The sequence below is a fragment of the Streptomyces sp. NPDC006296 genome (assembly GCF_040613235.1).
Lineage (GTDB): Bacteria > Actinomycetota > Actinomycetes > Streptomycetales > Streptomycetaceae > Streptomyces.
Genome location: NZ_JBEXRT010000017.1, coordinates 1 through 56,184, shown reverse-complemented (window position 1 = coordinate 56,184; position 56,184 = coordinate 1). Strand labels below are relative to the sequence as shown.

The 56,184-nt window shown below is 72.9% G+C and carries 50 protein-coding genes (1 of these 50 only partly in view); 18 read left to right on the top strand and 32 right to left on the bottom strand.

The window, feature by feature from the left end; translation table 11 throughout:
• The 13 genes in view from ABZ172_RS14490 to ABZ172_RS14430 are tightly spaced (at most 29 nt apart) and all read right to left on the bottom strand, a layout consistent with a single transcriptional unit that may run on beyond the window.
• Positions 1-675 carry the beginning of an NADH-quinone oxidoreductase subunit M gene (locus ABZ172_RS14490; RefSeq protein WP_356883812.1) on the bottom strand. It extends 936 nt beyond the left edge of the window, so 675 of the gene's 1,611 nt are visible here — the first part of the coding sequence; it begins with the start codon at positions 673-675; its stop codon lies beyond the left edge, outside the window.
• 4 nt (positions 676-679) lie between these two features.
• Complete coding sequence (nuoL, locus tag ABZ172_RS14485; protein WP_356883810.1) at positions 680-2,575, bottom strand: NADH-quinone oxidoreductase subunit L; 1,896 nt, start codon at positions 2,573-2,575, stop codon at positions 680-682.
• A 12-nt stretch (positions 2,576-2,587) separates the two neighbouring features.
• Complete coding sequence (gene nuoK / locus ABZ172_RS14480; RefSeq protein WP_356883808.1) at positions 2,588-2,887, bottom strand: NADH-quinone oxidoreductase subunit NuoK; 300 nt, start codon at positions 2,885-2,887, stop codon at positions 2,588-2,590.
• Positions 2,884-3,738 carry an NADH-quinone oxidoreductase subunit J gene (locus ABZ172_RS14475; RefSeq protein WP_356883806.1) on the bottom strand — a complete coding sequence of 285 codons (855 nt, stop codon included), beginning with the start codon at positions 3,736-3,738 and terminating at the stop codon, positions 2,884-2,886. The genes nuoK and ABZ172_RS14475 overlap by 4 nt, the downstream gene beginning before the upstream one ends.
• Positions 3,735-4,331: an NADH-quinone oxidoreductase subunit NuoI gene (gene nuoI / locus ABZ172_RS14470; protein ID WP_356883804.1), complete on the bottom strand. Its 597-nt coding sequence runs from the start codon at positions 4,329-4,331 to the stop codon at positions 3,735-3,737. Before nuoI ends, ABZ172_RS14475 begins: the two co-directional genes overlap by 4 nt.
• Positions 4,324-5,742, bottom strand: coding sequence for an NADH-quinone oxidoreductase subunit NuoH (gene nuoH, locus ABZ172_RS14465; protein ID WP_356883802.1), 1,419 nt, complete (start codon positions 5,740-5,742; stop codon positions 4,324-4,326). The genes nuoI and nuoH overlap by 8 nt, the downstream gene beginning before the upstream one ends.
• Positions 5,739-8,246: an NADH-quinone oxidoreductase subunit G gene (locus ABZ172_RS14460; protein WP_356883800.1), complete on the bottom strand. Its 2,508-nt coding sequence runs from the start codon at positions 8,244-8,246 to the stop codon at positions 5,739-5,741. Before ABZ172_RS14460 ends, nuoH begins: the two co-directional genes overlap by 4 nt.
• The gene (nuoF, locus tag ABZ172_RS14455; protein ID WP_356883798.1) at positions 8,243-9,616 is read right to left on the bottom strand and encodes an NADH-quinone oxidoreductase subunit NuoF; all 1,374 of its coding nucleotides are present in this window, start codon (positions 9,614-9,616) and stop codon (positions 8,243-8,245) included. The genes ABZ172_RS14460 and nuoF overlap by 4 nt, the downstream gene beginning before the upstream one ends.
• Positions 9,616-10,473: an NADH-quinone oxidoreductase subunit NuoE gene (nuoE, locus tag ABZ172_RS14450; protein ID WP_356883935.1), complete on the bottom strand. Its 858-nt coding sequence runs from the start codon at positions 10,471-10,473 to the stop codon at positions 9,616-9,618. The genes nuoF and nuoE overlap by 1 nt, the downstream gene beginning before the upstream one ends.
• Positions 10,474-10,502: 29 nt before the next feature.
• Complete coding sequence (locus ABZ172_RS14445) at positions 10,503-11,825, bottom strand: NADH-quinone oxidoreductase subunit D (protein ID WP_356883796.1); 1,323 nt, start codon at positions 11,823-11,825, stop codon at positions 10,503-10,505.
• Positions 11,825-12,541 (bottom strand): NADH-quinone oxidoreductase subunit C, encoded by a 717-nt coding sequence (locus ABZ172_RS14440; RefSeq protein WP_356883794.1) that lies wholly within the window; start codon positions 12,539-12,541, stop codon positions 11,825-11,827. Before ABZ172_RS14440 ends, ABZ172_RS14445 begins: the two co-directional genes overlap by 1 nt.
• Positions 12,538-13,092 carry an NADH-quinone oxidoreductase subunit B gene (locus tag ABZ172_RS14435; RefSeq protein WP_103760379.1) on the bottom strand — a complete coding sequence of 185 codons (555 nt, stop codon included), beginning with the start codon at positions 13,090-13,092 and terminating at the stop codon, positions 12,538-12,540. The genes ABZ172_RS14440 and ABZ172_RS14435 overlap by 4 nt, the downstream gene beginning before the upstream one ends.
• Before the next feature lie 18 nt (positions 13,093-13,110).
• Positions 13,111-13,470: an NADH-quinone oxidoreductase subunit A gene (locus tag ABZ172_RS14430; protein ID WP_003967084.1), complete on the bottom strand. Its 360-nt coding sequence runs from the start codon at positions 13,468-13,470 to the stop codon at positions 13,111-13,113.
• A gap of 1,052 nt (positions 13,471-14,522) precedes the next feature.
• Here ABZ172_RS14430 and ABZ172_RS14425 point away from each other — a divergent pair.
• A complete protein-coding gene (locus ABZ172_RS14425; RefSeq protein WP_356883791.1) occupies positions 14,523-15,368 on the top strand; it encodes a C40 family peptidase in 846 nt (281 codons plus the stop codon).
• 66 nt (positions 15,369-15,434) lie between these two features.
• Here ABZ172_RS14425 and mptB read toward each other — a convergent pair whose 3' ends face one another.
• Together mptB and ABZ172_RS14415 are read right to left on the bottom strand one after the other, a co-directional pair.
• Entirely contained in the window at positions 15,435-16,973 is a 1,539-nt protein-coding gene (gene mptB, locus ABZ172_RS14420) for a polyprenol phosphomannose-dependent alpha 1,6 mannosyltransferase MptB (protein WP_356883789.1), read from the bottom strand.
• Positions 16,974-17,028: 55 nt separating this feature from the next.
• On the bottom strand, positions 17,029-18,312 hold the full coding sequence (locus ABZ172_RS14415; protein ID WP_356883787.1) for a geranylgeranyl reductase family protein: 1,284 nt from the start codon (positions 18,310-18,312) through the stop codon (positions 17,029-17,031).
• Between the two features lie 97 nt (positions 18,313-18,409).
• On the opposite strand from ABZ172_RS14415, the gene ABZ172_RS14410 reads away from it, so the two are divergent.
• Entirely contained in the window at positions 18,410-18,925 is a 516-nt protein-coding gene (locus ABZ172_RS14410) for a GNAT family N-acetyltransferase (RefSeq protein ID WP_356883785.1), read from the top strand.
• Between the two features lie 12 nt (positions 18,926-18,937).
• On the opposite strand, the gene ABZ172_RS14405 is transcribed toward ABZ172_RS14410, so the two are convergent.
• On the bottom strand, positions 18,938-19,630 hold the full coding sequence (locus ABZ172_RS14405; RefSeq protein WP_356883783.1) for a demethylmenaquinone methyltransferase: 693 nt from the start codon (positions 19,628-19,630) through the stop codon (positions 18,938-18,940).
• A 548-nt stretch (positions 19,631-20,178) separates the two neighbouring features.
• Here ABZ172_RS14405 and ABZ172_RS14400 point away from each other — a divergent pair.
• Entirely contained in the window at positions 20,179-20,991 is an 813-nt protein-coding gene (locus tag ABZ172_RS14400; protein WP_356883781.1) for a DUF3152 domain-containing protein, read from the top strand.
• Positions 20,992-21,192: 201 nt separating this feature from the next.
• Here the strand turns inward: ABZ172_RS14400 and ABZ172_RS14395 are convergent, their stop codons facing one another.
• The 4 genes from ABZ172_RS14395 to ABZ172_RS14380 all read right to left on the bottom strand — a co-directional run bounded on the left by ABZ172_RS14395 (position 21,193) and on the right by ABZ172_RS14380 (position 26,255).
• Positions 21,193-21,882, bottom strand: a complete 690-nt coding sequence (locus tag ABZ172_RS14395; RefSeq protein WP_356883779.1) for a hypothetical protein — start codon at positions 21,880-21,882, stop codon at positions 21,193-21,195.
• A gap of 7 nt (positions 21,883-21,889) precedes the next feature.
• A complete protein-coding gene (gene mqnC / locus ABZ172_RS14390; RefSeq protein ID WP_356883777.1) occupies positions 21,890-23,089 on the bottom strand; it encodes a cyclic dehypoxanthinyl futalosine synthase in 1,200 nt (399 codons plus the stop codon).
• Positions 23,090-23,161: 72 nt separating this feature from the next.
• Positions 23,162-24,859, bottom strand: coding sequence for a serine/threonine-protein kinase (locus tag ABZ172_RS14385; protein ID WP_356883775.1), 1,698 nt, complete (start codon positions 24,857-24,859; stop codon positions 23,162-23,164).
• A gap of 517 nt (positions 24,860-25,376) precedes the next feature.
• Entirely contained in the window at positions 25,377-26,255 is an 879-nt protein-coding gene (locus ABZ172_RS14380; protein WP_356883773.1) for a menaquinone biosynthesis protein, read from the bottom strand.
• A gap of 284 nt (positions 26,256-26,539) precedes the next feature.
• On the opposite strand from ABZ172_RS14380, the gene ABZ172_RS14375 reads away from it, so the two are divergent.
• The 3 genes from ABZ172_RS14375 (at position 26,540) to ABZ172_RS14365 (ending at position 30,384) form a co-directional block, all read left to right on the top strand.
• Positions 26,540-26,743 carry a cold-shock protein gene (locus ABZ172_RS14375; RefSeq protein ID WP_003967102.1) on the top strand — a complete coding sequence of 68 codons (204 nt, stop codon included), beginning with the start codon at positions 26,540-26,542 and terminating at the stop codon, positions 26,741-26,743.
• Positions 26,744-27,052: 309 nt separating this feature from the next.
• Positions 27,053-30,019, top strand: coding sequence for a BTAD domain-containing putative transcriptional regulator (locus tag ABZ172_RS14370; RefSeq protein ID WP_356883771.1), 2,967 nt, complete (start codon positions 27,053-27,055; stop codon positions 30,017-30,019).
• Positions 30,020-30,210: 191 nt separating this feature from the next.
• Positions 30,211-30,384, top strand: a complete 174-nt coding sequence (locus tag ABZ172_RS14365; protein WP_356883769.1) for a hypothetical protein — start codon at positions 30,211-30,213, stop codon at positions 30,382-30,384.
• Between the two features lie 110 nt (positions 30,385-30,494).
• On the opposite strand, the gene ABZ172_RS14360 is transcribed toward ABZ172_RS14365, so the two are convergent.
• A complete protein-coding gene (locus tag ABZ172_RS14360; RefSeq protein WP_356883767.1) occupies positions 30,495-31,040 on the bottom strand; it encodes a hypothetical protein in 546 nt (181 codons plus the stop codon).
• Positions 31,041-31,253: 213 nt separating this feature from the next.
• On the opposite strand from ABZ172_RS14360, the gene ABZ172_RS14355 reads away from it, so the two are divergent.
• The gene (locus ABZ172_RS14355; RefSeq protein WP_356883765.1) at positions 31,254-31,949 is read left to right on the top strand and encodes a hypothetical protein; all 696 of its coding nucleotides are present in this window, start codon (positions 31,254-31,256) and stop codon (positions 31,947-31,949) included.
• A 42-nt stretch (positions 31,950-31,991) separates the two neighbouring features.
• Here ABZ172_RS14355 and ABZ172_RS14350 read toward each other — a convergent pair whose 3' ends face one another.
• Entirely contained in the window at positions 31,992-34,361 is a 2,370-nt protein-coding gene (locus tag ABZ172_RS14350; protein ID WP_356883763.1) for a PQQ-binding-like beta-propeller repeat protein, read from the bottom strand.
• A gap of 204 nt (positions 34,362-34,565) precedes the next feature.
• Positions 34,566-35,360, bottom strand: a complete 795-nt coding sequence (locus tag ABZ172_RS14345; protein ID WP_356883761.1) for a VOC family protein — start codon at positions 35,358-35,360, stop codon at positions 34,566-34,568.
• Positions 35,361-35,859: 499 nt separating this feature from the next.
• On the opposite strand from ABZ172_RS14345, the gene ABZ172_RS14340 reads away from it, so the two are divergent.
• From ABZ172_RS14340 to ABZ172_RS14320, 5 genes are all read left to right on the top strand, one after another.
• Positions 35,860-36,507, top strand: a complete 648-nt coding sequence (locus ABZ172_RS14340) for a TetR family transcriptional regulator (RefSeq protein ID WP_356883759.1) — start codon at positions 35,860-35,862, stop codon at positions 36,505-36,507.
• A 277-nt stretch (positions 36,508-36,784) separates the two neighbouring features.
• Positions 36,785-37,450, top strand: a complete 666-nt coding sequence (locus ABZ172_RS14335) for a pyridoxal 5'-phosphate synthase (RefSeq protein ID WP_356883757.1) — start codon at positions 36,785-36,787, stop codon at positions 37,448-37,450.
• A 68-nt stretch (positions 37,451-37,518) separates the two neighbouring features.
• Positions 37,519-38,427, top strand: coding sequence for a zinc metalloprotease HtpX (gene htpX, locus ABZ172_RS14330; RefSeq protein WP_356883755.1), 909 nt, complete (start codon positions 37,519-37,521; stop codon positions 38,425-38,427).
• Between the two features lie 9 nt (positions 38,428-38,436).
• On the top strand, positions 38,437-39,027 hold the full coding sequence (locus ABZ172_RS14325; RefSeq protein ID WP_356883753.1) for a hypothetical protein: 591 nt from the start codon (positions 38,437-38,439) through the stop codon (positions 39,025-39,027).
• Between the two features lie 90 nt (positions 39,028-39,117).
• Complete coding sequence (locus ABZ172_RS14320) at positions 39,118-40,305, top strand: NAD(P)/FAD-dependent oxidoreductase (protein WP_356883751.1); 1,188 nt, start codon at positions 39,118-39,120, stop codon at positions 40,303-40,305.
• A gap of 156 nt (positions 40,306-40,461) precedes the next feature.
• On the opposite strand, the gene ABZ172_RS14315 is transcribed toward ABZ172_RS14320, so the two are convergent.
• The 4 genes from ABZ172_RS14315 to ABZ172_RS14300 form a co-directional block, all read right to left on the bottom strand.
• Positions 40,462-40,887: a DUF2809 domain-containing protein gene (locus ABZ172_RS14315; protein ID WP_356883749.1), complete on the bottom strand. Its 426-nt coding sequence runs from the start codon at positions 40,885-40,887 to the stop codon at positions 40,462-40,464.
• Positions 40,888-41,040: 153 nt separating this feature from the next.
• A complete protein-coding gene (locus ABZ172_RS14310) occupies positions 41,041-41,505 on the bottom strand; it encodes an ATP-binding protein (RefSeq protein WP_356883747.1) in 465 nt (154 codons plus the stop codon).
• A 784-nt stretch (positions 41,506-42,289) separates the two neighbouring features.
• Positions 42,290-42,826, bottom strand: coding sequence for an EF-hand domain-containing protein (locus tag ABZ172_RS14305; protein WP_356883745.1), 537 nt, complete (start codon positions 42,824-42,826; stop codon positions 42,290-42,292).
• A gap of 73 nt (positions 42,827-42,899) precedes the next feature.
• The gene (locus ABZ172_RS14300) at positions 42,900-43,274 is read right to left on the bottom strand and encodes an STAS domain-containing protein (protein ID WP_356883743.1); all 375 of its coding nucleotides are present in this window, start codon (positions 43,272-43,274) and stop codon (positions 42,900-42,902) included.
• Positions 43,275-43,564: 290 nt separating this feature from the next.
• On the opposite strand from ABZ172_RS14300, the gene ABZ172_RS14295 reads away from it, so the two are divergent.
• Positions 43,565-44,146, top strand: a complete 582-nt coding sequence (locus ABZ172_RS14295; protein ID WP_356883741.1) for a sigma-70 family RNA polymerase sigma factor — start codon at positions 43,565-43,567, stop codon at positions 44,144-44,146.
• Complete coding sequence (locus ABZ172_RS14290) at positions 44,143-45,426, top strand: maleylpyruvate isomerase N-terminal domain-containing protein (RefSeq protein WP_356883739.1); 1,284 nt, start codon at positions 44,143-44,145, stop codon at positions 45,424-45,426. Before ABZ172_RS14295 ends, ABZ172_RS14290 begins: the two co-directional genes overlap by 4 nt.
• A 60-nt stretch (positions 45,427-45,486) precedes the next feature.
• Here ABZ172_RS14290 and purU read toward each other — a convergent pair whose 3' ends face one another.
• On the bottom strand, positions 45,487-46,386 hold the full coding sequence (gene purU / locus ABZ172_RS14285) for a formyltetrahydrofolate deformylase (protein ID WP_356883737.1): 900 nt from the start codon (positions 46,384-46,386) through the stop codon (positions 45,487-45,489).
• Between the two features lie 28 nt (positions 46,387-46,414).
• Positions 46,415-46,861, bottom strand: a complete 447-nt coding sequence (locus tag ABZ172_RS14280; RefSeq protein ID WP_356883933.1) for a hypothetical protein — start codon at positions 46,859-46,861, stop codon at positions 46,415-46,417.
• A gap of 174 nt (positions 46,862-47,035) precedes the next feature.
• Between ABZ172_RS14280 and ABZ172_RS14275 the strand changes: the two genes are divergently transcribed.
• Complete coding sequence (locus ABZ172_RS14275) at positions 47,036-48,304, top strand: ABC transporter substrate-binding protein (RefSeq protein WP_356883735.1); 1,269 nt, start codon at positions 47,036-47,038, stop codon at positions 48,302-48,304.
• 56 nt (positions 48,305-48,360) lie between these two features.
• On the opposite strand, the gene ABZ172_RS14270 is transcribed toward ABZ172_RS14275, so the two are convergent.
• Both ABZ172_RS14270 and ABZ172_RS14265 read right to left on the bottom strand, forming a co-directional pair.
• Positions 48,361-49,767 (bottom strand): hypothetical protein, encoded by a 1,407-nt coding sequence (locus ABZ172_RS14270; RefSeq protein ID WP_356883733.1) that lies wholly within the window; start codon positions 49,765-49,767, stop codon positions 48,361-48,363.
• A gap of 160 nt (positions 49,768-49,927) precedes the next feature.
• Positions 49,928-51,310 (bottom strand): transcriptional regulator, encoded by a 1,383-nt coding sequence (locus tag ABZ172_RS14265; protein WP_356883731.1) that lies wholly within the window; start codon positions 51,308-51,310, stop codon positions 49,928-49,930.
• A 258-nt stretch (positions 51,311-51,568) separates the two neighbouring features.
• Here ABZ172_RS14265 and ABZ172_RS14260 point away from each other — a divergent pair, with 258 nt between their 5' ends.
• Genes ABZ172_RS14260 through ABZ172_RS14250 form a run of 3 tightly spaced genes read left to right on the top strand, consistent with a single transcriptional unit; the run spans position 51,569 to position 54,746 of the window.
• Positions 51,569-52,246 (top strand): bifunctional DNA primase/polymerase, encoded by a 678-nt coding sequence (locus ABZ172_RS14260; RefSeq protein ID WP_356883729.1) that lies wholly within the window; start codon positions 51,569-51,571, stop codon positions 52,244-52,246.
• 38 nt (positions 52,247-52,284) lie between these two features.
• Complete coding sequence (locus tag ABZ172_RS14255) at positions 52,285-53,109, top strand: ABC transporter ATP-binding protein (RefSeq protein ID WP_356883727.1); 825 nt, start codon at positions 52,285-52,287, stop codon at positions 53,107-53,109.
• Positions 53,106-54,746, top strand: a complete 1,641-nt coding sequence (locus ABZ172_RS14250) for a transporter (protein ID WP_356883725.1) — start codon at positions 53,106-53,108, stop codon at positions 54,744-54,746. The genes ABZ172_RS14255 and ABZ172_RS14250 overlap by 4 nt, the downstream gene beginning before the upstream one ends.
• A 172-nt stretch (positions 54,747-54,918) precedes the next feature.
• Here ABZ172_RS14250 and ABZ172_RS14245 read toward each other — a convergent pair whose 3' ends face one another.
• Positions 54,919-55,812 (bottom strand): alpha/beta hydrolase, encoded by an 894-nt coding sequence (locus ABZ172_RS14245; RefSeq protein ID WP_356883931.1) that lies wholly within the window; start codon positions 55,810-55,812, stop codon positions 54,919-54,921.
• Between the last annotated feature and the right edge of the window lie 372 nt (positions 55,813-56,184).

The following is a 56,184-nucleotide window of genomic DNA, read 5'->3' as shown; positions in this document are numbered from 1 at the left end:
CGAGAAGGTGCCCGCCACGACGTAGAGCCCGATGACGGCGGCCAGCATGATGAGCCCGCCGGCCAGGTTGTAGAGGAGGAACTTCACGGCGGCGTAGCTGCGCTGCGCCGCGGCGTTCTCGTCGCTGCCGGCGTGCGCCCGGTCCCCGAAGCCGCCGATGAGGAAGTACATCGGGATGAGCATGGCTTCGAAGAGGATGTAGAAGAGGAAGACGTCGGTGGCCACGAAGGACAGGATCACCATCGCCTCGACCATGAGGATCAGGGCGAAGAAGCCCTGGGTCGGGCGCCAGTGGTACGGGGTGGTCCCGCCGGCGTCTCCCCTGCCCGAACGGGGCCGGGAGCCCGGGGAAGGGTCGGCGTCGTGCCAGCCGGCCAGGACGACGAACGGGATCAGCAGCGCGGTGAGCGCGAGGAGCGCCACCCCGATGCCGTCGACGCCCAGTTCGTAGCGGACGCCGAAGTCCTTGATCCAGGCGTGCGATTCGGTGAGCTGGTAGCGGTCGCCGCCGGGTTCGAAGCGGGCGAACACGAGGCCGGCCAGGACGAGCGTGGCCAGCGAGACGGCCAGGGCGAGCCACTTGGCCGCGGTGCGCCGTGCGGCGGGGACGGCGGCGGTGGCGATCGCGCCGATCGCCGGGAGCGCCGCCGTCGCTGTCAGGAGGGGAAAGGACATGGGATCAGACCGCCCTCATCAGCAGGGTCGCGGCGATGAGGACCACCGCACCGCCGAACATCGAGACCGCGTAGGAGCGGGCATAGCCGTTCTGCAGCTTGCGCAGCCGGCCGGAGAGCCCGCCCATCGAGGCGGCCGTGCCGTTGACCACACCGTCGACCAGGGTGTGGTCGACGTAGACCAGCGAGCGGGTGAGGTGTTCGCCGCCGCGGACCAGGACCACGTGGTTGAAGTCGTCCTGGAGGAGGTCCCGGCGGGCCGCCCTGGTGAGCAGGGAGCCGCGCGGGGCCACCGCGGGGACGGCCTTCCGTCCGTACACGGCCCAGGCGATGGCGACACCGATGACGAGCGCCACCATGGTGGCGGCGGTGACGGTGGCCGCGCTGACCGGGGCGTGTCCGTGCTCGTGGCCGGTGACGGGCTCCAGCCAGTGCACGAAGCGGTCGCCGATCGAGAAGAAACCTCCCGCGAAGACCGACCCGAAGGCCAGCACGATCATCGGGATCGTCATGGACTTCGGCGACTCGTGCGGGTGCGGCTCGTGTCCCTCGGCGTCGGGCTGCCAGCGCTTCTCGCCGAAGAACGTCATCAGCATCACGCGCGTCATGTAGAACGCGGTGATCGCGGCGCCCAGCAGGGTGACGGAGCCGAGGATCCAGCCCTCGGTGCCGCCCTTCGCGAAGGCCGCCTCGATGATCATGTCCTTGGAGAAGAAGCCGGACAGGCCGGGGAAGCCGATGATCGCGAGATACCCGAGGCCGAAGGTGACGAAGGTGACCGGCATGTACGTCCGCAGTCCGCCGTACCTCCGCATGTCCACCTCGTCGTTCATGCCGTGCATGACCGAACCGGCGCCGAGGAAGAGCCCGGCCTTGAAGAAGCCGTGGGTCACCAGGTGCATGATCGCGAAGACGTAGCCGATGGGGCCGAGGCCCGCGGCGAGGATCATGTAGCCGATCTGGGACATCGTGGACCCTGCGAGGGCCTTCTTGATGTCGTCCTTCGCGCAACCGACGATCGCACCGAAGAGGAGCGTGACGGCGCCGACCACCACGACGACCAGCTGGGCGTCGGGCGCCCCGTTGAAGACGGCACCGGACCGGACGATGAGGTAGACGCCCGCGGTCACCATGGTGGCGGCGTGGATGAGGGCCGAGACGGGGGTCGGGCCCTCCATCGCGTCCCCGAGCCAGGACTGCAGCGGGACCTGGGCCGACTTGCCGCAGGCGGCGAGGAGCAGCATCAGGCCGATCGCGGTGAGCTTGCCCTCGCTCGTCTCCCCGGCCGCCGCGAACACCGGCCCGAAGGCGAAGGTGCCGAAGGTGGTGAACATCAGCATGATCGCGATGGACAGGCCGATGTCTCCGACCCGGTTGACCAGGAAGGCCTTCTTCGCGGCGGTGGCCGCGCTGGGCTTGTGCTGCCAGAAGCCGATGAGCAGGTACGACGCCAGACCGACGCCCTCCCACCCGACGTACAGCAGCAGGTAGTTGTCGGCGATGACCAGGATGAGCATCGCCGCGAGGAAGAGGTTGAGGTAGCCGAAGAAGCGGCGCCGCCGCTCGTCGTGCTCCATGTAGCCGATGGAGTAGAGGTGGATCAGCGTGCCCACGCCCGTGATCAGCAGGACGAAGGTCATCGACAGCTGGTCGAGCTGGAAGGCCACGTCGGCCTGGAACCCCTCGACGGGGATCCAGGTGTACAGGTGCTGGTGCAGGGTGCGGTCCTCCGCGCCCCTGCCCAGCATGTCGGTGAACAGCACGGCGCCGACGCCGAACGACGCGGCGGCGAGCACGGTGCCGATCCAGTGTCCGGCCCGGTCGAGCCGGCGTCCGCCGCAGAGCAGGACCGCCGCTCCGAGCAGGGGCGCCGCCACCAGCAGCGCAATCAGGTTTTCCACGAGTCCGACCCCTTACAGCTTCATCAGGCTGGCGTCGTCGACCGAGGCCGAGTGGCGGGAGCGGAAGAGCGACACGATGATCGCGAGCCCGATGACGACCTCCGCGGCGGCGACGACCATCGTGAAGAACGCGAGGATCTGGCCGTCGAGGTTGCCGTGCATCCGGGAGAACGCGACGAGCGTGAGGTTGCAGGCGTTGAGCATCAGCTCGATGCACATGAACACCACGATCGCGTTCCGCCTGATCAGCACGCCGGAGGCGCCGATCGTGAACAAAAGGGCCGCGAGGTAGAGGTAATTGACCGGATTCACTTGGCGACCTCCTCCTCTTCTTCCGCGTGGTCACGGGCTGGGCCGCGGTCGCGGCCGAGCCGCTCCCCGGAGCGCTGTTCCAGCGCCTTGAGCTCGGCGATCGATTCGCCGGACACGTCGCGGATCTGGCCGCGCTGACGCAGCGTCCGCATGACGGTGAGCTCGGACGGGGTGCCGTCCGGGAGCAGTCCCGCGATGTCCACGGCGTTGTGCCGGGCGTAGACACCGGGGGCCGGCAGCGGCGGCAGGTGGCTGCTGCGCACCCGCTCCCGGGAGAGCTCCCGCTGCGTCTTGGCGCGCTCGGTGCGCTCGCGGTGGGTGAGCAGCATCGCGCCGACGGTCGCCGTGATCAGCAGGGCGCCGGTGATCTCGAACGCGAAGACGTACTTGGTGAAGATGAGGTTGGCGAGGCCCTCGACGTTTCCGCCGTGCCGGGCGTTCGCCGCGCCCAGGCCGTTGAAGGAGCTCAGGGAGGCCTGCCCGATACCGGCGATCAGCAGGACGCCGAAGCCGAGTCCGCAGGCTGCGGCCAGCCAGCGCTGGCCCTTGAGGGTCTCCTTCAGCGAGTCCGCCGCCGTGACGCCGACGAGCATGACCACGAAGAGGAACAGCATCATGATCGCGCCGGTGTAGACGACGATCTGGACGATGCCCAGGAAGTAGGCGCCGTTGGCGAGGTAGAAGACCGCCAGCACGATCATGGTGCCGGCGAGCGAGAGCGCGCTGTGCACCGCCTTCTTCATCAGGACGGTGGCGAGCGCCCCGACGACGGCGACGGTGCCCAGGATCCAGAACTGGACGGCCTCGCCGGTCGAGGTCGCGGTGGCCGCTGCGGCCAGGCCGGCGGTCATGCGTCCACCCCCTTGTCCGCTTCTCCCTTGGAGACGGCGGTCTGGCGCTCCGTGCCGGGAGCGGCCTCGGTCACCAGACCGCGGTAGTAGTCCTGTTCGTCCATGCCGGGGAAGATCGCGTGCGGGCTGTCGACCATGCCTTCCTCCAGGCCCGCGAGCAGCTCGTCCTTGGTGTAGATGAGGCTCTCGCGGGTGGTGTTGGCGAGCTCGAACTCGTTGGTCATCGTGAGCGCCCGGGTGGGGCACGCCTCGATGCAGAGCCCGCAGAGGATGCAGCGCGCGTAGTTGATCTGGTAGACGCGGCCGTACCGCTCGCCCGGGGAGTAGCGCTCCCCGTCCTGGTTGTCGGCGCCCTCGACGTAGATCGCGTCCGCCGGACACGCCCAGGCGCACAGCTCGCAGCCGACGCACTTCTCCAGGCCGTCGGGGTGGCGGTTGAGCTGGTGGCGGCCGTGGAAGCGCGGCGCCGTCACCTTCTGCGTCTCCGGGTACTGCTCGGTCAGCCGCTTCTTGAACATGGCCTTGAAGGTCACGCCGAAGCCGGCCACCGGGTTCTGGAACTTCTCCCCCGAGGGGTCCGCTGACTCAGACACCGTCGGCCTCCCTTCCGTCACTCGTACTTCCCGCACCCGCATGGTCGTCACTCTGAGTATCCGGCCCGCCACTGACAACGAGCTCCCGCTCGCGTCGCGGCGTGCGGCGCGGCACCGGCGGCAGGGCCTGGCCGGGCAGGGGCGGCACGGGGAACCCGCCCGCCATCGGGTCGAACGCCGGCTCCGGTCCGGCCGCCTCCTCGGCGGCCTTCGCCCTGCGGTCGCGGAAGACGTCCGCGACGAAGGAGACCAGCAGGACCGCGATGACGGCCCCGGCGACGTACAGCAGGATCCTGGAGTAGTCGTACCCCTCGTTGTTCAGCGCCCGGACCGTGGCGACCAGCATCAGCCAGACCACCGAGACCGGGATCAGGACCTTCCAGCCGAGCTTCATCAGCTGGTCGTAGCGGACGCGGGGCAGGGTGCCGCGCAGCCAGATGAAGAAGAAGAGGAGCAGCTGCACCTTGAGGACGAACCAGAGCAGCGGCCACCAGCCGTGGTTGGCGCCCTCCCAGAAGGTGCTGATCGGGTACGGAGCCCGCCAGCCGCCCAGGAAGAGGGTCACCGAGACCGCGGAGACGGTGACCATGTTGACGTACTCGGCGAGCATGAACATCGCGAACTTGATCGAGGAGTACTCGGTGTTGAAGCCGCCGACCAGGTCGCCCTCGGACTCCGGCATGTCGAACGGCGCGCGGTTGGTCTCCCCGACCATCGTGACGATGTAGATGATGAAGGAGACGGGGAGCAGCAGGACGAACCAGCGGTCCTGCTGGGCCGCCACGATCTCCGAGGTCGACATCGAACCGGAGTAGAGGAACACCGAGGCGAACGCGGCGCCCATCGCGATCTCGTAGCTGATCATCTGGGCGCAGGAGCGCAGACCGCCGAGCAGCGGGTACGTCGATCCGGAGGACCAGCCGGCCAGCACGATGCCGTAGATGCCGACGGAGGCGACCGCGAGGATGTACAGCATCGCGATCGGCAGGTCGGTCAGCTGCATCGTCGTGCGCTGGCCGAAGATCGAGACCTCGTTGCCCGCCGGCCCGAACGGGATCACGGCGATCGCCATGAACGCCGGGGCGGCGGCCACGATCGGGGCCAGGATGTAGACGACCTTGTCGGCGCGCTTGACGACGACGTCTTCCTTCAGCATCAGTTTCATGCCGTCGGCGAGCGACTGGAGCATGCCCCAGGGGCCGTGCCGGTTGGGTCCGATGCGCAGCTGCATCCAGGCGACGACCTTGCGCTCCCACACGATGGAGAAGAGCACGGTCAGCATCAGGAACGCGAAGCAGAACACCGCCTTGACGACGACGAGCCACCAGGGGTCCGTGCCGAACATCGAGAGGTCCTCGGCTGCCAGGACGGTGTTCTGCGGCGCCGCGGCGAGCCGTTCGAGGCCGGTCACTCTCCTACCTCCGTTGTCACGACGTGGGAGCCCGGGGCGGCCGGACCGATCCGGACCAGCCCGCCCGGCCGGGCGCCGGTGTCGGCGGGGACGCCCCTGCCGACGGAGTTGAGCGGCACCCAGACCACCCGGTCGGGCATCTCGGTGACGGCCAGCGGGAGTTCGGTGGTGCCGGCGGGCCCGGTGACGGCGAGCAGGTCGCCGTCCTTCACCCCGGACTCGGCCGCGGTGGCCGGGGACAGCCGGGCGACGGCCGCGTGCCGGGTGCCGGCCAGCGCCTCGTCGCCCTCCTGGAGCCGGCCCCGGTCGAGCAGCATCCGGTGGCCGGCGAGGACCGCTTCGCCGTCACCGGGCCGGGGCACCGGGCGGGAGGTGGCCCGCGGGTCGTCGGCGTGGCCGCCCTGCCAGCCGGCGAAGCGGTCGAGCTCACGGCGGGCCGCCCGCAGGTCGGGCAGCGCGAGGTGGACGTCGAGCGCGTCGGCCAGCATGTGCAGCACCCGCGCGTCGGTCGGGCAGAGCGTCCTCGGCATCTGCTCCGGCTTCAGCGCGGCCTCGAACATCCGGGCCCGGCCCTCCCAGTTGAGGAAGGTGCCGGACTTCTCCGCGACGGCCGCGACGGGCAGGACGACGTCGGCGCGCTCGGTGACCGCGCCGGGCCTGAGCTCCAGGGAGACCAGGAAGCCGACCTCGTCGAGCGCCCGGAGCGCCGCCGCCGGGTCGGGCAGGTCCTCCGGGTCGACACCCGCGACCAGCAGCGCGCCCAGTTCGCCGGTGGCCGCGGCCTCCACGATCTGGCCGGTGTCACGGCCGAAGCGGGCGGGGAGTTCGGCGACGCCCCAGACGGACGCCACCTCCTCACGGGCCCGGGGGTCCGTCGCGGGACGGCCGCCCGGCAGCAGCGACGGGAGCGCGCCCGCCTCCAGCGCGCCGCGCTCGCCGGCCCGGCGCGGGATCCACACCAGGGCGGCGCCGGTCGCCGCGGCCGTGCGCAGCACGGCGGTGAGGGCCCCGGGGACCGCGGCGAGCCGTTCGCCCACCACGATCACGGCGCCCTCGCCGCGCAGCGCCTCGGCCGCCACGGCTCCGTCGCCGTCCAGGCCGACCCCGCCCGCGAGGGCGTCCAGCCATTCGGTCTCGGTGCCGGGGGCGGCGGCGAGCAGGGTACCGCCCGCCTTGTCCAGGCCGCGGCTGGCGTGCGAGGCGAGCGCGAACGTCCGCTGCCCGTGCTTGCGGTGGGCCTTGCGGAGCCGCAGGAAGACGCCGGGGGCCTCCTCCTCGGACTCGAAGCCGGCCAGCAGGACCGCCGGGGCCTTCTCCAGGGCGGTGTACGTGACCCCGCCGCCGTCCAGGTCGCGGCCGCGGCCGGCCACCCGCGAGGCGAGGAAGTCGGCCTCCTCACCGCTGTGCACCCGGGCCCGGAAGTCGATGTCGTTGGTGTCGAGGGCGACCCGCGCGAACTTGCTGTAGGCGTAGGCGTCCTCGACGGTCAGCCGGCCCCCGGTGAGCACACCGGCCCTGCCGCGGGCGGCGGAGAGACCGGCCGCCGCGGCCTCCAGCGCCTCGGGCCAGCTCGCGGGTTCCAGCACGCCCTCGGCACTGCGGACCAGCGGGGTGGTGAGCCGGTCGCGCTGCTGGGCGTAGCGGAAGCCGAAGCGGCCCTTGTCGCAGAGCCATTCCTCGTTGACCTCGGGGTCGTTGGCGGCGAGCCGCCGCATGACCTTCCCGCGCCGGTGGTCGGTCCTGGTCGCGCAGCCGCCGGCGCAGTGCTCGCACACGGAGGGCGCCGACACCAGGTCGAACGGCCGGGACCGGAAGCGGTACGCCGCCGAGGTGAGCGCCCCGACCGGGCAGATCTGGATGGTGTTGCCGGAGAAGTACGACTCGAAGGGGTCGCCCTCCCCGGTGCCGACCTGCTGGAGCGCACCGCGCTCGATCAGCTCGATCATCGGGTCGCCCGCCACCTGGTTGGAGAACCGGGTGCAGCGCGCGCAGAGCACGCACCGCTCGCGGTCCAGCAGCACCTGGGTGGAGACGGGGACGGGCTTCTCGAAGGTGCGCTTCTTCCCGTCGAAGCGGGAGTCGGCGCCGCCGTGCGACATCGCCTGGTTCTGCAGGGGGCACTCGCCGCCCTTGTCGCAGACGGGGCAGTCCAGCGGGTGGTTGATGAGGAGGAGCTCCATCACCCCCTTCTGGGCCTTCTCCGCGACCGGCGAGGTGATCTGCGACTTCACGACCATGCCGTCGGTGCAGGTGATGGTGCAGGACGCCATCGGCTTGCGCTGGCCCTCGACCTCGACGATGCACTGCCGGCAGGCGCCGGCGGGGTCGAGGAGCGGGTGGTCGCAGAAGCGCGGGATCTCGATGCCGAGGAGTTCGGCGGCGCGGATGACGAGGGTGCCCTTGGGCACGCTGATCTCGATGCCGTCGATCGTGAGCGTGACGAGGTCCTCGGGCGGAACGGCCGCCTCGCCGCCCCCGGAGGGCGCACTCGTGGTGACTGTCATGCGTTCACCCCCCGGTGAGCGTTCTTGTCGTCTTCGTCGTCGGCCCAGAGGGTCGACCTGGCCGGGTCGAAGGGGCAGCCCTTGCCGGTGATGTGCTGTTCGTACTCCTCGCGGAAGTACTTCAGCGAGGAGAAGATCGGCGAGGCGGCGCCGTCGCCGAGTGCGCAGAACGACTTGCCGTTGATGTTGTCGGCGATGTCGTTGAGCTTGTCGAGGTCGGCCATCTCGCCCTTGCCCGCCTCGATGTCGCGGAGCAGCTGGACGAGCCAGTAGGTGCCCTCGCGGCAGGGCGTGCACTTGCCGCAGGACTCGTGGGCGTAGAACTCGGTCCAGCGGGTGACGGCGCGCACCACGCAGGTGGTCTCGTCGAAGCACTGCAGCGCCTTGGTGCCGAGCATGGATCCGGCGGCGCCGACCCCCTCGTAGTCCAGGGGGACGTCGAGGTGTTCCTCGGTGAACATCGGGGTGGAGGAGCCGCCCGGGGTCCAGAACTTGAGGCGGTGGCCCTTCCGGATGCCGCCGCTCATGTCGAGGAGCTGGCGCAGCGTGATGCCGAGCGGGGCCTCGTACTGTCCGGGGCTGGTGACGTGTCCGCTGAGCGAGTACAGCGTGAAGCCCGGGGACTTCTCGCTGCCCATCGACGTGAACCAGTCCTTGCCCTTGTGCAGGATCGCGGGCACGGAGGCGATGGACTCGACGTTGTTCACCACGGTGGGGCAGGCGTACAGGCCGGCGACCGCGGGGAAGGGGGGCCGCAGCCGGGGCTGGCCGCGCCGTCCTTCGAGCGAGTCGAGGAGCGCGGTCTCCTCACCGCAGATGTAGGCGCCCGCACCCGCGTGGACCGTGAGCTCCAGGTCGAGCCCCGAGCCCAGGACGTCCTTCCCGAGGTAGCCCGCCTCGTACGCCTCCCGCACGGCCTCGTGCAGCCGGCGCAGGACGGGCACGACCTCGCCGCGCAGGTAGATGAAGGCGTGCGAGGAGCGGATCGCGTAGCAGGCGATCACGATGCCCTCGATGAGGCTGTGCGGGTTCGCGAAGAGGAGCGGGATGTCCTTGCAGGTGCCGGGCTCGGACTCGTCGGCGTTGACGACCAGGTAGTGCGGCTTGCCGTCGCCCTGCGGGATGAACTGCCACTTCATCCCGGTGGGGAAGCCGGCGCCGCCGCGTCCGCGCAGACCGGAGTCCTTGACGTACGCGATGAGGTCGTCGGGGGTCATGGCCAGGGCCTTGCGCAGGCCCTCGTACCCGTCGTGGCGGCGGTAGGTGTCCAGCGTCCAGGACTCCGGCTCGTCCCAGAAGGCGGAGAGGACCGGGGCCAGGAGTTTCTCCGGGCTGCTCCCGTTGGTGTCGGGCTCGGTCGCCAACGTCATCACTCCCCCTCCTCGGCGGCGGGCCCGGCCGGGTGCTCCGGGTCGGAGGCCGATGTCTGCTGCGGTGCGTCGTGCGAGCTGAGCCGCTCGGCCGGTGACGGGTCGTGGGGCGCAGCGTCCTCGGGGTGCGGGTCCTGGGCGTCCCGGTGGGTCGCGCCCCTCGGTCCGACCACCCGCGCCTGCGGGGCGGCCTCGCCCCTGGCGAGCTTCAGCCCGACCAGGGAGGCGGCGCCCGCTCCGCCGCTCGCCTCGACGGCGCCGGGGCGCCGGTCGGGGAAGCCGGCCAGGATCCGGGCCGTCTCCTTGTAGGTGCACAGGGGGGCGCCGCGGGTGGGCTCCACGGTCCGGCCGGCGATCAGGTCGTCGACGAGCCGTGTCGCGCTCTCCGGCGTCTGGTTGTCGAAGAACTCCCAGTTCACCATCACGACGGGCGCGAAGTCGCAGGCCGCGTTGCACTCGATGTGTTCGAGGGTGACCTTGCCGTCGTCGGTCGTCGCGCCGGCCTCGTCGTGGCCGACGTCGAGGTGCTCCTTGAGCCGGTCGAAGATCGCGTCGCCGCCCATGACCGCGCACAGGGTGTTGGTGCAGACCCCGACCTGGTAGTCACCGCCGGGCCGGCGCCGGTACATCGTGTAGAAGGTGGCGACCGCGGTGACCTCGGCGGTGGTGAGGCCGAGCTGCTCGGCGCAGAACGCGATGCCCGTGCGGGAGACGTACCCCTCCTGGGACTGCACCAGGTGCAGCAGCGGCAGCAGCGCGGAGCGGCTGCCGGGGTAGCGGGCGATCACCTCCTTCGCGTCCGCTTCGAGGACGGCGCGCACCTCGTCCGGGTAGGGCGGGGCGGGGAGCTGCGGCATCCCCAGGCTGACTTCTTGGTTCGATGCGGTCACCGGTCGACGCCTCCCATCACGGGGTCGATGGACGCGACGGCGACGATGACGTCGGCGACCTGGCCGCCCTCGCACATCGCCGCCATGGCCTGCAGGTTGGTGAAGGACGGGTCCCGGAAGTGGACCCGGAAGGGGCGGGTGCCGCCGTCCGAGACGACGTGCACGCCGAGTTCGCCCTTGGGCGACTCCAGGGCGGTGTACGCCTGCCCGGCCGGGACCCGGAAGCCCTCGGTCACCAGCTTGAAGTGGTGGATCAGGGCCTCCATGGAGGTGCCCATGATCTTCTTGATGTGGTCGAGCGAGTTGCCGAGGCCGTCGGGCCCGAGCGCGAGCTGCGCGGGCCAGGCGATCTTCTTGTCGGCGACCATGACCGGGCCCGGCTCCAGCCGTTCCAGGCACTGCTCGACGATCCTGAGCGACTGGCGCATCTCCTCCAGGCGGATGAGGAAGCGTCCGTAGGCGTCGCAGCTGTCCGCGGTCGGGACCTCGAAGTCGTAGGTCTCGTAGCCGCAGTACGGATCGGTCTTCCGCAGGTCGTGCGGGAGTCCGGCGGACCTGAGGACCGGGCCGGTGGCGCCGAGCGCCACGCAGCCGGTGAGGTCGAGGTATCCGACGTCCTGCATACGGGCCTTGAAGATGGGGTTGCCGGTCGCGAGCTTGTCGTACTCCGGCAGGTTCTTCTTCATGGTCTTCAGGAACTCGCGGAGCCGGTCGATCGCCCCCATGGGGAGGTCCTGGGCGAGGCCGCCGGGGCGGATGAACGCGTGGTTCATCCGGAGTCCGGTGATCAGCTCGAAGAGATCGAGAACGAGTTCACGATCGCGGAAGCCGTAGATCATGATCGTCGTGGCGCCGAGTTCCATGCCGCCGGTGGCGATGCAGACCAGGTGCGAGGAGATCCGGTTGAGCTCCATCAGGAGCACCCGCAGGACGGTGGCCCGGTCGGGGATCTGGTCCTCGATGCCGAGCAGCTTCTCGACCCCGAGGCAGTAGGCCGCCTCGTTGAAGAAGGGGGTCAGGTAGTCCATGCGCGTGACGAAGGTGGTGCCCTGCGTCCAGTTCCGGAATTCGAGGTTCTTCTCGATGCCGGTGTGGAGGTAGCCGATGCCGCAGCGGGCCTCGGTGACGGTCTCGCCGTCGATCTCCAGGATCAGCCGCAGCACGCCGTGCGTGGACGGGTGCTGGGGACCCATGTTGACGATGATCCGCTCGTCGTCCGACTTCGCGGCGGACTCGACCACCTCGTCCCAGTCGCCGCCGGTGACCGTGTACACGGTCCCCTCGGTGGTGGCGCGGGGTGTTGCTCGGGGAGTAGTCATCAGCTGTACGACCTCCGCTGGTCCGGAGCCGGGATCTGGGCGCCCTTGTACTCGACGGCGATGCCGCCGAGCGGGTAGTCCTTGCGCTGCGGGAAGCCCTGCCAGTCGTCCGGCATCATGATCCGGGTCAGGGCGGGGTGCCCGTCGAAGATCAGGCCGAAGAAGTCGTAGGTCTCGCGCTCGTGCCAGTCGTTGGCCGGATAGACCTCGACGAGGGACGGGATGTGCGGGTCGCTGTCCGGGGCGGACACCTCCAGGCGGATCAGCCGCCCGTGGGTGAGGGAGCGCAGGTGGTAGACCGCGTGCAGCTCGCGTCCCTCGTCCCCGAGGTAGTGGACCCCGTTGACGCCCGTGCAGAGCTCGAAGCGCAGGGCCGGGTCGTCGCGCAGGGTGCGGGCGACCGGGAGCAGGTGCTCGCGGGCGATGAAGAAGGTGAGTTCACCCCGGTCGACGACCGTCTTCTCGATGGCGTGGGAGGGGACCAGGTCCTGTTCCTCCAGCGCGCCCTCCAGTTCGTCGGCGACCTCGTCGAACCAGCCGCCGTACGGCCGGGCGGTGGCGCCCGGGAGGGTCACCGTGCGGACGAGCCCCCCGTAGCCGGAGGTGTCGCCGCCGTTGTTCGCGCCGAACATGCCCCTGCGTACGCCGATGACCTCACCGGAGTCGTCCCGCGGGACCGGCACCTGGCCGCTGTCCGTGCCGTGCTCGTCGCTCATCGCAGCAGCCCCTTCATCTCGATCAGGGGGAGCGCCTTGAGCGCCGCCTCCTCCGCCTCGCGGGCGGCCTCCTCCGCGTTGACCCCGAGCTTGGAGCCCTGGATCTTCTGGTGGAGCTTGAGGATGGCGTCGATCAGCATCTCGGGACGCGGCGGGCATCCCGGCAGATAGATGTCGACCGGGACGATGTGGTCGACACCCTGAACAATGGCGTAGTTATTGAACATTCCACCCGATGACGCACAGACCCCCATGGAGATGACCCACTTGGGGCCGGGCATCTGGTCGTAGACCTGCCGCAGGACGGGCGCCATCTTCTGGCTGACCCGCCCCGCCACGATCATCAGATCCGCCTGCCGCGGCGATCCGCGGAAGACCTCCATCCCGAAACGGGCCAGGTCGTACCGCCCGGCGCCGGTCGTCATCATCTCGATGGCGCAGCAGGCGAGGCCGAAGGTGGCGGGGAAGACGGAGGACTTCCGTACCCAGCCGGCGGCCTGCTCGACAGTGGTCAGCACAAAGCCGCTCGGCAGCTTCTCTTCGAGTCCCATGGTGTGCCCCTCAGCCCCTCAGTCCCATTCCAGGCCGCCCCGGCGCCACACATACGCGTAGGCGACGAAGACGGTGAGCACGAAGAGCAGCATCTCCACGAGCCCGAAGATCCCCAGGGCGTCGAAGCTGACCGCCCAGGGATAGAGGAAGACGATCTCGATGTCGAAGACGATGAACAGCATCGCCGTCAGGTAGTACTTGATGGGGAAACGGCCGCCTCCGGCTGGAGTGGGGGTGGGTTCGATGCCGCACTCGTATGCTTCGAGCTTTGCTCGGTTGTAGCGCTTCGGGCCGATTAGCGTGGCCATGACCACGGAGAAGATCGCAAACCCTGCCCCGAGGGCGCCGAGCACGAGGATGGGCGCGTAGGCATTCACGCTCCTCGCTCCTTCCAGTCGTCCTTGACCGTTGGACCGCATCGGGCGACCGGCTCGCCACCTCATCAAGATCGTGCACATGTGAGGCAGTTCACAAGCCCGACTGCCCCGCATCCTATGCCTGCCGTCCTGTGATCTGCGACACGGGGTACACCAACGTCTTTGTGATCTCCACCACCTGACGAACGATCATGAAGTCGGATGAGCGGTGATCTTCGTACGCGAAGCGGCCGAGCGGTTACGAGACGTGACATCTCGCGGTGTTGTCGCTGGTCAAAGGGGCGCGGCACTATCAATCGACGCCATGTACAAGCAAATTGGCGCTGGATATCGAGCACGTGATAAGGGAAGCGACCCGCGACGAGGGCACCCGGACGGGGCACCTCCGGTACCGATGTGGACATTGCGCACGCATTCACGATCTTCCGGACGGACGGGCGCGCGGGCCCGACGAGCGGGCCGACCCGGCGGGAAGAGGTGCGGACGGACCGCCGCCGGGGAGCACCGGCGGGGCGCCGGCGGGAATCGCCGACGGGGTGGCACCGGGGCCGTCGGCGGGGCGGCAGCAGGAGGAGCCGGCGGGGCGGCTCCGGGAGACACCGGCGGGCCGGTGCGAGGGAGTGCGGGCGGGCCGGCGTCGGAGCGGGTGCGGTCCCGGGCGGAGGATCGGTGACATCCCGTCAGGTCCGTACCGAACCGGACATCGTGCGCCAATGGTGCACAGCGCCCGGAGCGCGCGGCCCCCGCGCACGGAACGCGGCGTGCGGCCGGACGGTTGCCTCGCACCGGAGGAGCACGGAGTGACCTGCGTCACCCCACGCGGACTCCAAGAGAAGCGGGCTTGGCCAAGCGTGTGAACAGATGGTAAGCGACGGGCAATTCGGACCTATTGAAAGAAGGCCGTGATCACAGGGGTACAACGGTGCGCCCGTTTTGCCCCTTAGGGCGTCAATAAGGGCGCTCAATAAGCGGATTCACAGGTTCCGAACGTAACTGTGTCGCAACACACGTTTCTTGATGGGACCCCTACGGCCCTGATAGCGCTAGTACCCATGTCCCACACCGCTCACATACCCAGCCACCGGAAACCCCGCCGGAGCGCCTCGAAGACGGCGCTGCGGGCAGGAGTTGCCGGCGGCATGCTCAGCACCATCGCGGTCGCGGGTGCCGCCGGTCCGGCCCAGGCCGAGCCGGTGACCCAGACCATCGAGATGCCCACCATCACCGCCGGGCTCTCCACCTCCGTCGCGGCCTCCGCGCAGGCCACCCAGGCGGTCGCTCTCGACCTGGAGACGCGCGCCGCCGAGGACGCCGCGGCGACCACCGCCGCCAAGACCGCCAAGAAGGCCAAGGCCGAGGCCGTCCGCAAGGCGGAGGCCGAGAAGAAGGCCAAGGCCGCCGCCGAGGCCGAGAAGAAGGCGAAGGCCGCCGCCGAGCGCGCCTCCCGCTCCGCCGAGCGCACCACGCTCAGCGCGTCCACCGGCTCCTCGGGCTCCTCGGGCTCGTCCACCGCGTCCGCGTCGGTGAGCTCGTCGAGCGCCACCGGGTCCGCCGCGTCGGTCGTCTCGTTCGCGCAGTCCCAGGTCGGCGACGCGTACGTCTCCGGCGGCACCGGTCCGAACTCGTGGGACTGCTCGGGCCTCGTGCAGGCCGCCTTCCGCACGGTGGGCGTCGACCTGCCGCGCGTCTCGCAGGACCAGTCGACGGCCGGCACCCAGGTCTCGCTCGACAACCTCCAGCCCGGCGACATCCTGTACTGGGGCGGTGCGGGCAGCGCCTACCACGTCGGGATCTACGTGGGCGGCGGTCAGTTCGTCGGTGCGCAGAACTCCAGCACCGGTGTCGTGCAGAAGTCCCTGGACTACGACCCGCCGTCGGGCGCCGTCCGCGTCCTCTGATCCACGCGCTCCGCGTCCCCGAAGACGACCACGGGCCGTCACTCCACCGTTCGGAGTGACGGCCCGTCATCGTGCGCGGGGTGTCTCCGGCGCCTCGGCCCCGACGGGGCCGGTACTCGTGCAGGTGCCGTTACTGGTGCCGGTGCCGGTATCGGCTTCCGGGGCGGCCTCCGCCGGAGCCCGCCGCTGCGTCCCGGGTCCGCCGGCGCCCTCCCGGCGCAGCAGCAGCACACCCGCCACGCACACCAGGGCCGCCAGCACGAAACCGTACGGCGGGGTGGAGCCCGAGGGCTGGGTCTCGTAGACGAGGGCGGCCGAGAGCACGGTCACCGCGCCCAGGGCCCGGCCGCCGTCCGCCGTGGCGGCGATCACCGCGGTCGCCCACAGCAGGTACCAGGGCTGGACCATCGGCGAGAGGGCGACCAGGGCCAGCAGCGCGAGGCCCAGGGCGGGCACGGGCCGGGTGCGTCCGGTCGTCGCGTGCCACGCGAGGCGTGCGATCAGCGCGAGTGCGATCAGCAGGCCCAGGTTCTGCACGGCGGACTTGACCGGGCCGGGGTCCGTTCCGGCCAGCAGCCGCAGGAGTTCGCCCAGGCCCAGGCCGAGGTCGCTGCTGAGGGACAGCGCGGTGTGGATGCGTCCGGCGACGCTCTGGGTGCCGATCCAGCCGAAGCCGGTGCCGCCGAGCACCGTCGCGCCGACGACCACCGCCCCGGCGACCAGCCCGGGGGCCAGCAGCCCCTTGGCCACCCGGCGTACGGCCGGACCCGCAGCGGCCCGGCCCACCACGACACCGACGAACAGCAGCGCCACCGCCGCGGGTGACTTCACCATCATGGCGAGCCCGATGACCGCCGAGCCGAGGATCCACCTCCCGCGCAGCGCGAGCAGCACACCGGCCAGCATGAGCCCGGTCATCAGCCCGTCGTTGTGGGCACCGCCGACGACGTGGATGAGCAGCAGCGGGTTCAGCGCGCCGAGCCACAGTGCGGCGCTCTCGCTGCGGCCGTGCTCCCGGGCGAGGTTGCGCAGGGCCCACACGATCAACACGAGCGACCCGAGGGCGATCAGCCGCATCCCCAGCACGGCGGGCACCAGGGTGCCGCCGGTCGCCCACGCGACGCCGCGGGCGAGGAGCAGGAAGAACGGCCCGTACGGGGCGGGGGTGTCGGTCCAGTGCCCGCCGACGCTGGCCGCCGCGTCACCGCCCGGCCCGTCGGGGTCGAGGGCGGAGGGTCCCACGCTGTAGACGTCGTGCCCTTCGAGGACCATGACGCCCTGCGCGATGTAGCTGTAGACGTCGGCGCTGTACAGCGGGGGCGCGAGGACCATCGGTGCCGCCCACCACCCGAGGGTCGTGAGGGTGTCGCGCACGGAGGCTCCGGCCCGGCCGTACAGCCACCAGGCGACGACGAGCACCGTCAGTCCGCCGTAGGACAGCGCGTAGCCGGCGGCCCGCACCGCCGGGCCGTGGGACACCCACAGCCCCCACGGGTCGTGGGCCGGCAGCGTGCCGACCGCCCAGCCGCCCAGGGCCACGGCCGCGGAACCGGCCGCGCCGAGCCGTCTCACGCTGCCGGTGGTCCGTGCCGTCTTCGCCCCCATGGCTCGAACCTATCCCAGGCCCGGCCGCCGCGGACCGGCGCCCGGACCCGTCCGCTCAGGCCTTCGGGGCGACCTTGGAGAGGCCGTTGATGATGCGGTCCATGGCGTCGCCGCCCGTCGGGTCGGTGAGGTTGGCGAGCATCTTCAGCGTGAACTTCATCAGGACGGGGTGGGTCAGGCCGCGCTGGGTGGCGATCTTCATGACCTTCGGGTTACCGATCATCTTCACGAAGGCGCGGCCCAGCGTGTAGTAGCCGCCGTAGGTGTCCTTGAGGACCTTCGGGTAGTGCTGGAGGGCCAGTTCCCGCTGGGCCGGGGTCGCGCGGGCGTGCGCCTGGACGATGACGTCCGCGGCGATCTGGCCGGACTCCATGGCGTAGGCGATGCCCTCGCCGTTGAACGGGTTGACGAGACCGCCGGCGTCGCCGACGAGCAGCAGGCCCTTGGTGTAGTGCGGCTGGCGGTTGAACGCCATCGGGAGCGCGGCCCCGCGGATCGGCATCGTCATGTTCTCGGGGGTGTAGCCCCAGTCCTCCGGCATGGAGGCGCACCAGGCCTTGAGCACCTCGCGCCAGTCGAGCTCCTTGAAGGCCGACGAGGAGTTGAGGATGCCGAGGCCGACGTTGGACGTGCCGTCGCCCATGCCGAAGATCCAGCCGTAGCCGGGCAGCAGGCGGTCCTCGGCACCGCGCCGGTCCCACAGCTCCAGCCAGGACTCCAGGTAGTCGTCGTCGTGGCGCGGCGAGGTGAAGTACGTGCGGACCGCGACGCCCATCGGGCGGTCCTCCCGGCGGTGCAGGCCCATGTGGAGGGACAGCCGGGTCGAGTTGCCGTCGGCGGCGACGACGAGCGGGGCGTGGAAGGTGACCGGGGTCTTCTCCTCGCCGAGCTTGGCGTGCACGCCGGTGATGCGGCCGGTGCGCTCGTCCTTGACCGGTTCCCCGACGTTGCACCGCTCGTACAGGCGGGCGCCGGCCTTCTGGGCCTGGCGGGCCAGCTGCTCGTCGAAGTCGTCGCGTTTGCGGACCAGACCGTAGTCCGGGTACGAGGCGAGGTCCGGCCAGTCGAGCTGGAGGCGGACACCGCCGCCGATGATGCGCAGGCCCTTGTTGCGCAGCCAGCCCGCCTCTTCGGAGATGTCGATGCCCATGGAGACGAGCTGCTTGGTGGCGCGCGGGGTGAGACCGTCGCCGCAGACCTTCTCACGCGGGAAGGCCGTCTTCTCCAGGAGGAGGACGTCGAGTCCGGCCTTCGCGAGGTGGTACGCGGTCGTGGAGCCGGCTGGGCCCGCTCCGACGACGATCACGTCCGCGCTGTGTTCGGAGAGGGGCTCGGTCACGGTCGGATCTCCCGAAGACTCGAATTCGCGTGCCGCGCGGCACATGTCGCGTGCAGTCTATGGGTGGCCGCCGATCAACCTCCCGAAGGGCTCCCCGATGCCGATCGTGCCTTCTCCGGCCCCGTCCGTACGTCTGCGCGTCCCCACCGACGAGGACGCCCTGTCCTGGCACCGGGTCTTCGCCGATCCCGAGGTGATGGAGTTCCTCGGCGGCCGGGCCGCCGAACTGTCCGTGTACGAGGAGCTGACCGCGCGCCAGCGCAGACACGACGCGGAGCGCGGCCACTGCCTGTGGACGGTGCTGGACGGCACCGGGGCGGTCCTCGGCTTCACCGGTGCCCAGCCGTGGCCGCACACGACGTACGGGCCGGTCGGCGAGACCGAGATCGGCTGGCGGCTCGGCCGGGCCTCCTGGGGCCGGGGGTACGCGACCGCCGCCGCGCAGGCCACGCTGGAGCGGATGCGGACGCTCGGCACCCGGGAGGTCGTGGCGATGATCCACGCGCGGAACACCCGGTCCGCGGCGGTGGCCGTACGGCTCGGGATGCGGCGGGCGGAGACGTACACGACCCCCTTGCAGCAGGAGGCGCACTGCTTCCGGCTCGTCCTCTGAGCGCGCGCGGGGTCAGGCGCGCACGCCCCGGTGGAGCGCCACCACTCCACCGGTGAGGTTGCGCCAGGCCACGTCCGACCAGCCGGCCTTCTGCAGCAGCGTCGCCAGGCCGGCCTGGTCGGGCCAGGCGCGGATCGACTCGGCGAGGTAGACGTAGGCGTCCGGGTTGGAGGACACCGCCCGGGCGACCGGGGGCAGCGCCCGCATCAGGTACTCGGTGTAGACGGTCCGGAAGGGCGTCCACGTCGGCTGGGAGAACTCGCAGATCACGACCCGTCCGCCGGGCCGGGTGACCCGGTACAGCTCGCTCAGCGCGGCACCGGTGTCCTGGATGTTGCGCAGCCCGAAGGAGATCGTGACGGCGTCGAAGGTCGCGTCCTTGAACGGGAGCCTCGTGCCGTCGCCCGCGGTGAACGGCATCCACGGGTGGCGCTTCTTGCCGACCCTGAGCATCCCGATCGAGAAGTCGCAGGGCACCACGTAGGCGCCGGCCCGGGCGAACGGCTGCGAGGAGGTGGCCGTGCCGGCCGCCAGGTCGAGGATCTTCTGCGCCGGGCGCGCGTCGACGGCCCGCGCGACCTCCTTGCGCCACAGCCGCGCCTGTCCCAGCGACAGCACGTCGTTGGTGAGGTCGTAGTTCGCCGCCACGTCGTCGAACATCGAGGCGACTTCGTGCGGCTGCTTGTCCAGGGATGCTCGGGTCACCGTCCCATTCAAGCAGCCCCGCCCCCGCTGCCCCGCGGCGGTGTGGACCGGCGTCGGCGTTTCCCCGCGGGCGGCGCCCGGCGCGACCGCGGAAGCGGCGCCGGGTGCGCCCCGGGTCCGGTACGGGGCGGGGCGCACCCGGCGGGTGACGGGCCGGGCCCGGCGCGGGAGGGATCCGGCGGCCGGACAGGTCATCGGGGTTTTCGGGAACAGCACCGCCCCGATCGACGTCTGACGGGGCGAGGGAAAGGGGTTTCCGCGCCGGTGACCGCCCGGCGGCTCCCCCACGGCGTGGGGAGAGGGGGCCGCCGGACACCGTTCCGGCGCGGACGGGCACCCGGTGCCCGGGGAGCAGGTCAGCGTGCGGGGCGGACGATCCTTCCGTCCCGGGCGGCCACACCGAGAGCACGGACGTTCACCACCGCATGCACAGAGACGACAGACAGCGCAGACGGAACACCACCGGCCGGTCCCGGGGCCCCGGGAGGCCCGCGCCGGGTGCCCGGGCCTCCCGCACCGGGTCCCGGAGGCGGTCCGCCGTCCGGCGGATGCGGATCCGCCGGCGGCGGGCGGGGCTCACCGGGGTGGTGCTCGCGGCCGCCGCGGCGGCCTTCCTCCACCTCTCCGCACCGTGGGAGGACGACGACACCGCGGCGGCGGCCGGCCGGAAGGCGTCCGGGACCGCCTCGTCCCCGGCCCCGCCCCCGCCGGAGGCCCCGGAGACCGAGGCCCCCGCGGACGCCGGTGCGTCACCGGAGGCCGGGGAGTCGCCGGACGCCGAGGAGCCCGTGGACGCGCGCTCCGTCCCGGCCTCGGGTCCCGGCACCTTCACGGTGGCGCGCGCGGGCGTCCGGCCGGGCGGCGGCAGCCGCTACCGCGTGGAGGTGGAGGACGGCATCGGGGTGGACCCGGACAGCGCCGCCGAGGACGTCGCGGCGATACTCTCCGACCCCCGGGGCTGGAGCGAGGGAGGGAGCCGCACCTTCCGCCAGGTCGCCGACGGATCGGCCGGACTGGTGATACGGATCGGGACGCCGAGGACCACCGACCGGCTCTGCGGGCAGTACGGCCTCGACACCAGGGGCGAGGTGAACTGCCGCGGCGGGAAGAACGTCATGGTCAACCTCGCCCGCTGGCAGCTGGGTTCACCGACGTTCGACGGTTCCGCGGCGGAGTACCGGGCCCTGATCATCAACCACGAGGTGGGGCACTGGCTGGGCCACGGCCACGAGACCTGCCCCGGCGCCGGCCGGCCGGCCCCCGCCATGATGCAGCAGATCAAGGGCCTGAAGGGCTGTGTGTCCAACGCCTGGCCGTACGACGAGAACGGCCGCTACCTGGGCGGCCCGCCCGCACCGTAGGCCCGTCGCGCCGGTGGGGCCGCCCGCCCGGTCGGCCCGGCGCACGTACGTCCGTGGCCCCGCCGGTCGGACCGGCATGACGCGCGGGCGTCCGTGGCCCCCGCCGGTCCCCGCCGTGGGGGCCCGACTCGGTCCCCGCCGTGCGCCCGGTCCGCCCGCCGGGCCGGGAACGCCCCCGCGGTGGCCGCCGGGCCGTCACGGTCACCGCCGCCGGTGCACCAGCCGTCCGCCGAGGACCGTGGCCACGCAGGACACGGCGCCGGCCGCGCACAGGGCCGCCTCGTCCGGCACGTCGAAGACCGCGAGGTCGGCACGGCCGCCGACGGTGAGCGGCCCGTGCACCGAGCCGGCGAGGTCGTGCCCCCGGACGAAGGGGTCGAGGGCGAAGGGGTCCCGGGCGAGGGAGCCCGGGGCGGAGCGGTCCGGGGCGGGCTCTCCGGCCGGGGACGCGGCCGGCGGGACCACCGTCAGCCCGGCCCGGGTCACGGCGGTGCACACGGCGGGGTCGCCGAACCCGCCCGCGAGATGGGTGGTGCCGTGCCGCAGCATGCGCTGGAGCCCGCGGCGTACGCTGCCGGCCCTGCGCGGTCCGTCCGCGCCGGCGGCCAGCCGCTCGAAGTCCGCCCCGGTCAGGGGCTGGTCGCCCAGTTCGTCGGCCTCGCGCGGGTCCGGGTGGTAGCAGCGGGTCAGCAGCGGGACGCCGTCCCACTGGCGCAGGCCCGGGGTGAGGACGCCCGGCCACCGGCGGACCCGGGCATCCGGGTGGGCGGCCGTCACCGCGTCGTACGGGCCGAGGGCCACGACCCGGTCGCCGTCCACCGCGACCGCGCCGCCGTCCACGGCCGCCGCACCGACCGGGAGGACCAGCGGTGCGGCGTGCACGGTCAGCACGGGCGGTTCAGTGGGTGTCGAGGAGCTTGAGCTCCGGGTGCGCCGTGCCGCCGTCGATCGCGGTGGAGGAGATGTGCGAGACGACCCGCTCGTCGACCGGGTCGTTCGCCGGGTCGTCGTGGACGACCAGGTGCTCGTAGGTCGTGGCGCGCTGGGCGGGGACGCGGCCGGCCTTGCGGATCAGGTCGATGATCTCCAGCCGGTTCGAGCGGTGCCTCGCGCCCGCCGAGGAGACGACGTTCTCCTCCAGCATGATCGAGCCGAGGTCGTCGGCGCCGTAGTGCAGGGACAGCTGGCCGACCTCCTTGCCGGTGGTCAGCCAGGAGCCCTGGATGTGGGCGACGTTGTCGAGGAAGAGCCGGGCGATGGCGATCATCCGCAGGTACTCGAAGAGCGTGGCCTGCGTCCGGCCCTTCAGCTTGTTGTTCTCCGGCTGGTAGGTGTACGGGATGAAGGCCCGGAAACCGCCGGTGCGGTCCTGGACGTCGCGGATCATCCGGAGGTGCTCGATCCGCTCGGCGTTGGTCTCGCCGGTGCCCATCAGCATGGTGGAGGTGGACTCGACACCGAGGCCGTGGGCGATCTCCATGATCTCCAGCCAGCGCTCGCCGGACTCCTTGAGCGGGGCGATCGCCGTACGCGGCCGGGCGGGCAGCAGTTCGGCGCCGGCGCCGGCGAAGGAGTCGAGGCCGGCGGCGTGGATCCGCGCGACGGCCTCCTCGGCGGAGACACCCGAGATGCGGGCCATGTGCTCGATCTCGGAGGCGCCCAGCGAGTGGATGACCAGCTGCGGGAACGCCTTCTTGATCGCGGAGAAGTGCTCCTCGTAGTACTCGACGCCGTAGTCCGGGTGGTGGCCGCCCTGGAACATGATCTGGGTGCCGCCCAGCTCGACGGTCTCCGCGCAGCGGCGCAGGATGTCGTCGAGGTCGCGGGACCAGCCCTTGGCGGTGTCCTTGGGCGGCGCGTAGAACGCACAGAACTTGCAGGCCGTGACGCAGACGTTGGTGTAGTTGATGTTGCGCTCGATGATGTACGTCGCGATGTGCTCCGTACCGGCGTAACGGCGTCGGCGCACGGCGTCGGCCGCGGCGCCCAGTGCGTGCAGCGGAGCCGACCTGTACAGGTCGAGCGCCTCCTCCGGGGAGATCCGCCCGCCTGCGGCGGCGCGGTCGAGGACGGGCTGAAGGTCGGCCTTCTCGGTCACCGGGCTGTCACCTTTCGGCGGTTCTGCTGCTGTTCCACGGACCGATCCAGCCTACGCCAGCCCCTCCCGGCCTCAGCCGTCGGACCGGGTGAGCGTCCCCGTCGGCGTTCCCGCGGCCTCCTCGTGGGACTCGTAGCGCAGGGTGCCGCCGGAGGTGAGGGTGAAGTCGAGGTCGGCGGCGCCGCCCGTGCACGCCGCACCGGTACGGGCGTCCGGGTCGGCGCGCTCCCGGATCTTCAGGGAGGTGGCGGTGCCGGAGACGAGGGTGCCGACGCCCTTGCACACCACGGTGGTGCCGAGCGCGTCGAAGCGGTACGACAGCCGGACCACCTCCTCGCCCTTCCTCCCCTCGACGAAGACCGCCGTGACCGTGCCGTGGGGCGCGCCGCTGCGTTCGGTGGCGGAGCCCTTCCAGGTGCCGGCGAACTCCTTCGGCACCGCGCTCACCGGGGCGGAACCCGAGGGGGCGGCCGACCCGGAGGACTGCCCGGAGCCCGGCGGGTCCTGCGGCCCGGTCGTCGCCGGGGGCTTCGCGGCGTCGTGGGTGCTGCCCTGTCCCCCGTCGTCGTCGCCGGTGAACAGGTCACCCAGCGTCCCGGCGCCCACGGTCACCGCGGCGAGCGCCCCGGCGACGGCGAGCGCGACGGTGCAGCTGACCCGTCGTCCCCGGCGGGTGCCCGGCTCCGGACCCGCGTCCACGGTGACGGCGACGCGGGCGCCCGTGCCGCGCTCCCCCGGTGTGTCCGCGCCGGCCGGCGGCCCGGCGGGCGGCAGCGGCAGCGGCAGCGGCAGCGGCAGGCCGAAGGTGCCGGGGGCCGCGCTGCCCAGCGAGGCGCTGGTGAAGGGCACGGGTCCGGACCGCACCGGCGCGTCCTGCGGTTCCAGGTCCAGCAGGGCCACGGCCGACCGGCTGACCTCGCGGACCAGCGGGCCGGGGAGCCAGCCCGGTGCCACCAGTGCCGCCGCGCCACCGGGTGCGAGCCTGCGGGCCAGTTCGGCGGGGGCGGGCCGGTCCGCGGGGTCCTTGGCGAGGCACCCGGCGACCAGCTCGCGCAGCTCGCCCTCCAGGTCGCCGAGTTCGGGCTCCTCGTGCACCACCTTGTAGAGGAGGACGGCGGAGGAGTCGCCGGGGAAGGGGTCGCTGCCGGTGGCGGCGTAGGCGAGGACCGCGCCGAGCGAGAACACGTCGGCCGCCCCGGATATGTCCAGGCCGCGGATCTGCTCGGGTGCCATGTAGCCGGGCGAACCGACGGAGACGCCGGTGGAGGTGAGGGAGACGGTGGCTCCCAGCGCCCGGGCGATCCCGAAGTCGATCAGCCGGGGGCCGTCCAGGGCCAGCAGGATGTTGGACGGTTTCACGTCCCGGTGGATGAGGCCGTGCCCGTGCACGGCGTCGAGCGCCTCGCCGAGCCCCGCCCCCAGGGTCCGCACCGCGTAGTCGGGCAGCGGACCGTGGCGGGTCACGGCCTCGGAGAGCGGCGGCCCGGCGACGTAGCCGGTGGCCACCCAGGGCACCGCCGCCTCGGGGTCGGCGTCCAGCACCGGGGCCGTCCACCGGGCGCCGAGGCGCCGGGCGGCGTCCACCTCACGGCGGAACCGTGCGCGGAACTGCTCGTCCAGGGCGAAGTGCGGGTGCACGACCTTGACCGCGACGGTGCGTCCGCCCGCGCTGCGGCCCAGGTAGACGCGGCCCATGCCGCCCGCCCCGAGTCTGCCGAGCAGCCGGTAGGCACCGATGGTGTGCGGTTCGCCGGTTTCCAGCGGCTGCATACGGTCTCCCCCTGTGGACCCGGGACTCGGACGGCAGCCTAGGCCGCCCCGGTCGCACGGTCACGGAGACCCCGTGCGCCGATATCGCCCCTATGGGCACGAAGCAGGGATTTCGCCACACGGAAAGGCGCGAATACGCCGTTCGTCCGTACCGGCCGGGTTCACCGGAGGAAACCGGAAGGCCTTCCCGGAGCCGTCCGCTATTCCCCGCCCGTCCGCGAAGAGGTGCGCGGAGAGGCGTCCCGGAAGGCGCGGGGAGAGGGCCGTCCGACAGCACTCCGGCCATTCACGCCCTTTCCCGGGAACGGAATGCCGGAGTCACGCATCAGGGGAAAGCGGCGCGGAGAAGGAGAGCACGGAGAAGGTTCAGGATTCACCCTTTCTCCGGGCGGCATTCCGGTCCCCCTCCGCACCCGTGCGCGGAGGCCGGGGCGCGCGGGGCCGGCCCGCGGAGTTCCGCGCGCCGGCCCCCGCTCCGCCTCCGTCCGCGGTCGCCCGCGCACGGCCCGGACACCGGTCAGCCGCCGAGCAGTTCCACCTTCACGTCCGCGGGGAATCCGGTCGTCGGGCCGGTCCGCCGGGCGAACTCACGCACGCCCGCCAGCTGGTCGGGACCGAAGCGGAAGTCCAGCGTGGTGAAGTAGCGCTCCAGCACCTCGGCGTCGAAGGACTCCCAGCGCGCGGCCTGTTCGGCCACCTTGGTGACCTCCTCCAGCGAGAGGTCGCGGGAGGCCAGGAACGCCTCGTGGACCTTCTCCACGTAGTCCGGGTGCGAGGCCAGGTAGTCCTTGCGCGCCGCCCAGACCGCGAAGACGAAGGGCAGCCCCGTCCACTCCTTCCACATCTCGCCCAGGTCGTGGACCTGGAGCCCGAGCCGGGGGGCGTCGTGCAGGTTCGCCCGGAGCGCGGCGTCACCGATGAGGACGGCCGCGTCGGCCTCCTGCATCATCAGGCCGAGGTCCGGCGGGCAGGTGTAGTAGTCGGGTGCGACGCCGAAGCGCTCGGAGAGCAGCAGCTGGGCCAGCCGTACGGAGGTGCGCGAGGTCGATCCGAGGGCCACCCGGGCGCCGTCCAGCTGGTCCAGGGGGAGCTGGGACACGATCACGCACGACATCACGGGGCCGTCGCAGCCGACGGCGATGTCCGGGAGGGCCACCAGGTCGTCGGCGTTGCGCAGGAACTCGACCAGGGTGACGGGACCGATGTCGAGGTCCCCGCGGACCAGCTGCTCGCTGAGTCTCTCCGGGGTGTCCTTGGAGAGCTCCAGATCGAGCAGGGTTCCGGTCCGTGCCAGGCCCCAGTAGAGGGGGAGGCAGTTCAGGAACTGGATGTGGCCGACGCGCGGCCTGCTGCGACGGTCGTCGCCTTCTACGGGAGAGACGGTTGAATTGTCCACATCGCGAGGCTAGACCTGTCCCTCTCGGCCGACATCATCGGGTCGCCCGACTGCCTCCGGAGGGCCTCTCCGTCACCTCTCCCGCGGCCCAATCAAACATCCGGGTGAAGTGATCTTTCCCTCTACCGCTCCCCGCTGACTGCGTGCTAGGCTCGCCCGCAAGTTGCAGTTTGGTTTCCCTTGCAGTACAGAGCCTGCGGAGCATGTAACCCGCAGGCTTTTGTAGTTTTCAGACTTGTTTGCAGGTTCTGGAGCAGGGCAACCCTTTGGCCCAAGGAGGGCTTATGGCTACCGGAACCGTCAAGTGGTTCAACGCTGAAAAGGGCTTCGGCTTCATCGCCCAGGACGGCGGCGGCCCGGATGTCTTCGTCCACTACTCCGCGATCAACGCGTCCGGGTTCCGCTCCCTCGAGGAGAACCAGGTCGTGAACTTCGACGTCACTCAGGGACCCAAGGGTCCGCAGGCTGAGAACGTCACCCCGGCCTAGTTGCCCGGGTCGGCCGATCGCGGCCGAGTGAGCAGTACCCAAGGAGCCCCGCTCCCCCGCTTCGGCGGAGGGCGGGGCTCCTGCCTTTCCGCCGCGGTCCCGCGTTCTTCCCCGCCGCCGCTCCGGCCGCCTCCCGGTGGGCGGTTCTCCGTACGGGCCCGGCGCGCCGCCTCCTGTCGGGGGGTGGTGCGGAGCCCACCCGATACTGACGGGCCCGCTCCTCACAAGGCAGACTGTGCACGCGATACCAGCGGTACGCGGCAGAGCGGGATCAGCAGGACCGGCGGGGCGAGCTGGACAGGGGGCATCATGGACCGCGACAACGGACCCGGCGTGCGTGTTCCGGAACAACGGGCGCCGTGGGACGAACCGGCCGGCACCGAACTGCGCTTCACCGTGCTCGGCCCGGTGCGCGTCCGGCGCGGCAGCGAGGCCCTCCCCCCGGGCTCCCCCCAGCAACGCGCCCTGCTGGCCGCCCTGCTCCTGCGCCACGGCCGGACGGCCACCGCCGCCGAACTCATCGACGCCCTCTGGGGCGACGAGCCCCCGTCCCAGGCGCTCGCCACCGTCCGCACCTACGCGTCCAGGCTCCGCAAGGCGCTGGGCCAGGAGGTCCTGGTCAGCGAGGCGGGGGGCTACGCCGTCCGGATCCCGCGCGGGGCACTCGACCTGACGCTCGCCCAGGACCTGGCGGTGGAGGCGGAGAAGGCCCGGAGCAGCGGGGACCGCGGCCGGGCCCGGGCACTGATCGACAAGCTGCTCGGCCTCTGGGACGGCGAGGCCCTCGCCTCGCTCCCCGGCCCGTACGCCGAGAACCAGCGCACCAGCCTGGAGGAATGGCGCCTCCAGCTCACCGAGACCCGGCTGGACCTGGACCTGGAGGCGGGCTGCCACGCGGAGGCGGTCTCCGAACTGACCGCGCTCACCGCCGCGCAGCCGCTGCGCGAGCGCCTGCGCGAGCTGTTGATGGTCGCCCTGTACCGCAGCGGCCGTCAGGCCGAGGCGCTCGCGGTGTACGCCGACACCCGCCGGCTGCTCGCGGAGGAACTGGGCGTCGACCCCCGCCCCGAACTCTCCCAGCTCCAGCAGCGGATCCTCCGGGCGGACGAGGAGCTGGCCCGCGCGGCCGACGGGCCGGCCCCCGCCGCCGCACCGGTCCGCCCGGCCCAGCTCCCCGCCACCGTCCCGGACTTCACGGGCCGCGCCGCGTTCGTCACCGAGCTGGGGGACCGGCTGGCGAGCTCGGAGGGTTCGGTCATGGCGGTCTCCGCGCTGGCGGGCATCGGCGGCGTCGGCAAGACCACGCTCGCCGTGCACGTCGCCCACCGGGCCCGCCCGCACTTCCCGGACGGCCAGCTGTACGTCGACCTCCAGGGCGCGGGCGCCACGGCCGTCGACCCCGAGACCGTACTCGGCGCGTTCCTGCGGGCGCTGGGCACCGCCGACTCCGCGATCCCGGACTCGCTGGACGAGCGCGCCGCCCTCTACCGCTCCACCCTCGACGGCCGCCGCATCCTGGTCCTGCTCGACAACGCCCACGACGCCGCCCAGATCCGGCCCCTGCTCCCCGGCACGGAGGGCTGTGCGGCGCTCGTCACCAGCCGGGTCCGCATGGTCGATCTGGCCGGCGCGCACCTGGTGGACCTGGACGTCATGTCGCCCGACGAGGCCCTTCAGCTCTTCACCCGCATCGTCGGTGACGAACGCGTCCGCGCGGAGCGCGAGGCGGCCCTGGACGTGGTGGCGGCGTGCGGCTTCCTGCCGCTGGCCATCCGGATCGCCGCCTCCCGGCTGGCCGCCCGCCGCACCTGGACGGTCTCGGTACTGGCGGCGAAGCTCGCCGACGAGCGCCGCCGTCTCGACGAACTCCAGGCCGGCGACCTGGCGGTGAAGGCCACCTTCGAGCTCGGCTACGGCCAGCTGGAGCCCCCGCAGGCCCGCGCCTTCCGGCTCCTGGGCCTGGCGGACGGGCCGGACATCTCCCTGGCGGCGGCCGCCGCCGTCCTGGACCTGGACCCGCACACGGCGGAGGACCTCCTGGAGTCCCTGGTCGACACCAGCCTCGTCGAGTCGGCGGCCCCGGGCCGCTACCGCTACCACGACCTGGTGCGCCTCTACGCGCGTTCCTGCGCGGAGCGGGACGAACATCCGGCGGCGGAGAGGGATCTGGCGCTGGCCCGGCTGCTGGACTTCTACCTCTCCACCGCGGCCGGGGTGTACGCGCTGGAGCGGCCGGGCGACCGGACCGTCGACCACCTGGAGGCCACCGAGTACCCGGGCCTGGAGTTCGCCGCGCAGAAGGCCGCGCTGGACTGGCTCTACACCGAGGCGGGTCCGCTCCTGGCGTGTGCACAGCAGGCGGCGGTCTCGGGGCGGGTGCGGCGCGCGGTCGATCTCATGCTGGCGGCGAAGGACCTCGGGGAGTCGGGGGCGAACTCGCGTCAGTTCGAGTCCGTGGCCCTGGCGGTCCGGGACGCGGCGGTGGCCGCGGCCGACCAGCGGTCGGAGGCGCGGGCCCGGACGACGCTGGCCCAGGTGCACAGCGTCGCGGGGCGGTTCGGGCAGGCCGAGGAGGAGGCCCGGCGCGCCCTGCTGCTGGTGCCGGCGATCGAGGACGTCTGGACGCACTGCAACGCCCCCAACGAGCTGGGGATCATCGCCGGGTACCAGAACCGGCACGGCGAGGCGGAGCCCCTCCTCCAGCAAACCCTCGCCGCGTTCCGGGCGGACGGGAACCGGCCGGGGGAGGCGAGCGCCCTGTGCAACCTCTCCCGGATCCGGCTGGCCATCGGCCACACGGACAGTGCGGTGGAGCTGGCCGGTGAGGGGGTCGCGCTCTACAACCGCCTGGGGCTCACGCTGCGGCTGGCCAACGGGCGGTACGCGCTCGGCCTCGCGCTGGCCCGCGCGGGCCGGCAGGGCGAGGCGCAGGAGCGGCTTCAGGAAGCACTCGCGGTGTTCCGGGAGAGCCGCCAGCGGCTGTGGGAGGGCATGACGCTCTTCCGGCTGGCCGAGGTCCACCTCGACGCGCTGCGCCCCGGTGAGGCCGCCGCGCTGTCAGAGCAGGCCCTCGCGGTGCTGCTGCACATCGGCGGCGAGTGGCGCCGCGCGAACGTGCTGACCGTGCTGGGCAAGGCGCTGGACAGGATCGGGCAGGTGGACCGGGCCCAGGTGTGCTGGCAGGAGGCCCTGTCGACCCTCGACCAGCTGAAGGCGCCCGAGGCCGGCGCCGTACGCCTCCTGCTGGCGTCCGCACCGGCCCCCAACGGGCTCTGACGGCGCGTTCATCGTTCGTTTATCGCGGCCCTGCACTCTGTTTTCCGTCGGAGCGTCGCGTCGGGGGGCAGGCGATCCGGCGCTCGGACCGCGCACTAGGGTGAACGGCTCCGAACGGCCCGTCCGGCCGTCCACGGGGGAACAGCCGGACGGGTTCGGCCGCCTGTCACGCACCGGAGAATGGAGCTCGCATGAGTGATGTCAAGAAGCCCGAGGCACCGAAGGTGGGCTCCTCGAAGGCCGCGAAGCCGACGGACAGCCACATGACCGGCGAGCCCGAGACCGGGCCGACGGACAGCCACATGACCGAGGAGCCCGAGATCACCACCCTGGACAGCCACATGACCGGTGGCGATCCCCGGTAGGTCCATCCGGACGGGGGAGGCGGCCGCGGCGGCGCGGAGGGGGAGCCGTCGCGGCCGCCGCATGTCCGCGTGCGGGCGGGGGCCCGGGCCCCCGCCCGTCGGCGCGGCCGTCAGGCCCGCAGTTCCGCCGTGACCAGGCAGCGCTTCACCCGGGAGACCGATCCGGGGCTGTCCATCCGGACCGAGACGACCGTGGAGTCGCCCGCGCCGACCTCGACGTCGGTCTCGCCGGTGTCGACGGTCAGGCCCTTGGCGTCGACGAAGGTCACGTCGATCTCGTACACGTGCGTGCCCGTCGCCGTCGAGCTGACCTCGACGGACGAGGCGGTGTTCGCCTTGCGCGTGCCCTTCCTGGGCGCGGCGCAGCGGATGACGCGCACACGGGGGGAGTCCGAGGCGGTCGGGCCGGGCGTGGACGACGCGTACGTCGAGCCGCCGGACGAGCCGGACGCGACATCGTCATCGTCGTCGTCGTCGTAGTGGTGGTAGCCGTTGTTGCTCTTCTTGGAGCTGGAGCAGCCGCCGCCGGAGCTTCCGCCGCTGCGGCTCTTCCCGCTCTTGCCGCTCTTGCCGCCGCTGCTGGACGTCGAGAATCCGGTGAGCGCGAGCACCACCACGACCAGCACCGCCGCGAACCTCATCTGTCGCCGCATCATCGATGCAGCCCCCCTCGTTGTTGTCGGCCACTTCGGCCGTCGTACGGCCGCAGGACAGCGTGACACCCGGCGTTCCGGGCCATCACCCCCTGTGCGGTCATGACCCTGTCACGATCTCGTCATGGTCTCCGATGGCAGGGGGGTCCGGCCGGGCGTAGCGTCGGTCCGGGGAGCGGTGCGCACGGTCGTGCGCCATGGCCCGGGAGGCTGTCGATGATCCGCAACGTCCTCGGTTCCGTCGTCGCGCTCGTGGGAGCGGCGGCTGCCGTGCAGAGCCCGTTCCACACCTGGTACGACCACCGCCTCGGGCGGGACTACCGCGTCCAGGACCTGTTCGGCGGCATCACCGGGGTCTCGTCGTCCGTGATGGGCTCGATCCTGCTGCCGTTCCTGTTCGCCGCGCTGCTCACCCTGGTGGGCGTCCTGCTCCGTTCCCGCGGGGCGGTGGTGCTCGCGGGACTGGTGATCCTGGGCTTCACCGTGCTGTGGATGGTGCGGGTGGGACAGGCCGTGGGGAGCCTGACGGTCGGCGGCGAGGGCTCCGGCCTGCGCTGGGGCGTGGCGCAGGCGCTGGCGGGCGGGGTCCTGCTCCTGCTGGGTGCGCTGGTGATGTCGGGCCGGCGGGGCTCGCGGCGGCGCGGCGCCCCCGAGCCGTACCCCGTGCCGCCGGACGACCGCCCCGACACCTGGCCGCCGACCCAGGAGCCGGGACCGGCCGCGTACACCTCGCCGGGGCCGGAACCCGAGGCGGACCCGTACACGGGGCCGGGGCGGCACCGCGGGGCCCGCGGCGACGAGGACACCGCGGAGTTCCCGGTGCGGGACGGGAGCAGCGGTCCGGTCCGGGACGAGCCGCAGGGGCCGCAGGAGCCGCAGGAGCGGGACCGGTACCACCCGCCCCATCCGTGAACCGGGACCGGTGCCACCCGCCCCGCCCGTCGGGCGTGGGCGTCAGGCCCGGGCCCTGTTCCCCGTCCCGGTGCCCTTGAGCGCGTCCAGGGCGTACACGCAGCGGTCCTTGCTGCACGCGTAGACGACGCCTCCGCGCGCCACCGGGGAGCCGGTGATCTCGCCGCCGGTGGCCAGCTTCCAGCGGAGCTGGCCGCCCGCCGCGTCCAGGGTGTAGAGCACGTGGTCCGCCGAACCGAAGTGGACCCGGCCGTCGGCGACCACCGGGGCCCCGACCACGTCGCCGCCCGCCGCGAAGCGCCATTTCGGGGTGCCGGTCACCGCGTCCAGGGTGTACAGCGCGCTGCCGCTGCCGACGTGCACGTTGCCCGCCGTGACCAGCACGGGCTCGACGGACTGCCGGGCCTCGGTCGCGATCCGCCACCGGTCCTTGCCGGTCGCGGCGTCCAGGGCGTACACGGTGCCGAGGTAGTCGGCGAGGTACACCCCGCCGCCGGTGACCGCCGGGCCCGGGGCGAAGGCGGGCGGGGACAGGAAGACGGCCGGTGACTCGAAGTGCCAGCGCACCCGGCCCGAGACCAGGTCCACGGCCAGCACACGGGTCCCGGCGGCGACGTACACGGAGCCGTCCGGCGCGGGGGTGACCCGGACCGGGACCCCGCCGCAGGAGGCGGCGTCGCCGACCGGATACGACCAGCGCTCGGTGCCGGTGCGGGCGTCGACGGCCCGCAGCCGGGCGTCCTGCCACAGGAACACGGTCCCGTCGTGGATCGCGGGACCGGCCTCCGCCGTCTCGAAGTCCGTCTGGACGCCCGTGGTCTCCCACAGCTTCTCGCCGCTGGACGCCTCCCACGCCTGCACCCCGCCGCCGCGCGTCCCGGTCAGGACGGTGCCCCGGTCGGCCTTGAGGGAGTACACCCAGGCGTCGGTCCGGAGACGCCACCGCTCGGCGCCCGTCGCCGCGTCCAGCGCGTACAGCGACGGGCCGTCGGAGGCGTGGATCCGGCCGCCGTCGACGGCCATCGACCAGGCCACGTCACGGGTCTTGAACTGGCGCCGCCCGTTGCCGACGTCCAGCGCGTGGACCTCGAAGGAGGTCACGTACAGCAGGTCGTCGACCACGACGGGGGTGCCCCACACGTCGTTCGACATGCGGAAGCGCCACGGCCGCCAGCGCTCGGGCGCGGCGGGCGCCGCGTCCGGGGCGGGTGCGGGGGCGGGCACCGGAGCGGCCGGGGTGTGCCCGCCGGGCGGGCGCACCCAGCCGGTGGCCGGGTCGGCGTGCGCCGCCGCGGGACCGCGTACGTCCACGGGGCGCGGCCCGGGGCCGATCGGCACCCGGGAGCCGGGCAGCCGCACCGGGCCGCCGTCGGGGGCGGGCGCCGACACCGGCGCGGGGGCCGGCGCGGTCCGCAGGTCGCCGCCGGGGCCCCAGGCGTTGTCCCGGTCGGCACCGGGCGGCGGCTGCTGCGGGGGCGGGGGCACGGCCACCGGGGCGGGCGCGACGCCGACGGTGCGGCCGCCGCCGCGGCGCCGCTCGATCATCGCGGTCGCGACGCCCGGCAGCCAGGCCGAGGCCGTGCCGCTGTCGTCGCTGCCGGAGCCGAACAGGTGCGGGGCCAGCTGGGACTGCAGATCCGCCGGGCTGGGCCGCCGGGTCGGGTCCATCTGCATGCAGGCCTCGATGAGCGGCCGCAGGTCGTCGGGCAGCCCCTCGGTGTCGGGGCCCTCCCGCAGCAGCATGAAGACGGTCTCGACCGGGTTCGCCCCGTGGAAGGGCGCGTGGCCCGTCGCCGCGAAGACCAGGGTCGAGCCGAGCGAGAAGATGTCGCTGGCGCCCGTCACGCTGCGCGAGTCGCGCGCCTGCTCGGGGGACATGTACGCGGGCGTGCCCACCGCCACGTTGGTCATGGTCAGCCGGGTGTTGGAGACCCCGGACGCGATCCCGAAGTCGATCACCCGGGGTCCGTCCTCGACCACGAGGACGTTGGACGGCTTCAGGTCGCGGTGCACCAGCCCGGCCCCGTGGATCGACTGCAGGGCCTCGGCGATCCCGGCCGCCAGCCAGCGCACGGCCTGCGTCGGCATCGGCCCGCACTCACTCACTATCTCCTCGAGGGAGGGAGCGGGGACGTAGGCGGTGGCCAGCCAGGGCACGGCCGCCCGCGGATCGGCGTCGACCACGGCGGCGGTGTAGAAGCCGCTGACCGCGCGGGCGGCCTCCACCTCACGCGTGAAGCGGACCCGGAACAGCTGGTCCTCGGCCAGTTCCGTGCGGACGGTCTTGATCGCCACCCGTCGGCCCGACGCCGACCTCGCCAGATAGACCAACCCCATGCCGCCGGCCCCGAGCCGTCCCAGCACCTCGAACGGGCCGATCCGCCGCGGGTCATGCTGCGTCAGCTGCTCCACTTGCCTGCCACCTCCCCGTACGGGCCTCAGGAACAGAAGCCCGCGAAATCCCGCCCTGTGCAGCGTCTCACCAGTGGGCACCACTTGGCGGTGCGCACCCTGATTCTTCCTGTCCCGGGGCCTGGTTGCGAACCCGGGGGCGAGTCGGGGTGTTGTGTGGCACTCCATCCCTTTCAGGACAGCCGCGGAACGGCCGCGGGAGGGCTACGGCAGCCGCTCCGCGGACTGGAGCACGGCGAAAGCCGCACCCTGGTCGTCCTGGAGGACCGCCGTCCGCCCGTACGGGATGTCCACGGGCGGGACCGTGATCCGGCCACCCAGCCGGGTCGCCGTCTCGGCGGCGCGGTCGCAGTCGGCGACGTCGAAGTAGGTCAGGAAGTAGCTGGGCAGCATCGCGGGGAACGCGTCCGTGATGACCGCGCGCCCGGCGACCGCGGTGTCCTCGCCGGGCTCGGTCCCGGGGGGCGACCAGACCCGGAACGGCTCCACCGTCCCGTCGGGGCCGGGCAGCCCGAGGTCGGTGCCGCGGAACCCGAGCACCTCCTCGTAGAAGGCGTCCACGCGCTCCGGCTGCCGGGTGTGGACCTCCGTCCAGCAGAAGGCTCCCGGGGCGTTCTGCTGCTCGAAACCGGCGCGCTCACCCGCCTGCCACAGGCCGAAGACCGCGCCGCCGGGATCGGCCGCCTGGGCGAGCACCCCGGCGGCACCGGCCCGCACCGGGTCGGTGATCACCTGGCCGCCGGCCTCGCGGACCAGCGCGACGGTGGCCCGGATGTCGTCGGTGGCGAAGTAGACGCCCCAGGTCGTGGGCATGCGGCCGTCCCGCTTCGCGGCCAGCGCGGCGACCAGCTCCCCGTCGCTGTAGGCGTCGGCGAAGGGCATGCCGTCCGCGGCGCGGAAGGTCCAGCCGAAGAGCCCGCCGTAGAAGCGCTTGCCCGCCTCCAGGTCGGCGAGCTGGACGTCCACCCAGCACGGCGCGGACTGCGCGAAGACGGCCATGGCCGGGGTCCTTCCGTCGCCGGGGGAGGAATCACGGGTGCCCGGACGCCGTCCGGACGGTCACACCGGGGATCACGGCGGACCGCGGCGGTGACCGCCGTGACCTCCGTCACACTCAACGTAGCCTCGGGGGCGCCGGGGCGCGCCCCGAGGGACCGAAAGGAACCTTTGCCCGAATCGTGAAGCCGGGTCACGCCTCATGGACGGACGTTGTCCACCGAAGTTGTCCACAGGCTGTTGATAACACCATCGCACCAGAACATCCGGGCTCCCGGAGCGCCGCAGATACCCCTCAGGAGTGCCGCGGAGGCGCCTCACACGGTGCCGCGGACACACCCCGGGAGTGCCGCGGGGGAGAAATTCCATAAACGCCGGGGCCCGCCCGAAAAGCCGCTCGGACCTCCTCGGGAATTACCCTGCCCGCCCTGTCCGCACTGGGTCGTTCCCCATTTGCAGTCGGTCAGATCGCGCTCGGATCACCCCTCGGTAAGCTGACGGCATGACAGGACAAGTGCGCACCGTCGACGGCCGCGTGGCTGGTCGGCGAGGTCAGGCGACGCGGCAGAAGCTGCTCGACTGCCTCAGCGAGATGCTCAGCTCCTCGCCGTACCGGGACGTCAAAGTCATCGACGTGGCCCGTAAGGCGGGGACTTCACCCGCGACTTTCTACCAGTATTTCCCCGACGTCGAGGGCGCCGTTCTCGAACTCGCCGAGGAAATGGCCAAGGAAGGCGCCGGACTGACCGAACTGGTCGGCGGGCGCTCCTGGACCGGCAAGGCCGGCTGGCAGGCCTCCGAAGAACTGGTCGAGGGATTCCTCGACTTCTGGCGGCGGCACGACGCGATCCTCCGTGTCGTCGACCTCGGCGCGGCCGAGGGCGACAAGCGCTTCTACAAGATCCGCATGAAGGTGCTGAACTCGGTCACCAACTCCCTCTCGGACGCGGTCAAGGAACTCCAGTCCAAAGGCAGGGTCGACAAGGAGGTCAGTCCCGGCGCGGTGGCCGGCTCCCTGGTCGTCATGCTCGCGGGGGTCGCCTCGCACCAGAAGGGCTTCACCACCTGGGGCGTGAAGCAGGCCGAAATCCGGCCGAACCTCGCCCTGTTGGTCCACCTGGGCATCACCGGCAGGAAGCCGGTCAGGTAGGCGCCGGCCAGGACGCCCCGCACACACCGGGCGCCGCACCCGCGTGCGGCTCCCCCCGTCCTGTCTCACCGACGGCGGACCACCCCGGTGGTCCGCCGTCGGCGTTCCCGCCGGCGGACCGCAGGCCGGATCCGGCGGCCCGCGGCGGTACGGTTCCGCGGCCGGGTCCCGACGGCGGCACGGCGGGCCGGGCCCACGGCCGGGCGGAGGGCACCGGGACCGGACCCGGCGCGGGCGGGTGGTCCCGCCGGGGCGCCCGAGGCGGTGGAATGGACCCATGAGCGATGCACAGAAGGACTTCCGCGACCTGCTCCACGCACAGCGCGTCTGGGACGTGCCCCTCCCCCGTTTCGACGCGTCCCGCGCCCCCTCCACGCCGCTGCCCCTGTTCCACACCTGGTTCGCCGAGGCGGTGGCCGCCGGGCAGACCGAGCCGCACACCATGACCCTGGCCACCGCGGACGCGGAGGGCCGTCCCGACGTCCGCACGCTGATGCTGCACGACGCGGACGGACGCGGCTGGCACTTCGCCTCGCACGCCACCAGCGCGAAGGGGCGCCAGCTCGCCGCCCGCCCCTGCGCGGCGCTCGGCTTCTACTGGCCCGCCCAGGGCCGCCAGGTGCGGGTGCGCGGCACCGTGGTCCCCGCGGGCCGCGCGGAGAGCCGGGCCGATCTGAGCGCCCGGTCCACCGGTGCGCTGGCCGCCGCGCTGACCGGGTCGCAGAGCGAGGTGCTGCCCTCGCACGAGGACCTCGTACGCGCCTCCGAGGCGGCCTGGGAACGCGCCCGGGCGGAGCCGGACGCCGAGGCGGAGACCTGGACCCGGTACGTGGTCGAGCCGCGGGAGGTGGAGTTCTTCCAGGGCGACGACCGGCGCCGGCACGTGCGGCTGCGCTACCGCCGCGAGGGGGCGGACTGGATCCGCGAGCTGCTCTGGCCCTGATGCCGCCCTTACACGGCTTTCGCCCGGAAGGGGCACTATGGGAGTCAGGTGAGCTGCTGGAGGCACCCATGGCACGAACCCGTTCCCGCTACGCCCCGGACCGCGGTCTGACCACCCGCATGGTGAGCACGATGTTCTTCATCGGCCTGCTGTACGTGGTCCTGGTGGGCGTGCTGCTGGCCGTCCTGCGCGGCGCCTGGCCCCTCGTGCTGATCCTGGCGGGCGGGATGTTCGTCGCCCAGTTCTGGTTCAGCGACCGCATCGCGGCGTACGGCATGGGCGCCCGGGAGGTCACTCCGCAGGAGGCGCCGGAGCTGCACGGGGCGATCGACCGGATCTGCGCCCTCGCGGACATGCCGAAACCCCGGGTGGCGATCGCACGGAGCGACGTGCCGAACGCCTTCGCGACCGGCCGCAGCGAGCGGACGGCCCTGGTCTGCGCGACGACCGGGCTGCTGCGCAGACTGGAGCCCGAGGAGCTCGAAGGGGTCCTCGCGCACGAGATGTCGCACGTCGCGCACCGGGACGTCGCCGTGATGACGATCGCCTCGTTCCTCGGGGTCCTCGCCGGCGTCGTCACCCGGGTGGCCCTGTGGGGCGGTTTCGCCCGCAGCCGGGGCAACGACCCCGTGGGCATCATCATCATGCTCATCCCGCTGGTCAGCGCGGTGGTGTACGCCCTGAGCTTCCTGCTGACCCGGCTGCTCTCCCGCTACCGGGAGCTCTCGGCCGACCGCACGGCCGCCCTGCTCACCGGGCGCCCTTCGTCGCTGGCCTCCGCCCTCACCAAGGTGAGCGGGCAGATGGCCAGGATCCCGACGGAGGACCTGCGCAAGGCGGAGCCGTACAACGCCTTCTACTTCGTGCCCGCCTTCGCCTCCAAGGAGAGCCTGGGCCGGCTGTTCTCCTCCCACCCGACCCTGGAACAGCGTCTGGACCAGCTGGCCCGCATCTCGGCCGGCCTGTCCCACCCGTGAGGAGCCACCGTGGGCCTGCTCGACAGCATCCTGGGGCGCAGCAAACCGGTCCGCCCCGACCTCGACCGGCTCTTCGCGGTACCGTCCGCCGCGCTCACCCTCCAGGCCGGCACCGGATTCGCCCCGACCGGGGTCGGCTCGGTGTGCTTCGCGGGGGTGGAGGGCGGCACCTTCGCCCGGGTCCGGCAGGACGTGCAGGACCTGCTCGACGCGGACACCGACCGGGGCGGGATCCCGGTCGGGTTCAGCCGGGACGCGTACGGCTACACCTGGCTGGTCGCCCGTCAGGAGACCGGTGTGGACGGCACGGCTGCCCTCGTCAACGACCTGCACGCGGTCAACACGCTGCTCCAGGACGGTGGGTTCGGCCCGCATCTGCTCTGCTCGCTGATCGGGTTCCGGGATCCGGAGGGGCGTTCGCTCGCCCTGGTCTACCTCTACAAGCGGGGCACCTTCTACCCGTTCGCCCCGGTCCCGGGTGGCGGGGAGCGGCGCGACAACCAGCTGGAGCTCCAGGTGCGGGCCGTGCTCGGCGAGGACCTGCGGGTGGAGGACGACCTGTCGCGCTGGTTCCCGGTGTGGGGCGCTCCGGGGCTCTGAGCGGGCCGCGCCCCGCCCGTGATCATTTCGCAACCGATTCCCGCCCGGACCGGAACCCATCATGTCCATGTCCTACATACGCTCCGAAGCATGCCCGAAAGCACCCCCACCCCCCACGACACCCCGTCCGACCCCATGGACCGCACCGACGGGCGGCCGGTCTACGTGATCGGCGGCGGCCCGGGCGGTCTCGCCGCGGCCGCGGCCCTGCGGGAGCAGGGCGTCCGGGCGGTCGTCCTGGAGAAGTCCGGCCAGGTCGGGTCGTCCTGGCGGGGCCACTACGACCGGCTGCACCTCCACACGATCCGGCGCTGGTCCGCCCTGCCCGGGCTGCCGATGCCCCGCAGGTTCGGGCGCTGGGTGTCGCGCGACGACATGGTGCGCTACCTGGAGAAGTACGCGGAGCACCACGAGCTGGAGGTGGTGACGGGCGTCGAGGTCTCGCGGATCGACCGGACCGGTGACGGCACCGGCTGGCAGCTGAGCGCCACCGGCGGCCGGGTGCTGACCGGCCGTGCGGTGGTGGTCGCCACCGGCTTCAACCACACCCCGAAGGTCCCCGCGTGGGCCGGGAGCGAGGACTTCACCGGAGAGCTGGTGCACGCCGCGGAGTACCGCTCCCCCGCCCCGTACGCGGGCAAGGACGTCCTGGTCGTCGGGATCGGCAACACGGGGGCGGAGATCGCCGTGGACCTGGTCGAGGGCGGGGCGTCCCGGGTGCGGATCGCGGTCCGCACGGTCCCGCACATCGTGCGCCGTTCGACGGCCGGCTGGCCCGCCCAGGCCACCGCCGTCCTGGTCCGCAGGCTGCCGGTGGGGCTCGTCGACCGGGCGGGCCGCCTGATGTGCCGCGTCTCCGTGCCCGACCTCGCGGCACAGGGCCTCCCCCGCCCCGACACGGGCCTGTACTCCCGGGTCAAGGAGGGCGCGATCCCCGTGCAGGACGTCGGGCTGATCGACGCGGTGAAGCGCGGCACGGTGGTCCCGGTGGCGACGGTCGGATCGTTCGACGGGGACGCGGTGCTGCTGGCGGACGGGACGCGGATCACCCCGGACGCCGTGATCGCGGCCACCGGGTACGAACGCGCCCTGGAGGGCCTGGTCGGGCACCTCGGCGTGCTGGACCCGCGCGGCCGGCCGGTGGTGCACGGCGCCCGCACCCCGGACGGGGCGCCGGACCTCTACTTCACCGGCTTCACCAACCCGATCAGCGGGATGCTCCGCGAGATGGCCCGGGACGCGCGGAAGATAGCCGCGCGCGTCGCGAAGACGCGCTGACCCGGCCCGCCCGGGGACCCCGGGCGACGGCTGACGGCCCCGGGCCCCGCGCGCGGCGGAGCAGGGCCGTCAGAACCGCCGCGGCGCCCGGGGCGTAACGGACCACGCCGTACGAGCCGGTCACCCGGCGCTCCCCCGCGGGCCGGCCCCGCCGGGTCAGAACCGTGCGGAGGGGCGCCCGGGCGGCAGCCGGCGGTGAACGGCCCAGGCGAGGGCCGCCCCCACCGCGTACCAGAACAGGTCGGGGGCGTTGAACGTCGAGCCGAGCACCAGCCGGGCCGCCGTGCTCTGCCGGGCGAGCTCGGCCGGGACGCCGGTGAGCTGGGCCAGTTCGACGGCCCAGCTGAAGGCCAGCGCGGTGACCGCGGCCGTCAGCGGCCTGACCCGGGGCACGAGGAGGACCACGAGGATGTGGACCAGCACGGTGTACAGGGCGTCACCCGCGTACTTCGCCACGTCGCCGCCCGCCGCCGCGCGGACGCCGAGACCGGCGGCGACGGTCACGAGAGCCACCGCCGCGGCGGCCGCCCGGACGGCGAAGGCCCCGGGTGCGCCTGCGGGGACGGCCGGTGTTTCACTCATGACCGGTACGTCTATCAGGACGTGAGCGGTCGCATCCACTCCGCTGGACGGCCCCGGAGCCCCGGCCCGCGGGCCGCCGGCCCACCGGTCACCGGACCGCCGGCGGGCGATCAGCCCGGCCCGGATCCACCGGGCACCGGGGGGTGAGCCGTCTCAGAGACGGGCCCGGTCGCCGCCGGGCAGCTCCTGGACCGCAGGGACCACCAGCGGGCCACCGCGGTCGATCTCGCACCAGATCCGCTTGCCCGCGCCCTCCGGCTGCCAGCCCCAGCGGTCGGCCAGGCCGTCCACCAGCTCCAGGCCGCGGCCGTTGGTGTCCTCGCCCTCCGCGTGACGCGGCCGGGGCGGACGGCAGCTGGTGTCCGCCACCTCGACGCGCACGGTGCCGGCCGAACCGGCCGGGCTCGTCGAGCCGAAGAGCATCCGCAGCACGGCCGGACAGCCCGTGTGGACGACCGCGTTGGTGACGAGCTCCGAGATCAGCAGGATGAGCGTTTCCGCGAGGGGCTCGTCGTCCTCCATCCCGGACCCGATCAGCCTCGACCGCGCCCATCTGCGGGCCCGGCCCACTTCCGCGGGATCCGGCCCGACCTCCAGCTGAACCTGAAGCACCTGCACCGCTCACACCATCCGAACCGGCGGACACATCGCCTCGCGCCTCCTCGGGGTCACGGAACGTGACTCCCCTGTGAGACAGCATGGTTGACGTACAGTCACCGCAACAAGCGCTTCGGGCATATTCCCGCGCGAAGGAGTACGCGTGGTCCATACTGTGCGACGCGCGCTGCGGAGAGTCGAACAGAGCCGCGCCGGCATCCCGGGGACCGGGTCCCCGACAGGCCCGTCGCAGCTCCGTGGGCCGCGAGCAGGACACCGTGCACCACCCGGCGCGGCCTCGGGGGCCGTACCGGGTCCGTCCGGTTCCAGTACCACTCGCATCCCACGGAGCGTACCCGAGCGCACACCCGTGACTCCGCCCGGTGACCGGTCGCATCGGGGGCGCACCTGATTTTCGGATGCGTTGCGTCACTCGGAGTGCACCACCCGTACGCCCCCGGTCAGCCACGACCGCCCCCGGAGCGGCACGGCGGCGGCGCCCCCGGACGGCCGGGGACGGGCCGAAGAGGTGCGCGAACTTCTCACTCCGCCGGGCGTGTTGACGCGCGGGCCGGACCCGGGGACCCGGGCCGGGGGGGGGCGCACACGGCACGGCCCGTACGGCCCGCCCGGCGCCCTGCCGGGCGGTCGCCGCCGCGTCCGGCGGGGCGCGCGAGGGCCCGGCCGGGCGTCACGGCCGGCCGGACACCGGTCCCGGCAGGGCGAGTTGGCCGTGCGGGCGCCGCCCGGGCCCGTCGGGGTGGGCGGGCGGTGCGGGCGGCGGGCCCGGCAGGCTGTCAGGCTGTCAGGCGTCGGGTTCGATGACCGTGAAGTACGCGGAGAAGGCGGCGACCGCCTCCGTCTCGGCGATCCGCCCGTCCTGGTCGGTGTCGAGGCTGCGCGCGGCCAGACGCGCGAGGTCGTCCTCGGCCCCGAGCACCCGCAGGGCGCGTTCCACCCGGTCCACCGGGGCGGAGACGGGTCCGGTGCCCTCCGGGTCCGTCCCGGCGGCGACGGCGAGTGCCGCGCGCAGGAAGGGGCGGGCGATCTCGGCGAAGCGCTCGGGGCTGTCCCGCAGGCGCTTCACCGCCCCGCCGACGAACTCCTGCCGGCTGACGCGCTGGTCCCCGTCCACGTCGGCGATGCCCGCCATGCCCTGCCAGAAGGCCTCCGCACCCGAGTACAGCGACTGGCCGCGGTCACAGCGGGCCTTCGTGCCGAACTCGGTGAGCAGACGGGCCGCGGCGTCGTTGAAATCGGCGCGATCGATGTAGCCGTTGCCGTCCTGGTCGAAGGCGGCGAACCGGTGCGCGATCTTGCGCTCGTACTCTGCGCTGTCCATGCGGGGAGGGTACGACGCCCGGGGCGTCACGTGTCACCCGCGGCCCCCGGAGGTGTGACGGCCGCGTGGCGCGTCAGGCGGTGAGCGGCCGGGACTCCTCGTCGGTGGCCGCGCCGGCGTCGGGGTAGACGTCGAAGAGGCGCCGCACGCCGAGCGCGCCGAGGACCTTGTTGACGTGGGAGCCGTCGACGGCGCCGCGGGCCGGGAGGATCAGCCGCAGCCGGCCGCCGCAGGACTTCATGAGGCGCCGGGCGGCGATCAGGACGTTGACACCGCTGGAGTCGCAGAAGAGGACGCCGGAGAGGTCGAGGACCACGTCGTGCCGCCCCGCGGCCACGGCGCCGTGTACGGACTGACGCACGACGGGTGAGCTCACGAGGTCGAGTTCGCCGTGGATCCGCAGCACGGTCCACTCGTCCTGCTCCGTCTCGTACACCTTCAGCGTCACGCGACTCGGCCTCTCGTTCCGGGGGGCTCCGGAGGATCCGGAAGTTTCCGTTCCTCCTCGCGGCTGCCCGCGAAACCACCCGCGAAACCCGCTTCCGCCCACCAGCCTGGCACAGGATGCAACCAAAAACGATCACTTCAGGATCGTTTATGCGATCGAGAGAAGGCAAGGGGTGAAGCATTCTCTATCATCCGGCGCCACTCCTGGGATGCACTTGCCGGAAAGGTGCGTGTCCGGAGCATGCTGCCGACTACATTCGACGTCACGAGAGGCACAGGGCTGGGGGCCGGATGGCGAAGGACGCACCACCGCGCTGGGACCGCCGCATGCAGCAGCGGCTGGCCCGCGGCGAGGCGGCGGCGCTCGGCGAGTTCTACGACCGGTTCGCCGTTCTCGTCCACAGCCAGGCCCACCGCATGCTCGACGACGAGGACGCCGCGGACCAGGTGACGCGGGAGGTCTTCGGCTACGTCTGGGAGAACCCGGACGCCTACGACCCGAAGCACGGCTCGATGCGCTCGTGGGTGGCCCGGCTCACCCACCGCCAGTCCGTGCAGAGGCTCCGCGGGACGCACCCGGAGGCCGAGGGGCCCGACGCGGACGCGCACGCCGAGGAGCTGGAGCACCGGGTGCTCAGGGCGACCACCGCGGCACGCGCCGACTACATCGTCGCCTCCATGCCCGCACCGCTGCGCGCCGCCCTGGACCTCGCGTACGTCCAGCGGCGGGACTACCGGCAGGCCGCCGCCGACCTCGGTGTCACCGGGGACGAGGCACGGCGCCGGCTCCGGCTCGGCCTGCAACTGCTCTCCACCGCGCACACCCACTCCTCGACGGACACCGCCCCTCCCGGCTACGGGCCGACGCCGTGAACGGCGGCCAGGGCCGCGGCGGCCGTGAGGAGCAGCCGGTGGAACGACGCATACCGGGGCCCCGGGCCGCCGCGGACGACCGGGAGTCGCTGCCCCCGGTGCGGTCGGCGGACCGCGAGGCGGCGGAGCCCCCTGATCCGGAGCCGTCCGCGCCGTCCGGGCCGTCCGTGAAACCGCTCCCGCACGAGGTGCTCAAGTCCCTGCTGGGCGCCTGGGCCCTGACCGCCTGCTCCGCCGAGGAGACCGCGGCCGTCGAGGAGCACCTCCCCACCTGCGCCCCCTGCGCCGACGAGGGGCTGCGGCTGCGCGAGGCCGTGGGGCTGCTGCACACCGAGGGCACGCTCGACCTGGACCCGATGCTGCGGTCCCGGGTCCTGGAGGGCTGCCTGGGCCGCCGCCCGGCCCGCATCCCGGTCCCTGCGTGGGCGGCCCCCTACGACGCGGAGACCGCCCGGCTGGACGCGCTGCTGCGGGATATCGGTGCCGCGGAGTGGCACGCGCCGGTCCGGCTCAAGTGGTTCGAGGCCGACCGTCAGGTGAACCGGAAGACGACGGTCGCCGGGGTGATCGGCCATCTGCTGGCGGTGGACGGCCTGGTGTCGCGGGCGCTGGGGCTGGACGACCCGCTCGGCAAGGGGGACGACGCCCCGCCGCCGACGGCGACCGGGCGCACCGAGGCGTACTGGTCCGCCGCGCGCCGCCCGCCCACCCGGACCGTGCGGGAGCCCTGGCGCGACCAGAGCCACTCCCTCGTGCGTACGGTGTCGTTCGCCGGCCGGGGCGTCGCGGAGCTCTCCGTGCCGTACGGGGGCTTCGCCCTCCCGCTGCAGGACTCGCTCCTGGAGCGGGCCTTCGAGTGCTGGATCCACGGCGGTGACATCGCGAACGCGGTGGACTACCCCTACGAGCCGCCGGCCGCCGCCCATCTGCACCGCATGATCGACCTGACCGCGCGGCTGCTGCCCGGAACCCTCGCCGAGCGCCGCCGCGCGGGGCTGGCCTCACCCGTCCGTCACCTGGTGACCGCGGGCTCGCCGGGGCGCTCCCTGCACCTGGAGATCGAGGGCCGCGGCGGGGGTGACTGGTACATCGCACTGGACTCGCCGGCCGCCCTCGGCTCCCCCGCCCACACGGTCGCGCAGGTCGCGCTCGACGGGGTGGAGTTCTGCCGGCTGGTCGCCGGTCACGTGCCGCCGGTGGAGGCCGCGGCCGGCCAGGAGGGCGACCGCGAGGCGATCAGCGACGTCCTGTTCGCGGCGGCCTCCCTCAGCAGGCTGTGACCGCGCGGGCGGGCTCGTGCGCGGGCCGCCGGGACCCCGAGGCCGGCCGTGGGGCGGGTCCTACGGGAAGACGACCGTACGGCGGCCGTTGAGCAGGATGCGCCGCTCCGCGTGCCAGGTGACCGCGTGGGCCAGCGCCCGGCACTCCACGTCCCGCCCGACCGCGACGAGCTGGTCCGGTGTGACGCCGTGGCCGACGCGCTCGACCTCCTGCTCGATGATCGGCCCCTCGTCGAGGTCGGCGGTCACGTAGTGCGCCGTCGCGCCGATCAGCTTCACCCCGCGGGCGTGGGCCTGGTGGTACGGCTTGGCGCCCTTGAAGCTCGGCAGGAAGGAGTGGTGGATGTTGATGATCCGGCCGCTCAGCTGCTTGCACAGGTCGTCCGAGAGCACCTGCATGTAGCGGGCCAGGACGACGAGTTCGACGTTCTCCCCGCGGACCAGCTCCAGCAGCTGTGCCTCGGCCTCCGGCTTGTTCTCCCGGGTCACCGGGATGTGCCGGAACGGGACGCCGTAGGAGGCGACCAGCTCGGCGAAGTCCGTGTGGTTGGAGACCACGGCCGCGATCTCGACCGGCAGGGCACCGGTGCGCGAGCGGAACAGCAGGTCGTTGAGGCAGTGGCCGAACTTGCTGACCATCAGCACGACCCGCATCCGGTCGCTCGACCGGTGGATCTGCCAGTCCATCCGGAAGGCCTCCCCGATCGCCGCGAAGCTGGCGCGCAGCTTGTCCACGGTGACCGTGGCGTCCGCCGAGAAGTGGACCCGCATGAAGAAGAGACCGGTGTCGTGGTCGCCGAACTGCTGGCTGTCCTCGATGTTGCAGCCGGTCATGAAGAGGTAGCTCGACACGGCGTGCACGATGCCCTGCTTGTCGGGGCAGGACAGGGTGAGGACGTACTGCTCGGAGGCGGTGTCCGAGGCAGCGGGTACGGATTCGGCGGGCTGCGGCGCGGTCATCCCCGTAGGGTGCCACACCGCCCGGCGCTCAGGCGGAGCTGGTCATGATGCGGAGCACGTCCAGCGAGCGCGGCGGGGTGTCCGGGTCCTCCGCGTCGTTGGTGGCGAGCATCACATGGGCCTCGCGGGCCGCCATGACCGCCTCCTGCCAGCCCGGGTGCTCCAGATAGGCGGACACCGGGGCGTCGGCGCCTATCTGGTGCATGATGCGCAGCACCCGCAGGGCAGCGACGTCCACGAGGGCGGCCTCGGCGGAGTCGCGGAAGATCGTCCCCACGTACTTCTCGGCGGACCAGTTGTCCAGCCAGGTGTCCTCGACCAGGCGGTACACGGCGTCGGTGACGTCGCCGTACCCCTCCCGGCCGGCCAGCCAGCACTCGTGGTGGAAGACGGGGTCGGAGAGCATGTGCAGCGCCGAGCGCACGTTGCTGCGCCAGCGCCACCAGGGCATGTCGTTGAGCGGCATGCCGCCCATGGTGGACGAGCGACGGCCGCGACGGGAAGTGTTCTCCGAACCTTGCTGCACGGTTGCCGATCGTACGTTCCCCGCCGGCGGCCGGACGCGGCCCCCCGGATTTCACCTCCACGTCACCCTGCGTTGACGGCGGCACACAGCGGCGTTACCCCTGGAGCGCGAAAGTTCACGACCATGACCGGATGGCGACGCCTCACCTCCCCCCGTCCCTACAGGCTCCTCACATCGGCGGCGGCCGGGGCGCTGCTGCTGTCCGGCTGCGGGGTGCTCCCGGGGTCCCCGGGCGGTTCCGGGGACCCGGTCACCGTGATGACCTGGGCGCCCGACACCACCGCGGCCGACGCGGTGAACATGGCGGGCATGCCGGCCATGGCGAGGACCTACGCCCGCTGGATCAACGACAGGGGCGGGATCGGCGGCCACGAGCTCCGGGTGCTCACCTGCAACGAGCAGGACACCGCGGCCGGGGCGTCGAAGTGCGCCCGGCGGGCGGCCGACGAGGACGTGGCGGCGGTCGTCGGTTCGTACAGCCGGTACGGCCGGGCGTTCCTGGCCCCGCTGGAGGCCGCCGGCATCCCGTACATCGGCGGGTACGGAGCGTCGGCCGACGAGTTCACCAGCTATCTCTCCTACCCGGTCAACGGCGGCCAGCCGGCCCTGGTGGCGGGCAACGGCGAGCAGCTGGCCGCCGGGTGCGCACGCGTCGCGCTCGTGCGGCCCGACACCCTGGTCGGTGACACCCTGCCCGGCCTCCTGGACACCGGCCTGAACCGGCGCGACCGCCCCGCGCCCTACGACATCAGCACGACCGAGGGGGCCACCTCGTACGAGAGCGAGGCGGCCGGGGCCCTCGACCGGGCGGGCGACGGCTGTGTGACCGCGGTGCTCGGCAGGAGCACGGAGACCTTCTTCGACTCCTTCCGGCGGCTGGAACCGGAGGGCAGCCGGGTGCGGATCTCGTCGGTGCTCGGCAGCGTCGGCCAGGCCCTCGTCGACCGCACGGGGGGACCGGACAGCCCCTTCGAGGGGGCGCTCGTCACCGGCTGGTACCCGGAGTCGGGCGACGCCCGCTGGAACGAGATGCGGAAGGTGATCCGGACGTACGCCTTCGGGGACAACCGGATCGATCCGACCGACTCGGGGGTGCAGACCACCTGGATCGCGTACACCGTGCTGAAGGCGGTCGTCGAGGCGATGGACCGGCCGGACATCACGGCGGGCGGGATCTCCGTGAGCCTCAACCGCGGCACCGAGGTGGACACCGGCGGCCTCACCCCGGTCCTGCGCTGGCGGTTCCAGGACATGGTCGGCACGGCCGCCTACGGGCGCATCGTCAACGGGCGGGTCACGTTCCAGGTGGTCCGCGACGGACGTCTGACCACGGAGAGGAAGGGCTTCGTGGACGTCACGGAGACCCTCGTCGACTCCCACTCCGGCGGCTGACGCGCGGGCACCGGCCCCCGCCCGGGGTGAGCGGGCCGGGAGCCGGTGACGGGGCGTCAGAGCTGGGTGGGGGCGCGCTCGGTGAGGCCGTACTTCTGCGCGAGGGAGTTCCAGAGGCCGGAGGCCTTCTGCTTGGCGGTGGTGGCCTCGCCGCTCGACGCGTTGGCCTTGGCGGTCTCGTCGGTCGTACGGGCCTTGCCGCCTTTGCAGACCTTCTTGCCGTGCTTGGCCTGGACGGCCCAGGCCGCGTAGTGGTCGTCGGCCTCGGCCGACGCCTGCCAGGCCTGGGTCAGGGAGCTCTTCAGCGCGGCGTGGTCGGGGAGCTTGTCGACGCTGAGCGCCTCCAGCCGGGTCACCAGGCTCCGGCGCTGCTCGGCGGCGCCCTTGAGGTCGGTGGCGGCCTGGTCGAGTTCCCGGCAGCTCTTGATCTTCTCGACCGCGCTGATCACCGCGGAGCGGCTGCTGTTGCTGTCCGCGAGCAGCTTGTCGAGCTCCTCGGCCTGCGGCTTCGCGGGGTCGGCCTCCTCCTGCGGGGAGCCGGCGGTGGGGCTCTGGGCGGCCACCGTCTTCTTGTCGTCGGGGGTGTCGTCGCCGCCGCTCATCAGGGCGCCGGCGCCGAGTCCGATGACGGCGCAGCCGACGACGACGGCCGCGATCAGCGGGACGGCCGCGGACCGTCTGCGCGGGGCGTCACCGCCCTGGTCGGGTGCCTGGCGTCCGTGACCGCCGTGGCCGCCGTGCCCGCCCTGGGGGGCCTGCGGGGCCGGCCGGTGGGCCGGAGCGCCCTGCGGCTGCTGCTGCCCGGCGAACCGGGGCATCTGCTGGGTGGCGCCGGCGGGCTCGTCGCTGCGGAAGAGGTTGTCGAACTCCGCGGGCGGCTGCCGGTCGCCCGGGGCTCCCGGCCGTATCCCGTACGGAGCTCCGCCGGGCACCGGGGGTATGTACTGGGTCGCGTCCGCGTCGGACTGCGGTGCGGGCGCGGCGTCGTGCCCCAGGTAGCGGGTGGACTCCGCCGCGCGCTCGGGCGGCATCCCGCCGGGGACGGGCGCGATGTACTGCGTGGCGTCCGCGTCCCCGCCCTGCCCCGTGCCTCCCGCGGGACCGGCCTCGGGCGGCAGGGGCTGGGCGAAGGACTGGTGCTGGTACGGGTCCTGCCGGTACGCGTCCTGCTGCGGCGCGTAGTGCTGCTGCGGGTACGGCTCGTGCTGCGGCTGCCGGTAGGCGTCCTGCGGGTAGTGCTCGGGGGGCAGCTGCCCGGGCGGCGGGCCGTCCTGGTGCCCGCCCTGCGGGCCCCAGGGCTGGCCCCACGGCTGGCCGCCCGCGGGAGTGGTCTGCTCCGGCTGCCCGCCCGCCGGACTCCCCGCGTGCCAGGGGGGACCACCCTCCGCGGGCAGCACGACACCTTCGTGCGCGGGCCGTACAGCGGGAAGCTGCCGCTCGTCACCCTGTCCGCTCTGCGTCACCGGGACTCCTACGTGTGAACCTATGGAATCGTCGGCTCACGCTACCGGGTGTCCGGAGCCCGGCGCCAAGCGCCCGAGAGCGGTCACCACCCCTTCACAGGGCGGGTGACACCTGGGGCTCCCGCGGCGCTGACGGGAGTGGGGCCGGCGAAGGCGCCGGTCAGGCGGCCTGCAGCTCCAGCCTGGCACCGAACTCGCGGACCGAGGGTTCGTTGGCGTAGGGCTCGAACCGCTGTTGCAGGTCGTCGAGATATTCGGCACCCCGGCTGGAGCGCACCGTCCCCAGCAGTTCCATCGCGCGCAGTCCCGTGTGGCAGGCCTGCTCCACCTCACGCTGCTGCACCTGTGCCGAGGCCAGCAGCACCAGGCCGATGCCGCGGCGCCGGGTCCGGGACTCCGGGAGGGCCGCCAGCGCCTCCTTGGCGCGGCGGGCGGCCGGCTCCCCCTGCCCCAGGTCGCGGTGGCAGTGCGCGAGTTCGTCGGCGAGGTAGCCCGCGTCGAAGTGCGCGATCCAGTCCGGATCGTCCCCGGTGTCCGGATCGGCCTGCTCCAGGGCGGTCAGCGCACGGCCCGCCGCGGTCTGGCAGGTACGGGCGTCGCCCATCAGCGCGTGGCCCCGGGCCTCCGCCGCGTGGAACATCGACTCCGCCCTCGGGGTGACCCGCCCCCGCGCCCCCTCCTGCGCGGCCCGGGCCAGTTGGGCGATCTCGCGCGGATTGCCGAGCTGGGCCGCGAGATGGCTCATCGAGGCGGCCAGCACATAGCCCCCGTAGGCACGGTCGCCGGCCGCCTGGGCCAGGCGCAGCGCCTGGATGTAGTACCGCTGGGCCAGTCCCGGCTGACCCGTGTCGACGGCCATGTACCCGGCGAGCTCGGTGAGCCGGGCGGCCGCGGCGAACAGCTCACGGCCGACCGATTCGCGGTACGAGCCCGAAAGCAGCCCGGACACCACGCTGTTGAGGTAGTGGACCAGCACGGGCCGCACATGCCCGCTGCCGAAGCGGTGGTCCAGGTCGATGAGGGCGGTGGTCATCGCCCGCACCGCCGCCACGTCCGGCAGGCCGACCCTGCTCCCGGCGGTCCGCGCCACCTGGGGGTCGGCCCCGGTGATCAGCCAGTCCCGGCTGGGCTCGACCAGCGCGGAGGCGGCCACCGCCGAACCGGACAGCAGGTCGCGGCGGCCCACGTCGCTGCGCCACAGCTCGCAGACCTGCTCGACCGCGCCGAGCACGGTGGGGGCGAACTGGAGCCCCACCCCGGAGGCCAGGCTCTTGCCGTTGGCCATGCCGATCTCGTCGATCGTGACCGTACGCCCGAGCTTGCGCCCGATGGCCTCGGCGATGATGCCCGGCGCCCTGCCGCGCGGCTGCTGGCCGCGCAGCCAGCGGGCCACCGAGGTCTTGTCGTAGCGGAGATCGAGTCCCCGCTCCGAACCGACCATGTTGACCCGCCGTGCGAGACCGGCGTTGGAGCACGCCGCCTCCTGGATGAGCGTCTGGAGCCGTTCGTTCGGCTGGCGGGCGACGAGAGGTCTGGCTGCCATATTTCCCCCTGAGACCACGGTGATTTCAGCGAAGGCATCTCTGCCCGGCACGGCACGAGAAATGCGCATATTCATCTGTACCGGGTACGTGCGGTGGTGAGTTGGCACAATCCTGCGCCTGCCTACCCGGACACCGGTGCGCTTCCTCCCACGCGCCCCCGGCAGTGCACCCGTGCGCCCCGCGTGCGGGGACCGGAACCACCCCGACGAGTGAGCGCGCGCCCGTAACCCCGGGGGGCGCACGGAGTTGAGTGGGGAGTGGAAGAGCCCATCGGAGTGACGGAAGCCCCCCAGGTCCCCAAGCAGCGAGGTGAACAGCTGCTGGAGGCCGCCGCCTGGTACACCCAGGAGCGGCACTGGGACGTGTTCCCCGGCACCTGGCTGGAGGCCGCCGGGGGGACGGAGCGCTGTTCGTGCGGTGACGCCGACTGCCCGGCCCCGGGGGCGCACCCCACCGGGCCGGACTGGGCGGCCCAGGTGACCGGCAGTGCCGCGGCCGCCCGCCGGATGTGGAGCAGACAGCCGGGCTCGTCGGTGCTGCTGCCCGCCGGACGGACCTTCGACGCCCTGGACGTACCGGAGTCGGCGGGCTTCCTGGCGCTGGCCCGGACGGAGCGGATGGGCCTGACGCTGGGCCCGGTGACCCGCACCCCGGACCGCCGGATGCTGTTCTTCGCACGGCCGGGCTCGGCGGCGAAGGCACCCGAGCTCGTCCGCGGCCTGGGCTGGAACGCCGAGACGATCGGCCTGGTCGGGCGCGGCGAGGGCGATCACGTCGCCGCGCCGCCGACCCGGATGGCCGGGCGCGGTGCCGTGCAGTGGGCCCGCAGGCCGTCCCGCGCCGATCTGTGGCTGCCCGACGCGGACGAGCTGATCAGCCCGCTCGCGTACGCCTGCGCCCGGGAGGCCGCCGACGCCCGCAGCCGTCTTTCGTAGGGTGGTCCCCACAAGCGGGGACTTCGAAAGGCAGTGCCATGCCGGACCAGGCAGAGCGTGCAGACGAGATCGGGACGGCGGGTGCGGCTTCCGGGCTCGCCCCCGCGGTGCGAGTGGAAGGGCTGTGGAAGCGGTTCGGGGAGCAGGTCGCGGTCGGGGGGATCGATCTGGAGCTGCCCGCGGGCAAGTTCGTGGGTCTGGTGGGTCCCAACGGCGCGGGGAAGACCACGACGCTCTCGATGGTGACGGGGCTGTTGCGGCCCGACAGGGGACGGATCGAGGTCGCGGGCCACGACGTGTGGCGGGACCCGGTCGAGGTGAAGTCCCGGATCGGGGTGCTGCCCGAGGGGCTGCGGCTCTTCGAGCGGCTCTCGGGGCGTGAACTCCTCGGTTACACGGGCAGGTTGCGCGGGCTTCCGGGTGCGGAGGTCGACAAGCGGGCCACCCAGCTGCTCGACGTGCTGGATCTCGCGGGGTCCCAGCACAAGCTGGTCGTGGACTACTCGACCGGGATGCGGAAGAAGATCGGACTGGCGTCCGCGCTGCTGCACAATCCCGAAGTCCTCTTCCTCGACGAGCCGTTCGAGGGTGTGGACCCGGTGTCGGCGCAGACCATCCGCGGGGTGCTGGAGCGCTACACGCGCTCCGGGGCGACCGTGGTCTTCTCCAGCCATGTGATGGAGCTCGTCGAGTCCCTCTGCGACTGGGTGGCCGTCATGGCGGCGGGGCGGATCCGTGCCCACGGCACCCTGGCCGAGGTGCGGGGCGAGGCCGGCTCCCTGCAGGACGCCTTCCTCGAACTCGTCGGTGCGGGCTCCCGGGACACCGGGGACTCCCTGGACTGGCTGGGCGGTGCCCGATGACGGTGCTGGACGCCCCCGTGGGCGAGGCGGTCCCGGCCGCGGGCGGCCAGGGCCTCGTCCCCGTCTTCGCGCGGCTCAAGCTGACGCTGTTGCGCAACGGGCTGCGCGGATCGTCCGGCCGGCGGGCCGCGTACGTCGTGTCCCTCGTCGTCACGCTGCTGCTGGCGGTGGGGATGGTGATTGGGCTGGTCGCGCTCCGCGGGCACGCGCTGGCGGGTGTTCCGGTGGTGCTGCTGACCGCGGTGGTGGCGCTGGGCTGGGCGGTGATGCCGCTGTTCTTCCCGAGCGGGGACGAGACCCTGGACCCGAGCCGGCTGGTGATGCTGCCGTTGCGGCCGCGGCCGCTGGTCGGGGCGCTGCTGACGGCTTCGCTGATCGGGATCGGCCCGTTCTTCACGCTCGCCCTGCTGCTCGGCTCGGTGATCGCCCTGGCGCACGGGGCCGTCGCGGTGGTGTTCGCGGTGGTCGCCGTGCCGCTGACGCTGCTGGTCTGTGTGGCGCTGGCCCGGTCGGTCACGACGGCCAACATCCGGCTGCTGACCTCGCGCAAGGGCCGCGACCTCGCGGTGCTCAGCGGTCTGGTGGTCGCGGTGGGCATCCAGTTCGTCAACTTCGGTGCGCAGCGCCTGGGCCGGGCGGGCGGGCTGTCCTCGCTCGAACCGGTCGCGGACGTGGTGCGCTGGCTGCCGGCGGCCTCGGCCGTCGGGGCGGTGGACTCGGCCTCTGCGGGGGAGTACGGGACGGCGCTCGGGCAGCTGCTGGTCTCGGTGCTGGCGCTGGGCGTCGTGATGGGCCTGTGGCAGAGGAGCCTCGTGAAGCTGATGACGTCGCCGGACGGTTCCACCCTCACCGCCGAACCGGGGTCGGGGCGCTCCGGGTCGGGCCGTTCGGGTCTCTTCGCGCTGCTTCCCGAGGGGCGTACGGGCACGGTGATGGATCGGAGCCTGCGCTATGTCGTGCGGGATCCGAAGACCAAGGCGGCCTGGGTGACCGCGCTGGCGATCGGCCTGATCGTGCCGGTGCTCAACGCGGTGCAGGGGTCCGGATCGGTGTACTTCGCCTGCTTCGCGGCCGGGATGCTCGGCATGCAGATGTACAACCAGTTCGGGCAGGACACCTCCGCGTTCTGGATGGTGGCGCTCTCGGTGTCCTCGACGCGGGACGCCTTCCTGGAACTCCGGGCGCGGGCACTGGCCCTGCTGTTGATCACCCTGCCCTACACGGTGCTGGTGACGGTGGTGACCGCGGCGGTCATCGGGGACTGGGCGGCACTGCCGGGGGTCATGGGGCTGTCGTTCTCGGTGCTCGGCGCGATGCTGGCGACGGGCGCCCTCGCCTCGGCGCTGTTCCCGTACTCGATCCCGCAGGACGGCGCGTTCAAGAACGTCGTGCCGGGTCAGGGCGGGCTCGCCTGGATCTCCGTCTTCGGCGGGATGGTGGCGGCCGCGGTGCTCAGCGGGCCGGTGATCGGGCTGACGATCTGGCTGCACGTGGCGGACCGCCAGGACCAGCTGTGGCTGCTGCTGCCGGTGGGCGCGGTGTACGGGGCGTTCCTGGGATGGCTGGGCGTACGGCTGGCGGCACCGCAGACCGCACGGCGGCTCCCCGAGATCCTGGCTGCGGTCAGCAAGGGCTGAGGGAGGCACGGGGCGCGGGGGCTCTCCGCACACGCGGCAGGGCCGCCCGCGCACGGGCCGGGGCACGGGCCCGGGTGCTGCGCGCGGTCCCGGGGGCTGCGGGTGGTCCCGCGCCCGCTGGGCCTGGACCGGTCCCGGGCCGGGGCCGGCGCACGCCGGGGGTGTCCGGGGTTCAGGGGCTGACGGGCTCCCGGTCGCCGCTGCGCCCCTCGGCGAGCTGTTCCAGGAAGGGCTCGACGGCCCTCCGCCAGCCCTCCGGCCGGTCGTAGTGGACGAGATGGCCGGCGTCCTCCACCTCGGCGTACTGCCCGCGCGGGAGGACCCGGACCATCTCCTGGGCCTCGGCCCGGCCCAGCTCCCCCTCGATCCCGCGCAGGACCAGGGTGGGGCAGCGGACCTGGGCCAGCTCCTCCCAGTGGGCGTCGTAGACCCAGGTGGCCCGCGAGGTGAGCATCTGCTCCCGGGAGAAGACGGGCCGCCAGCCGTCGGCGGCCTCGGTCATGACCTCGGCGAAGAACTCGCCGCGTGCCGGGTTCGGCCGCTCCACCCAGGGGTCGTCCTCGCCGAACCACTTCCGCACGTCGGAGAGCGTCGCGAAGGGCAGCGGCCAGGCGCTGAACCAGTCCGCCCACTCGCGCTGCGAGGCCGCGCCGATCGCGGAGGCCCGCATGTCGCAGATGATCAGCGCCTTGACGAGGTCGGGGCGCTTCGCGGCGAGCTGCCAGGCGGTGAGCGCGCCCATCGAGTGCCCGACGAGGGTCACCGGGGCGAGGTCCAGCTGTTCGATCACGGCCTCGGCGTCCGCGACGTACGCGTCACGGGTGTACGAGCCGCCGGCCGGCTTGCCGCTGCGCCCGTGGCCCCGCTGGTCGAGGCCGACCGGCCGGTGGCGCTCGGAGAGCCAGCGGGCGGTGGACGCCCAGTGCGTGGCCCGTCCCATCAGGCCGTGCAGCATCAGGATCCCGGGGGCCCGCCCGGCCTCCGCGCCCTCCTTGGGCGGATCGGCGAACTCCCAGGCCGCGAGGCGTACACCGTCCGATCCGGTCACATCGATGCGCCGCACCATAGGTCCTGGCACCCCCTTCTGGATCCTCGATCACCGTGTGTGCGTGCACGCCAGACTATCGAACTCTTATTCGAAAACGCGCGCCCGGCGCGCACCATCCCACGTTTGAGTGACAGCGGTTCGGGATTGGCGACGGCCGGCCCGGGGAGACCTTCACCGGGAAGCGGACCGCTCGGGGACAGGGGTCCGCGGGGACTGACTTCGAGAGCTCGGGGCTCCAGGTCAGCACGGGGGAGGACCGGCCCCCGGGCCGGCGGGGGGCGGGGGCGCGTGGCGGGCCGGGGGCCCCGGGGGGGCGCGCGGGGGGGGCCCCCCCCCGCGGCCGGGGTGGGGGGGCAGGGCGGGGCGCGGCCCCCCGAGGTGTGACTTCCG

What these genes read in the sequence shown, in the direction of transcription:
- ABZ172_RS14280 (WP_356883933.1), bottom strand. Translation starts at nt 46,861, where the DNA reads ATGGGCGGCATGCCGCTCAACGACATGCCCTGGTGGCGCTGGCGCAGC.
- ABZ172_RS14245 (WP_356883931.1), bottom strand. Translation starts at nt 55,812, where the DNA reads ATGGTGCGGCGCATCGATGTGACCGGATCGGACGGTGTACGCCTCGCG.
- ABZ172_RS14295 (WP_356883741.1), top strand. Translation starts at nt 43,565, where the DNA reads ATGGCGAAGGACGCACCACCGCGCTGGGACCGCCGCATGCAGCAGCGG.
- htpX (WP_356883755.1), top strand. Translation starts at nt 37,519, where the DNA reads ATGGCACGAACCCGTTCCCGCTACGCCCCGGACCGCGGTCTGACCACC.
- ABZ172_RS14355 (WP_356883765.1), top strand. Translation starts at nt 31,254, where the DNA reads ATGATCCGCAACGTCCTCGGTTCCGTCGTCGCGCTCGTGGGAGCGGCG.
- ABZ172_RS14315 (WP_356883749.1), bottom strand. Translation starts at nt 40,887, where the DNA reads ATGAGTGAAACACCGGCCGTCCCCGCAGGCGCACCCGGGGCCTTCGCC.
- ABZ172_RS14440 (WP_356883794.1), bottom strand. Translation starts at nt 12,541, where the DNA reads ATGAGCGACGAGCACGGCACGGACAGCGGCCAGGTGCCGGTCCCGCGG.
- nuoE (WP_356883935.1), bottom strand. Translation starts at nt 10,473, where the DNA reads ATGCCGCAGCTCCCCGCCCCGCCCTACCCGGACGAGGTGCGCGCCGTC.
- nuoF (WP_356883798.1), bottom strand. Translation starts at nt 9,616, where the DNA reads ATGACGTTGGCGACCGAGCCCGACACCAACGGGAGCAGCCCGGAGAAA.
- ABZ172_RS14255 (WP_356883727.1), top strand. Translation starts at nt 52,285, where the DNA reads ATGCCGGACCAGGCAGAGCGTGCAGACGAGATCGGGACGGCGGGTGCG.
- ABZ172_RS14335 (WP_356883757.1), top strand. Translation starts at nt 36,785, where the DNA reads ATGAGCGATGCACAGAAGGACTTCCGCGACCTGCTCCACGCACAGCGC.
- purU (WP_356883737.1), bottom strand. Translation starts at nt 46,386, where the DNA reads ATGACCGCGCCGCAGCCCGCCGAATCCGTACCCGCTGCCTCGGACACC.
- ABZ172_RS14475 (WP_356883806.1), bottom strand. Translation starts at nt 3,738, where the DNA reads ATGACCGCCGGCCTGGCCGCAGCGGCCACCGCGACCTCGACCGGCGAG.
- ABZ172_RS14425 (WP_356883791.1), top strand. Translation starts at nt 14,523, where the DNA reads ATGTCCCACACCGCTCACATACCCAGCCACCGGAAACCCCGCCGGAGC.
- ABZ172_RS14275 (WP_356883735.1), top strand. Translation starts at nt 47,036, where the DNA reads ATGACCGGATGGCGACGCCTCACCTCCCCCCGTCCCTACAGGCTCCTC.
- mptB (WP_356883789.1), bottom strand. Translation starts at nt 16,973, where the DNA reads ATGGGGGCGAAGACGGCACGGACCACCGGCAGCGTGAGACGGCTCGGC.
- ABZ172_RS14385 (WP_356883775.1), bottom strand. Translation starts at nt 24,859, where the DNA reads ATGCAGCCGCTGGAAACCGGCGAACCGCACACCATCGGTGCCTACCGG.
- ABZ172_RS14305 (WP_356883745.1), bottom strand. Translation starts at nt 42,826, where the DNA reads ATGGACAGCGCAGAGTACGAGCGCAAGATCGCGCACCGGTTCGCCGCC.
- ABZ172_RS14435 (WP_103760379.1), bottom strand. Translation starts at nt 13,092, where the DNA reads ATGGGACTCGAAGAGAAGCTGCCGAGCGGCTTTGTGCTGACCACTGTC.
- ABZ172_RS14320 (WP_356883751.1), top strand. Translation starts at nt 39,118, where the DNA reads ATGCCCGAAAGCACCCCCACCCCCCACGACACCCCGTCCGACCCCATG.
- ABZ172_RS14340 (WP_356883759.1), top strand. Translation starts at nt 35,860, where the DNA reads ATGACAGGACAAGTGCGCACCGTCGACGGCCGCGTGGCTGGTCGGCGA.
- ABZ172_RS14370 (WP_356883771.1), top strand. Translation starts at nt 27,053, where the DNA reads ATGGACCGCGACAACGGACCCGGCGTGCGTGTTCCGGAACAACGGGCG.
- ABZ172_RS14410 (WP_356883785.1), top strand. Translation starts at nt 18,410, where the DNA reads ATGCCGATCGTGCCTTCTCCGGCCCCGTCCGTACGTCTGCGCGTCCCC.
- ABZ172_RS14250 (WP_356883725.1), top strand. Translation starts at nt 53,106, where the DNA reads ATGACGGTGCTGGACGCCCCCGTGGGCGAGGCGGTCCCGGCCGCGGGC.
- ABZ172_RS14265 (WP_356883731.1), bottom strand. Translation starts at nt 51,310, where the DNA reads ATGGCAGCCAGACCTCTCGTCGCCCGCCAGCCGAACGAACGGCTCCAG.
- ABZ172_RS14345 (WP_356883761.1), bottom strand. Translation starts at nt 35,360, where the DNA reads ATGGCCGTCTTCGCGCAGTCCGCGCCGTGCTGGGTGGACGTCCAGCTC.
- ABZ172_RS14360 (WP_356883767.1), bottom strand. Translation starts at nt 31,040, where the DNA reads ATGATGCGGCGACAGATGAGGTTCGCGGCGGTGCTGGTCGTGGTGGTG.
- ABZ172_RS14445 (WP_356883796.1), bottom strand. Translation starts at nt 11,825, where the DNA reads ATGACTACTCCCCGAGCAACACCCCGCGCCACCACCGAGGGGACCGTG.
- ABZ172_RS14365 (WP_356883769.1), top strand. Translation starts at nt 30,211, where the DNA reads ATGAGTGATGTCAAGAAGCCCGAGGCACCGAAGGTGGGCTCCTCGAAG.
- ABZ172_RS14400 (WP_356883781.1), top strand. Translation starts at nt 20,179, where the DNA reads ATGCGGATCCGCCGGCGGCGGGCGGGGCTCACCGGGGTGGTGCTCGCG.
- ABZ172_RS14460 (WP_356883800.1), bottom strand. Translation starts at nt 8,246, where the DNA reads ATGACAGTCACCACGAGTGCGCCCTCCGGGGGCGGCGAGGCGGCCGTT.
- ABZ172_RS14375 (WP_003967102.1), top strand. Translation starts at nt 26,540, where the DNA reads ATGGCTACCGGAACCGTCAAGTGGTTCAACGCTGAAAAGGGCTTCGGC.